At 63.9% G+C, this 55,890-nt stretch carries 55 protein-coding genes and 2 tRNA genes (1 of these 57 running past the window's edge); 12 read left to right on the top strand and 45 right to left on the bottom strand.

All coding sequences use genetic code 11. The features are described from left to right. Position 1 carries a 1-nt sliver of an ABC transporter substrate-binding protein gene (locus tag AC1C2Q_RS16715; protein ID WP_495451045.1) on the bottom strand. Its footprint begins 1,616 nt before the window's first position, so a 1-nt sliver of its 1,617-nt coding sequence is all that appears in the window; its start codon straddles the left edge of the window (only 1 of its three bases is visible, at position 1); the stop codon falls past the left edge of the window. 170 nt (positions 2-171) lie between these two features. On the opposite strand from AC1C2Q_RS16715, the gene valS reads away from it, so the two are divergent. After that, on the top strand, positions 172-2,775 hold the full coding sequence (valS, locus tag AC1C2Q_RS16710) for a valine--tRNA ligase (RefSeq protein ID WP_495451044.1): 2,604 nt from the start codon (positions 172-174) through the stop codon (positions 2,773-2,775). Next, entirely contained in the window at positions 2,775-2,990 is a 216-nt protein-coding gene (locus tag AC1C2Q_RS16705; protein ID WP_495451043.1) for a hypothetical protein, read from the top strand. The genes valS and AC1C2Q_RS16705 overlap by 1 nt, the downstream gene beginning before the upstream one ends. 5 nt (positions 2,991-2,995) lie before the next feature. Here the strand turns inward: AC1C2Q_RS16705 and AC1C2Q_RS16700 are convergent, their stop codons facing one another. The 10 genes from AC1C2Q_RS16700 to AC1C2Q_RS16655 form a co-directional block, all read right to left on the bottom strand. Further along, positions 2,996-3,229 (bottom strand): hypothetical protein, encoded by a 234-nt coding sequence (locus AC1C2Q_RS16700; RefSeq protein ID WP_495428559.1) that lies wholly within the window; start codon positions 3,227-3,229, stop codon positions 2,996-2,998. Then, a complete protein-coding gene (locus AC1C2Q_RS16695; protein ID WP_495451041.1) occupies positions 3,226-3,846 on the bottom strand; it encodes a helix-turn-helix domain-containing protein in 621 nt (206 codons plus the stop codon). The genes AC1C2Q_RS16700 and AC1C2Q_RS16695 overlap by 4 nt, the downstream gene beginning before the upstream one ends. Before the next feature lie 60 nt (positions 3,847-3,906). After that, positions 3,907-5,085 (bottom strand): glycine C-acetyltransferase, encoded by a 1,179-nt coding sequence (locus AC1C2Q_RS16690; protein WP_495451040.1) that lies wholly within the window; start codon positions 5,083-5,085, stop codon positions 3,907-3,909. A 24-nt stretch (positions 5,086-5,109) separates the two neighbouring features. Continuing rightward, positions 5,110-6,153 carry an L-threonine 3-dehydrogenase gene (tdh, locus tag AC1C2Q_RS16685; RefSeq protein ID WP_495428556.1) on the bottom strand — a complete coding sequence of 348 codons (1,044 nt, stop codon included), beginning with the start codon at positions 6,151-6,153 and terminating at the stop codon, positions 5,110-5,112. A gap of 88 nt (positions 6,154-6,241) precedes the next feature. Then, positions 6,242-7,831 carry a peptide ABC transporter substrate-binding protein gene (locus tag AC1C2Q_RS16680; protein ID WP_495451039.1) on the bottom strand — a complete coding sequence of 530 codons (1,590 nt, stop codon included), beginning with the start codon at positions 7,829-7,831 and terminating at the stop codon, positions 6,242-6,244. Beyond that, complete coding sequence (locus AC1C2Q_RS16675) at positions 7,828-8,883, bottom strand: ABC transporter ATP-binding protein (protein WP_495451038.1); 1,056 nt, start codon at positions 8,881-8,883, stop codon at positions 7,828-7,830. The genes AC1C2Q_RS16680 and AC1C2Q_RS16675 overlap by 4 nt, the downstream gene beginning before the upstream one ends. Then, entirely contained in the window at positions 8,864-9,862 is a 999-nt protein-coding gene (locus tag AC1C2Q_RS16670) for an ABC transporter ATP-binding protein (RefSeq protein ID WP_495428553.1), read from the bottom strand. The genes AC1C2Q_RS16675 and AC1C2Q_RS16670 overlap by 20 nt, the downstream gene beginning before the upstream one ends. Then, positions 9,859-10,749, bottom strand: a complete 891-nt coding sequence (locus AC1C2Q_RS16665) for an ABC transporter permease (RefSeq protein ID WP_495451037.1) — start codon at positions 10,747-10,749, stop codon at positions 9,859-9,861. The genes AC1C2Q_RS16670 and AC1C2Q_RS16665 overlap by 4 nt, the downstream gene beginning before the upstream one ends. Continuing rightward, entirely contained in the window at positions 10,742-11,671 is a 930-nt protein-coding gene (locus tag AC1C2Q_RS16660) for an ABC transporter permease (RefSeq protein WP_495428551.1), read from the bottom strand. Before AC1C2Q_RS16660 ends, AC1C2Q_RS16665 begins: the two co-directional genes overlap by 8 nt. Continuing rightward, positions 11,671-14,013 carry an ROK family protein gene (locus AC1C2Q_RS16655; protein WP_495451036.1) on the bottom strand — a complete coding sequence of 781 codons (2,343 nt, stop codon included), beginning with the start codon at positions 14,011-14,013 and terminating at the stop codon, positions 11,671-11,673. The genes AC1C2Q_RS16660 and AC1C2Q_RS16655 overlap by 1 nt, the downstream gene beginning before the upstream one ends. Positions 14,014-14,128: 115 nt before the next feature. Between AC1C2Q_RS16655 and AC1C2Q_RS16650 the strand changes: the two genes are divergently transcribed. Together AC1C2Q_RS16650 and AC1C2Q_RS16645 are read left to right on the top strand one after the other, a co-directional pair. After that, positions 14,129-16,180: a M3 family metallopeptidase gene (locus tag AC1C2Q_RS16650; RefSeq protein WP_495451035.1), complete on the top strand. Its 2,052-nt coding sequence runs from the start codon at positions 14,129-14,131 to the stop codon at positions 16,178-16,180. Next, the gene (locus tag AC1C2Q_RS16645) at positions 16,180-16,794 is read left to right on the top strand and encodes a class I SAM-dependent methyltransferase (protein WP_495451034.1); all 615 of its coding nucleotides are present in this window, start codon (positions 16,180-16,182) and stop codon (positions 16,792-16,794) included. Before AC1C2Q_RS16650 ends, AC1C2Q_RS16645 begins: the two co-directional genes overlap by 1 nt. Positions 16,795-16,825: 31 nt before the next feature. Here the strand turns inward: AC1C2Q_RS16645 and AC1C2Q_RS16640 are convergent, their stop codons facing one another. The 13 genes from AC1C2Q_RS16640 to AC1C2Q_RS16580 all read right to left on the bottom strand — a co-directional run bounded on the left by AC1C2Q_RS16640 (position 16,826) and on the right by AC1C2Q_RS16580 (position 29,161). Continuing rightward, entirely contained in the window at positions 16,826-17,611 is a 786-nt protein-coding gene (locus AC1C2Q_RS16640; RefSeq protein WP_495451033.1) for a hypothetical protein, read from the bottom strand. 192 nt (positions 17,612-17,803) lie between these two features. Next, entirely contained in the window at positions 17,804-18,910 is a 1,107-nt protein-coding gene (locus tag AC1C2Q_RS16635) for an epoxide hydrolase family protein (protein ID WP_495451032.1), read from the bottom strand. A gap of 50 nt (positions 18,911-18,960) precedes the next feature. Further along, a complete protein-coding gene (locus tag AC1C2Q_RS16630; RefSeq protein ID WP_495451031.1) occupies positions 18,961-19,728 on the bottom strand; it encodes a hypothetical protein in 768 nt (255 codons plus the stop codon). Between the two features lie 14 nt (positions 19,729-19,742). Further along, positions 19,743-21,011, bottom strand: coding sequence for an ATP-dependent Clp protease ATP-binding subunit ClpX (gene clpX / locus AC1C2Q_RS16625; protein WP_495428543.1), 1,269 nt, complete (start codon positions 21,009-21,011; stop codon positions 19,743-19,745). Between the two features lie 122 nt (positions 21,012-21,133). After that, on the bottom strand, positions 21,134-21,985 hold the full coding sequence (locus AC1C2Q_RS16620) for an aldehyde dehydrogenase family protein (RefSeq protein ID WP_495451030.1): 852 nt from the start codon (positions 21,983-21,985) through the stop codon (positions 21,134-21,136). Beyond that, complete coding sequence (locus AC1C2Q_RS16615) at positions 21,982-23,424, bottom strand: aldehyde dehydrogenase family protein (RefSeq protein WP_495428541.1); 1,443 nt, start codon at positions 23,422-23,424, stop codon at positions 21,982-21,984. Before AC1C2Q_RS16615 ends, AC1C2Q_RS16620 begins: the two co-directional genes overlap by 4 nt. A 13-nt stretch (positions 23,425-23,437) precedes the next feature. Then, positions 23,438-24,439, bottom strand: coding sequence for a deoxyribose-phosphate aldolase (deoC, locus tag AC1C2Q_RS16610; protein WP_495451029.1), 1,002 nt, complete (start codon positions 24,437-24,439; stop codon positions 23,438-23,440). Next, on the bottom strand, positions 24,436-25,371 hold the full coding sequence (locus AC1C2Q_RS16605; protein ID WP_495451028.1) for a sugar-binding transcriptional regulator: 936 nt from the start codon (positions 25,369-25,371) through the stop codon (positions 24,436-24,438). Before AC1C2Q_RS16605 ends, deoC begins: the two co-directional genes overlap by 4 nt. Before the next feature lie 278 nt (positions 25,372-25,649). Continuing rightward, on the bottom strand, positions 25,650-26,291 hold the full coding sequence (locus tag AC1C2Q_RS16600) for an ATP-dependent Clp protease proteolytic subunit (protein ID WP_495428538.1): 642 nt from the start codon (positions 26,289-26,291) through the stop codon (positions 25,650-25,652). Between the two features lie 19 nt (positions 26,292-26,310). Then, positions 26,311-26,907 (bottom strand): ATP-dependent Clp protease proteolytic subunit, encoded by a 597-nt coding sequence (locus tag AC1C2Q_RS16595; RefSeq protein ID WP_439277881.1) that lies wholly within the window; start codon positions 26,905-26,907, stop codon positions 26,311-26,313. 80 nt (positions 26,908-26,987) lie between these two features. After that, positions 26,988-27,467: a tetratricopeptide repeat protein gene (locus tag AC1C2Q_RS16590; protein WP_495451026.1), complete on the bottom strand. Its 480-nt coding sequence runs from the start codon at positions 27,465-27,467 to the stop codon at positions 26,988-26,990. A 66-nt stretch (positions 27,468-27,533) separates the two neighbouring features. After that, positions 27,534-29,024 (bottom strand): trigger factor, encoded by a 1,491-nt coding sequence (tig, locus tag AC1C2Q_RS16585; RefSeq protein WP_495451025.1) that lies wholly within the window; start codon positions 29,022-29,024, stop codon positions 27,534-27,536. 63 nt (positions 29,025-29,087) lie between these two features. Further along, a tRNA-Pro gene (locus AC1C2Q_RS16580) sits at positions 29,088-29,161 on the bottom strand. Positions 29,162-29,266: 105 nt separating this feature from the next. On the opposite strand from AC1C2Q_RS16580, the gene AC1C2Q_RS16575 reads away from it, so the two are divergent. Both AC1C2Q_RS16575 and AC1C2Q_RS16570 read left to right on the top strand, forming a co-directional pair. Continuing rightward, a tRNA-Gly gene (locus tag AC1C2Q_RS16575) sits at positions 29,267-29,340 on the top strand. 23 nt (positions 29,341-29,363) lie between these two features. After that, positions 29,364-30,503, top strand: a complete 1,140-nt coding sequence (locus AC1C2Q_RS16570; RefSeq protein ID WP_495451023.1) for a hypothetical protein — start codon at positions 29,364-29,366, stop codon at positions 30,501-30,503. Positions 30,504-30,608: 105 nt separating this feature from the next. Here AC1C2Q_RS16570 and AC1C2Q_RS16565 read toward each other — a convergent pair whose 3' ends face one another. The 16 genes from AC1C2Q_RS16565 to AC1C2Q_RS16490 all read right to left on the bottom strand — a co-directional run bounded on the left by AC1C2Q_RS16565 (position 30,609) and on the right by AC1C2Q_RS16490 (position 46,418). Continuing rightward, on the bottom strand, positions 30,609-30,965 hold the full coding sequence (locus AC1C2Q_RS16565) for an RNA polymerase-binding protein RbpA (protein WP_495428534.1): 357 nt from the start codon (positions 30,963-30,965) through the stop codon (positions 30,609-30,611). 2 nt (positions 30,966-30,967) lie between these two features. Further along, the gene (secG, locus tag AC1C2Q_RS16560) at positions 30,968-31,216 is read right to left on the bottom strand and encodes a preprotein translocase subunit SecG (RefSeq protein WP_495428533.1); all 249 of its coding nucleotides are present in this window, start codon (positions 31,214-31,216) and stop codon (positions 30,968-30,970) included. A gap of 80 nt (positions 31,217-31,296) precedes the next feature. Then, positions 31,297-32,088: a triose-phosphate isomerase gene (gene tpiA / locus AC1C2Q_RS16555; RefSeq protein WP_495428532.1), complete on the bottom strand. Its 792-nt coding sequence runs from the start codon at positions 32,086-32,088 to the stop codon at positions 31,297-31,299. Next, positions 32,079-33,293 (bottom strand): phosphoglycerate kinase, encoded by a 1,215-nt coding sequence (locus tag AC1C2Q_RS16550; protein WP_495428531.1) that lies wholly within the window; start codon positions 33,291-33,293, stop codon positions 32,079-32,081. The genes tpiA and AC1C2Q_RS16550 overlap by 10 nt, the downstream gene beginning before the upstream one ends. Positions 33,294-33,300: 7 nt before the next feature. Then, positions 33,301-34,311 carry a type I glyceraldehyde-3-phosphate dehydrogenase gene (gene gap, locus AC1C2Q_RS16545; protein ID WP_495451021.1) on the bottom strand — a complete coding sequence of 337 codons (1,011 nt, stop codon included), beginning with the start codon at positions 34,309-34,311 and terminating at the stop codon, positions 33,301-33,303. Between the two features lie 105 nt (positions 34,312-34,416). Then, positions 34,417-35,043: a superoxide dismutase gene (locus tag AC1C2Q_RS16540; protein ID WP_495428529.1), complete on the bottom strand. Its 627-nt coding sequence runs from the start codon at positions 35,041-35,043 to the stop codon at positions 34,417-34,419. 160 nt (positions 35,044-35,203) lie between these two features. Beyond that, a complete protein-coding gene (whiA, locus tag AC1C2Q_RS16535) occupies positions 35,204-36,181 on the bottom strand; it encodes a DNA-binding protein WhiA (RefSeq protein WP_495428528.1) in 978 nt (325 codons plus the stop codon). A gap of 70 nt (positions 36,182-36,251) precedes the next feature. Continuing rightward, complete coding sequence (gene rapZ, locus AC1C2Q_RS16530; RefSeq protein ID WP_495428527.1) at positions 36,252-37,124, bottom strand: RNase adapter RapZ; 873 nt, start codon at positions 37,122-37,124, stop codon at positions 36,252-36,254. Between the two features lie 29 nt (positions 37,125-37,153). Beyond that, positions 37,154-39,055 (bottom strand): excinuclease ABC subunit UvrC, encoded by a 1,902-nt coding sequence (gene uvrC, locus AC1C2Q_RS16525; protein WP_495451020.1) that lies wholly within the window; start codon positions 39,053-39,055, stop codon positions 37,154-37,156. Further along, positions 39,055-41,943 carry an excinuclease ABC subunit UvrA gene (gene uvrA, locus AC1C2Q_RS16520; RefSeq protein WP_495428525.1) on the bottom strand — a complete coding sequence of 963 codons (2,889 nt, stop codon included), beginning with the start codon at positions 41,941-41,943 and terminating at the stop codon, positions 39,055-39,057. The genes uvrC and uvrA overlap by 1 nt, the downstream gene beginning before the upstream one ends. A gap of 46 nt (positions 41,944-41,989) precedes the next feature. Then, a complete protein-coding gene (locus AC1C2Q_RS16515) occupies positions 41,990-42,520 on the bottom strand; it encodes a hypothetical protein (RefSeq protein ID WP_495451019.1) in 531 nt (176 codons plus the stop codon). Then, positions 42,517-43,767: a DUF58 domain-containing protein gene (locus AC1C2Q_RS16510; RefSeq protein ID WP_495451018.1), complete on the bottom strand. Its 1,251-nt coding sequence runs from the start codon at positions 43,765-43,767 to the stop codon at positions 42,517-42,519. The genes AC1C2Q_RS16515 and AC1C2Q_RS16510 overlap by 4 nt, the downstream gene beginning before the upstream one ends. A gap of 11 nt (positions 43,768-43,778) precedes the next feature. Beyond that, positions 43,779-44,762, bottom strand: coding sequence for an AAA family ATPase (locus AC1C2Q_RS16505; RefSeq protein ID WP_495451017.1), 984 nt, complete (start codon positions 44,760-44,762; stop codon positions 43,779-43,781). Beyond that, positions 44,759-45,229: a hypothetical protein gene (locus AC1C2Q_RS16500; RefSeq protein ID WP_495451016.1), complete on the bottom strand. Its 471-nt coding sequence runs from the start codon at positions 45,227-45,229 to the stop codon at positions 44,759-44,761. The genes AC1C2Q_RS16505 and AC1C2Q_RS16500 overlap by 4 nt, the downstream gene beginning before the upstream one ends. Further along, the gene (locus AC1C2Q_RS16495; protein ID WP_495451015.1) at positions 45,226-45,915 is read right to left on the bottom strand and encodes a DUF4129 domain-containing protein; all 690 of its coding nucleotides are present in this window, start codon (positions 45,913-45,915) and stop codon (positions 45,226-45,228) included. The genes AC1C2Q_RS16500 and AC1C2Q_RS16495 overlap by 4 nt, the downstream gene beginning before the upstream one ends. Before the next feature lie 65 nt (positions 45,916-45,980). Beyond that, positions 45,981-46,418 carry a MarR family winged helix-turn-helix transcriptional regulator gene (locus tag AC1C2Q_RS16490; protein WP_495428519.1) on the bottom strand — a complete coding sequence of 146 codons (438 nt, stop codon included), beginning with the start codon at positions 46,416-46,418 and terminating at the stop codon, positions 45,981-45,983. Positions 46,419-46,463: 45 nt separating this feature from the next. On the opposite strand from AC1C2Q_RS16490, the gene AC1C2Q_RS16485 reads away from it, so the two are divergent. Continuing rightward, the gene (locus AC1C2Q_RS16485; RefSeq protein ID WP_495451014.1) at positions 46,464-46,709 is read left to right on the top strand and encodes a hypothetical protein; all 246 of its coding nucleotides are present in this window, start codon (positions 46,464-46,466) and stop codon (positions 46,707-46,709) included. A gap of 27 nt (positions 46,710-46,736) precedes the next feature. Here AC1C2Q_RS16485 and AC1C2Q_RS16480 read toward each other — a convergent pair whose 3' ends face one another. From AC1C2Q_RS16480 to coaE, 3 genes are read right to left on the bottom strand one after another with little or no spacing between them, the layout of a single operon-like run. Next, positions 46,737-47,066 (bottom strand): TfoX/Sxy family protein, encoded by a 330-nt coding sequence (locus tag AC1C2Q_RS16480; protein ID WP_495451013.1) that lies wholly within the window; start codon positions 47,064-47,066, stop codon positions 46,737-46,739. An 18-nt stretch (positions 47,067-47,084) separates the two neighbouring features. Then, on the bottom strand, positions 47,085-49,157 hold the full coding sequence (gene uvrB, locus AC1C2Q_RS16475; protein WP_495451012.1) for an excinuclease ABC subunit UvrB: 2,073 nt from the start codon (positions 49,155-49,157) through the stop codon (positions 47,085-47,087). A gap of 45 nt (positions 49,158-49,202) precedes the next feature. After that, complete coding sequence (gene coaE, locus AC1C2Q_RS16470; protein WP_495451011.1) at positions 49,203-49,811, bottom strand: dephospho-CoA kinase; 609 nt, start codon at positions 49,809-49,811, stop codon at positions 49,203-49,205. A 170-nt stretch (positions 49,812-49,981) separates the two neighbouring features. On the opposite strand from coaE, the gene AC1C2Q_RS16465 reads away from it, so the two are divergent. The 5 genes from AC1C2Q_RS16465 (at position 49,982) to AC1C2Q_RS16445 (ending at position 53,064) form a co-directional block, all read left to right on the top strand. After that, positions 49,982-50,542, top strand: coding sequence for a hypothetical protein (locus tag AC1C2Q_RS16465; protein ID WP_495451010.1), 561 nt, complete (start codon positions 49,982-49,984; stop codon positions 50,540-50,542). Between the two features lie 92 nt (positions 50,543-50,634). Next, the gene (locus tag AC1C2Q_RS16460; protein ID WP_495451009.1) at positions 50,635-51,165 is read left to right on the top strand and encodes a signal peptidase I; all 531 of its coding nucleotides are present in this window, start codon (positions 50,635-50,637) and stop codon (positions 51,163-51,165) included. Then, entirely contained in the window at positions 51,162-51,704 is a 543-nt protein-coding gene (locus AC1C2Q_RS16455) for an LAVTG motif-containing sortase-dependent surface protein (RefSeq protein WP_495451008.1), read from the top strand. The genes AC1C2Q_RS16460 and AC1C2Q_RS16455 overlap by 4 nt, the downstream gene beginning before the upstream one ends. Beyond that, complete coding sequence (locus tag AC1C2Q_RS16450) at positions 51,701-52,231, top strand: hypothetical protein (RefSeq protein ID WP_495451007.1); 531 nt, start codon at positions 51,701-51,703, stop codon at positions 52,229-52,231. The genes AC1C2Q_RS16455 and AC1C2Q_RS16450 overlap by 4 nt, the downstream gene beginning before the upstream one ends. 95 nt (positions 52,232-52,326) lie before the next feature. Next, a complete protein-coding gene (locus AC1C2Q_RS16445) occupies positions 52,327-53,064 on the top strand; it encodes a response regulator transcription factor (RefSeq protein WP_495451006.1) in 738 nt (245 codons plus the stop codon). Positions 53,065-53,067: 3 nt separating this feature from the next. Here the strand turns inward: AC1C2Q_RS16445 and AC1C2Q_RS16440 are convergent, their stop codons facing one another. Both AC1C2Q_RS16440 and AC1C2Q_RS16435 read right to left on the bottom strand, forming a co-directional pair. Then, on the bottom strand, positions 53,068-54,222 hold the full coding sequence (locus tag AC1C2Q_RS16440) for a hypothetical protein (RefSeq protein WP_495451005.1): 1,155 nt from the start codon (positions 54,220-54,222) through the stop codon (positions 53,068-53,070). A 3-nt stretch (positions 54,223-54,225) separates the two neighbouring features. Beyond that, positions 54,226-55,866 carry a sensor histidine kinase gene (locus AC1C2Q_RS16435; protein ID WP_495451004.1) on the bottom strand — a complete coding sequence of 547 codons (1,641 nt, stop codon included), beginning with the start codon at positions 55,864-55,866 and terminating at the stop codon, positions 54,226-54,228. Positions 55,867-55,890: the final 24 nt, after the last annotated feature.

The raw sequence follows: 55,890 nt of genomic DNA, 5'->3' as shown, positions 1-55,890 counted from the left end.
TGCGAGTCCTCAGGAAAGATGAAAAGGGGTCGGTCCAGTCTAGCCGGGCTTTGTTGGACAGGGTCGAACTACGGTCGCCTTCCGCCGAGATGCTCTTGGCTAGAATGGTCAACACACCCCACACTCAGGCACGCTCACACAGTGCCGCATACATCGTTCAAGGAGACCTCCATGTCGGCACCCGCACAGAACCAGATTCCCGACAAGCCCGCACTCGAAGGTCTCGAAACAAAGTGGGATGGCGCCTGGACTGCGCAGGGCACGTACTTGTTCGACCGCGTGCGCGCCGCCGAGCTCGGTCGTGAAGGCGTCTACTCAATCGACACGCCTCCGCCGACGGCATCCGGCTCTCTCCACATCGGCCACGTGTTCTCCTACACGCACACCGACATCAAGGCTCGCTACGAGCGCATGCGCGGCAAGAGCGTCTTCTACCCGATCGGCTGGGACGACAACGGCCTGCCGACTGAGCGTCGCGTGCAGAACTACTACGGTGTGCGCTGCGACCCGACGCTCCCCTACGACGCTGATTTCGTCCCTCCCTTCCACGGCGACGCGAAGAGTCTCAAGGCCGCTGACCAGCTGCCGGTGAGCCGCCGCAACTTCATCGCCCTGTGCGAAGAGCTCACCATCGAAGACGAAAAGCAGTTTGAAGAGGTCTTCCGCCAGATGGGGCTGAGCGTCGACTGGACACAGACCTACCGCACGATCTCCGACGAGACGATCCGCCAGAGCCAGCTCGGCTTCATCCGCAATCACGAGCGCGGCGAGGCCTACCAGGCTCTCGCGCCGACGCTGTGGGATGTCGACTTCCGTTCGGCCATCGCGCAGGCAGAGCTCGAGGATCGTGACCAGCAGGCCGCATTCCACCGGCTCGCGTTCCACAAGAGCGACGGCTCGGGCGACATCAACATCGAGACCACGCGCCCAGAGTTGCTCGCGGCATGTGTCGCGCTCGTGGCGCACCCCGACGACGAGCGCTACCAGCCGTACTTCGGTTCCACGGTGCGCACTCCGCTGTTCGACGTCGAGGTTCCGGTGCTCGCGCATCACCTCGCGCAGAAGGACAAGGGATCCGGCATCGCGATGGTGTGCACGTTCGGTGATGTCACCGACATGATCTGGTGGCGCGAACTCGACCTGCCGATCCGCGCAATCCTCGGCCTTGACGGCCGCGTGGTCGCGGACGCCCCCGAGGCAATCGAATCGGATGCCGGGCAGGCAGCATACGCGGAGCTCGCCGGCAAGACGGTGTTCAGCGCTCGTAAGCAGATCGTCGAACTCCTGGAAGCGTCCGGCGAACTGCTGGAGGTTTCCAAGCCTTTCAACCACGCGGTGAAGTTCTTCGAGAAGGGCGACCGCCCCCTTGAGATCGTCTCGACCCGTCAGTGGTACATCCGAAACGGTGCACGCGATCAAGAGCTGCGCGATCAGCTGATCGAGCACGGTCGCGAGCTGCAGTGGCACCCCGACTTCATGCGCGTGCGCTACGAGAACTGGGTCGGCGGTCTCACCGGCGACTGGCTCGTCTCGCGTCAGCGCTTCTTCGGCGTGCCGCTCCCGGTCTGGTACGGCCTGGATGAGAACGGTGAGCGCGATTTCGACCGCGTGATCATGGCGGATGCCGCATCCCTGCCCGTCGACCCGACCAGCGATGTGCCTGCCGGCTATACGGCCGAGCAACGTGGCGTGGCCGGTGGCTTCGAAGCCGAGACGGACATTCTCGACACCTGGGCGACATCCTCGCTCACCCCGCAGCTGGCCGGCGGCTGGCAGCGCGACGAAGAGTTGTGGAACCTCGTCGCACCGTTCGACGTGCGCCCGCAGGCACAGGACATCATTCGCACCTGGTTGTTCTCGACCATGCTGCGCTCAACGCTCGAGGATGGCCGCTCGCCGTGGAAGCATGCCTCGATCTCCGGCTTCATCGTTGACCCCGATCGCAAGAAGATGTCGAAGTCCAAGGGCAACGTCGTCACCCCGGCCGACATCCTCGAGAAGCACGGTTCGGATGCCGTCCGCTACTGGGCAGCATCCAGCCGACTCGGTGTGGATGCCGCGTTCGACCCGCAGAACCCGACTCAGATGAAGATCGGCCGGCGTCTCGCGATCAAGGTGCTGAACGCTGCGAAGTTCGTGCTCTCGTTCCCCGTGCCAGAGGGCGCGCAGGTGACGCACGCACTCGACGCATCGATGCTCGCCACCCTCGACGAGGTAGTGCGTGAGACCACGAAGGCGTACGACTCCTTCGATCATGCCCGTGCACTGGAGATCACCGAGTCGTTCTTCTGGACGTTCTGCGATGACTACCTCGAACTCGTGAAAGAACGCGCCTACGACCAGACCGACGTCGGACAGCCCTCCGCCGCGCTCGCTCTGCGGATCGCCCTGTCTACGCTGCTGCGTCTGCTCGCCCCGGTCGTGTCCTTCGCCACAGAAGAGTCGTGGAGCTGGTTCGAGGAAGGTTCGATCCACACTGCCGCGTGGCCAGAGCCGCTCGATTCCGAGGGCGACACCGCCGTGCTCACCGCAGCCAGCGCCGCGCTGATCGGCATCCGTCGCGCCAAGACCGAGGCGAAGGCTTCGCAGAAGACGCCGGTTTCGCGTGCCGTGATCGCGGCGCCTGCAGCCACGCTCGAGGCATTGCGCGGTGCGGCCGACGACCTGCGCGCCGTCGGCCGAATCACCGACCTCGAACTGGTCGAGGGCGAAGCACTTGCCGTGACTGAGATCGAGCTGGCTCCGGCCGATGTCCCGCCGACCGAGGAGCACTGATGCAGCTGGGTACTCGTTGGGCGGCAGGTTCGGATGCTCCGGCATCCGTTCCCGCCGTCTTGCGGCCGGCCATTGCCGACGTCGAGGCTCGGGGGCTCGAAGGCCATTGGACGCTCACCTGGCTTGAAGGTCGACCGATCGCTGAGCTCGATGCTGGCTGGGAAGTCTTCCTCACCGCATCCGGTGAAGTGATCGCTCGCCCATTCGAGGACTGACGCAGTCAGCGCAACCGCATGCCCATCTGCGCGAGTGCATGATCGGTCGCGCGTGGGTCGGCCCTGCGCGTCTGCTCGTCCTTGATCGAGGCCAGCATCGCTTCATGACGATCCTGCCGGCGCTCTGCGCGGTCAGTGGCCCAGCGTGCCATCGCCGCGGCGAGTCGAATCGAGGCGCGTTCGATACGGTTCGCACCGCGAGGCACGGGGTACGTACGGGTGATGACCACGGCACTCATGATGAGGACTCCTTCTTCGTTGTGAGGGTCTTGAGCGGGAAGATGTCGGCGCGCACACTGACGCGTCGTACTCCCTCGCCCTTCTGATTGCGATACTTCTCCGATGCCTCATCGATAAGAGCTTCGATCCTCTGCGTGAGATCGATGGTCTGCTCTGCAGTCATGCTGATGCCACTCGTCACCGACTTGCTCGCATCGCCCCACTCGGCGGACTCCTTGTCGATGCGGCTTGTAAAGAACTCCATGAGCTCGTCATGGCGCCGGCGAAGTGCTTCGGCAACGGCGACCTGCAGTGCCGCCTCTCCGGCGGGTGAGCCCTGCACGGCGCGCGAGTCGTAGACGATGCCGCCCGTGGGTCGTTCCCACCACCGCTCACGCCCACCGCGGTCACTTTCAACCTCGCGGATGAGGTCGTGACTCGCCAAGGATCGAAGGTGATAGCTGGTCGCTCCGGAGGACTCCCCCAGAATCTCAGCGAGCGTGCTTGCCGTCTGTGGGCCTTCCTGGGCGAGGATGTCGAAGATTCGCACCCGCAGCGGATGCGACAGTGCACGGAGAGCGCCAGCGTCGAGGACGCGGCGTTCCGATGCTGCGGGGAGCTTCTCGTTCTCGTTCATAATCCAAAGATATCTCTGCAAAGGTTTCTTTGCAAGCTTTTCTTTGCATGCTAGTGCCGGTCACTCCACGGCGGCGCGCGCAGCGACGAAGGCGGCCACGCAATGCTCAACCTGCTCCGAAGTGTGCGCAGCCGAGAGCTGCACTCTGATCCGCGCGCGATCACGCGGCACGACCGGGAAGCTGAAGGCGGTCACATAGATCCCTCGATTCTGCATCTCCCCCGCGATTCGGGCCGTGACGGCGGCGTCGCCGAACATCACCGGCACGATCGGATGCTCCCCCGGCAGCAAATCGAATCCCGCATCGCTCATTCGACGGCGAAACAGCTCGGTGTTCTCGCGCAAATGCCGCCGCAGAGCCGCAGAGCCGTCGATGAGATCCAGGGCCGCGAGCGTGCCAGCGACGATCGACGGCGCGAGCGTGTTCGAGAACAGATAGGGCCGCGCGCGCTGGCGCAGCAGAGCAACGATGTCACGATGGGCAGCGACGTAGCCGCCGGAGGCTCCGCCCAGCGCTTTGCCGAACGTCCCTGTGTAAATGTCGACCCTGTCCTCAACACCGCACAGTTCCGGCGTACCGCGTCCGTGCTCGCCGATGAAGCCCACGGCGTGCGAGTCATCGACGAACACGAGCGCATCGTATCGATCCGCCAGATCGCAGATCTCGGCCAGCGGCGCGATGTAGCCGTCCATCGAGAACACGCCATCCGTGACGATTACACGGAACCGCGCATCCGCCGCCGCCTTCAGTTGGTCTTCAAGATCAGCCATGTCGCGATTGCAGTAGCGCAGCCGTCGCGCCTTCGACAGCCGGATGCCGTCGATGATCGACGCATGGTTCAACTCATCAGAGATGATGGCGTCCTCCGCCGAGAACAGCGTCTCGAAGACGCCGCCATTGGCGTCGAAGCACGAGGAAAACAGGATCGCCTCCTCGGTGCCGAGGAACGCGGCCAAGCGTCTTTCCAGTTCCAGGTGCTGCTCCTGCGTGCCGCAGATGAAGCGCACGCTTGCGAGCCCATAGCCCCATTCGTCGAGTGCGTTCCTCGCCGCCTGGATGATCCGAGGATCATTAGCGAGGCCCAGGTAGTTGTTCGCGCAGAAGTTCAGCACCTCGGCGCCGTCTGCGACGATCTCGGCGCTCTGTGGCCCCAGGATGCCTCGCTCATGTTTGGTGAGCCCCGCCTCTTCGATGGCTGTGAGCTCCGTCCCGATGTGCTCACGGAATGCTCCGTACATGCGTGTTCTCCTTCTCTCGCGGCCTCAGAGCCGCGTCCAGTCGAGGATGATCTTGCCGGTGCCGGCCGATGCCGCGGCGTCGAATCCCTGTTCCCAGTCCGACGCCGGGATCACATCGGCGATGATGCGCCCGATGGCCTGCCTCAGCAGCGGGCCGGTCTGCAGCATCGCTCCCATCGCATTCCAGGTCTCGAACATCTCACGTCCGTAGATGCCCTTGATGGTGAGCATGTGCGTGACGAACTTGCCCCAATCCACTCCGAACGGCGCACTGGGAAGGCCCAGCATGGCGATGCGTCCGCCGTGGTTCATGTTGTCGATCATGGTCGGTAGCGCGGCAGCGGCACCGCTCATCTCGAAGCCGATATCGAACCCCTCCTTCATTCCCAGCGCTTTCTGCGCGTCTCGGACGTCGGAGGCTGACACGTCGACCACCTGGTCCGCGCCCATCCGCGTCGCCAGCTCCAGTCGCGGCGCGCTGACATCCGTCGCGGTGATGAAACGCGCACCGGCGTGCCGCGCCACAGCGATCGCCATGAGACCGATCGGACCGCATCCGCTGACCAGCACGTCTTCGCCGACGAGGGGGAACGCGAGCGCGGTGTGCACGGCGTTGCCGAGCGGATCGAAGATCGCACCGACTTCAGGTTCGATGTCGGAGTGGTGCACCCACACGTTCGCCGCGGGCAGGGTGAGGTACTCGGCGAAAGCGCCGTCGCGATGCACGCCCAGCCCGATGGTCCGGATGCACATCTGACGGCGTCCCGCCCGACAGTTGCGGCACATGCCGCACACGATATGCCCTTCACCGGAGACACGGTCACCGATCGTGATGTCGTGCGCAAGCGGGCCGACCTCGACAACCTCGCCGTAGAACTCGTGGCCGGGGATCAGAGGGGCGCGCACCTCCGACGCCGCCCAGTCGTCCCAGCGACGGATATGTAGGTCGGTCCCGCAGATCCCGGTACGCAGCACGCGGACGAGGACCTCATCAGGGCCTGCGACCGGATCGGGACGATCCACGAGTGCCAAGCCCTCGTTCGGACCAGATTTAAACAGAGCCTTCATCGCCTCATCCTTCTCATGCTCCGATGCGCAGGGTGGCCGGGACAGAGATCGCCCCGCCCCGGCCACCATGCAGTTAGTACGGGCCTGCTCAGGAGCAGGTGACCTCGGTGCGGTAGATCTGCATGTCGCCACCGGCCGCGTGCGGGGTGACGCACTCGGTGTGGGCGATGTACATCACCTGCTGGTACAGCGGCTGGATGACCTGGTCGGCGAGGATACGATCCTCCGCCTGCTGCCAGAGCACGTCGGCTTCCTCGGTCGTGCCTGCGGCGAGCGCGGCATTCACCAGGGCGACACCCTCGGGGTCGTCATATTGCAGACGATAGTTCGCGTCCACGTGCACGGACGCGATCCACTCGGACGCGGCAGGGAAGGACGAGCCCCACAGCTGGATGACGGGGCCGTCCAACTCGTAGGCGTTGATCGTCTCCGAGAGCGCCGCTGCTGGGACCGGCTTCGGCTCGACGTCGAGACCGATCTCCTTGGCCGAGTTCGAGATAGCGAGCGCTGTCGCAGCATCAGTGGTGTTGGCCGAGGAGTAGTTGAGCGGAATGGTTCCCGTGAAACCGGACTCCTCGATGAGTGCCTTCGCCGCGTCGGGGTCAAAGGAGCAGTACTGGCCGCACGCGTCTTCACGGTAGGCCGAGACGGAGTTGGGCATCAGTGAGCCCGCCGGCACGGTTGCATCCTTGAACAGATCCGTCGAGATGCTCTCGCGGTCGACGATCATCGAGAACGCCTGGCGCACCTCGATGGGGAATGCCTCGTCCAGATACGTCGGCCAGGTGAAGTACGTCTGCAGCGTGTTGCGATCGATGGCCGTCAGACCCGCATCGCCCAGGGCGTTCCGACCCTGCGCGATCAGTCCAGGGGGCAGACTGCGGAGCACATCCGCATTTCCGGCCACGACATCCTGATACGAGGTGTTGGTGTCGGTGTACACCCGGAAGGTCATCTCGTCCGCCGCGCCATCTGGCACCCAGCCCTGGTAGTTCGGGTCCTTCCTAAGGACCGCCTCCACCTGCGGGTCGAGCGACTCCAGCACGTAGACGCCGTTTCCGATCGGATCCTTGTCGTACGCGAGCGGGTCGGCGAAGGCACTCTCCGGCATCGGGCAGAACGCCAGCTGCGAGAGGATGAACGGCACGTCGTTGTTCGGCGACGACATCTCGATCGTGAAGGTGCGCTCATCCACGACGGTGATGCCGGAGAATTCCGTCGCGGTAGCTTCCCCATCGGCAAGATTGAGTTCTTCGTACCCCTTGATCGGACCGTATGCGTAGTTGGAGGGCATCGCATTGGCGCCAGCCCCGACGAAGTTGAACGTGTCTACATAGGTCTGCGCGGTGATCTCCGTGCCGTCAGAGAATGTCCGGCCGTCCGCTACCTTCACCGTCCAGGTCACCTGATCATCGCTCTCGACGGACTCGGCGCCGCGCATGAACACGCTGCCGTCCTCTTCGATGCCGGTCAGCGGCTCGCACAGCGCCATGCCGATCTGGCTGCCGGGGTTCTGCGCCCCGGTGATGCGGCCGATCTCGCCGTTGTTGACGGCGACGAAGGACGTACCGTCGGCGGAGTCACTGTCGGCGGGTTGGCCGAGACAGCCGGTCAGCATCATGGCGCTCGCGGTGACGGCGATGGCGCCGACCACGATGCGACTACTCGTACGGGTCATGAGTCGTTCCTTTCAGAGGGGGAGGAAGTGAATTTGATCGTGGAGACCATACCGACGCGGGAGAGCGCGATCTGTTCGGAGAGATGACAGGATGCTTTGTGCGTTGATGCTCCACCGGGGACTGCGACGAGCGGGGGTACCTCTGTGGAACACCTCTCCACCGCGGTGTAGCAGCGGGTGTGGAACGGGCATCCTGCCGGAGGATCGATCGGCGACGGCGGGTCGCCCTCGAGCACCACGCGCTCGAGATGCTCGTTCGGAGCGAGCTTGCGAGGAATGGCGGAGAGCAGCGCACGAGTGTACGGGTGCGCTGTCGCGCTGTAGACGTCGTCGCAGTCGCCTTCCTCAACGATCTTCCCGAGGTACATCGTTACGATGCGGTCGGACATGTGCTGCACGACATCCAGATCATGGGCGATGAACACAATCGACAGCCCGAGCTCACGCTTGAGGCGATTGAGCAGATTCAGCACCTGAGCGCGCACTGAGATATCCAACGCCGAGACCGGTTCGTCACACACGAGCAGTTTCGGTTCGACGGCTAGCGCGCGAGCGATGCCGATGCGCTGCAGTTGGCCGCCGGAGAACTCGTGCGGGAAGCGATGCGCGTGGTCGGGGTTGAGGCCCACCTGGATGAGCAGTTCGCCGACGCGGGCGTCGATCCTCGCGGCCGGAAGCAGCGCGTGGGTCGTGATCCCCTCGGCTATCGACTGGCCGACGGATCGACGAGGATCGAGCGAGGCGTGCGGGTCCTGAAACACCATCTGCACCTCGCGATGCAGCAACGTCTTGCGCTCGGAGCGGGACATTTCCCCCACGTCAGAGCCGTTCCATCTAACGCTCCCCTCACTCGGCTCCTCGAGACCGCAGATGATGCGGGCGAGGGTCGACTTGCCGCACCCGGACTCGCCGACCAGCCCGACCGTCTCTCCCTCTTCGACGACGAAGTCAACGCCGTCGACGGCACGGATCGGCGCGCGCGACGCCCGAGACAAAAGCGTGTGCTTCTGCTTGTAAAAGCGGCGAATGGAATCAAGCTCCAACAGTGACATCGGCGAGCACCTCCTCCTTGTGGTGGCATGCGGCCGCCCTGTCCGTCGAGAACGACACCAGCTGCGGTGTCTCGGAACGGCACTCGTCCGTCGCGTATCCGCAGCGCGGGTTGAAGCTGCAGCCAGGTGGCCGCAGCCCGATGTCCGGCGGAAGTCCCTGAATGGTCGGCAAATCGCCACCTCGATGCGCGGCGCTCGGGATCGACCCCAGCAGTCCTTTGGTGTACGGGTGGGCCGGGTTGTCGAACATCGGACCGATCGGCCCCGACTCGGCGACCCGCCCTGCGTACATGACCAGCGCACGGTCGGCGAGCTGGCCTGCGACACCGAGGTCGTGGGTGATCATCAGCAACGCCATCCTGCGCTCCGCGGTGATCGATCCCAGCAGATCCAGGATCTGCGCCTGCACGGTCGCGTCGAGCGCGGTCGTCGGCTCATCGGCAATCAGCACATCAGGATCCAGCGCCAGTGCCATCGCGATCATGATGCGCTGGCGCATGCCACCGGAGAACTGAAACGGGTAATCGTTCGCGCGACTCGCGGCGTCAGGGATGCGCACGGCACGCATCATCTCGATGGCAGCGGTAAGCGCGTGCTTCCTGCTCATGCGCTGATGCACCCGGTAGAGTTCCGCGATCTGCGTCGCGACCGTCTGCACCGGATTGAGTGCGCTGAGCGCGTCCTGGAACACCATCGCGATGCGGGCGCCCTGTACGGTGCGCAGCTTCGCAGGCGAGAGGGTGAGCAAGTCATCGCCGTCGAACATGATGCGACCACCGGTGATCCTCGACGCGGGCTTGGGCAGGATTCCCATGATCGCCTTCGCCGTGATGCTCTTTCCCGATCCAGACTCTCCGAGGACGGCGAGCGTCTCGCCCCTGTCGACGGTGAAGCTGACATTCTGCAACGCGGTGATCGGGGCCGATCCCTGCGAACGGAATTCGAGTGACAGGTTCTGAACTTCGAGGAGGGCGGTCATCGGCGGGCCTTCGGATCGAGGGCGTCACGCAGGCTCTCGCCGAGCACGACGAATGCGAGCGTGGTGAGACCAAGCATCAGGGCGGGGAAGAACATCAGCAGCGGAGCGATCTGCCAGTTCCCGTCCTGGCTGGCGAGGGCGATCTGGATGCCCCAGGAGAACGCAGGGAGCTTCAGACCGACCCCGAGGATCGAGAAGCCCGCTTCCGCGGCCATCCCTGCGCCAACCGACAGGGTGGTCATCACAATCAGCGGGGTCACTGCGTTGGGGATCACATGGGAGCGGAGGATTCGCCACGGCCCGACCCCCAATCCCCGCGCGGCCTGGATGTATTCCAGGTTCCTCACCTGCATGACGGAGCTGCGCATGTAGCGCATGGTCCCGGCCCAGCTGAACAGGACGAGCACGAGCACGATCGTCCACACTGTCCGCGAGCGGAACTGGTAAAGGATCACCAGGCTGGCGATTCCGACCGGGATCCCGAGGATCACGTTCGAGATCCACGAGATCACCGAGTCCACGACTCCGCCGAAGTAGCCGGCCAGCGAACCCGCAATGAGTGCGATGACGAAAGTGATCGCCGCAGTGAACACGCCGACTTCGAGAGACGTCCTGGCGCCATAGACGATGTTCGACCAGTAGTCACAGCCCTGAATGTCGAAGCCCATGATGTGGCCGGCTTCCGGGCCGACGCGCGACATCGACAGATCGCAGTCGCGCGGATCGATCTGAGTGAAAAGACCGGGCACGAGCGCCATTAGCGCCACCACGATGATGATGAACGCTGCGATGTCGAAGAACGGACTCTTCCAGAGGTTGCGCAGACCGCTGCGAGGACGGCCCCGCCTGGCCCTTGCCGTGATCAGAGCGGTGGTGGACTCAGACATGGCGCACCCTCGGGTCGATGATCGGATACAGCAGATCGACGACGAGAGCCGCGACCAGGAAGAACAGCAGCATGAAGACGGAGACGCCGACGACGACCGGCCCGTTCTGCGTGTCGATCGCCCGGGCGAGTGTGCCGCCGAGACCGGGAAGGTTGAAGATCGTCTCGATCAGGACCGATCCGCCGAGCAGCGCGGCGAGACTCAACCCGAGATATGTCACCACCGGCATGAAGGCGTTACGCAGTGCGTGCACCCACATAATCCGCTGCGGACTGATCCCCTTCGCCGTCGCCGTGACGATGTAGTCCGAGCGCAGCACGTCCACGAGGCTGGTGCGGCTCAATCGCGCCAACGGAGATGCCGTCTCCAGAGCCAGCACGACGGCGGGCATGATGAACGCGAGCGGGAACCCCATCCGCACCCCCGATATAGGGAGCCAGTGCAGTTTTATCCCGAAGATGTACTGCGAGAAATAGGCGATGATGAAGCCCGGCACTGCCAGGAAGAAGATCGTGAAGAACAGATTGAACTTGTCAGGGAACTTGCCCTGACGAAGTCCGGCCCACACGCCGAGGCACACACCGATGACGAGCTTGAGCGCGAACGCCGTCAGCGCGAGGACCACGGTGTATGGCAACGCGGTCGCGATGAGAGTCGACACCTCATTGCCGTTGAAATCGCGCCCGAAGTCGCCGTGCAGCACGTTCCACAGGTACTTCCCGTACTGCACCAGGAAGGGGTCATCCAGGTTGTACTGCGCGCGGATCGAAGCGATCGTGGAATCCGAGAGACGCTTCTCTCCACCCGCCAGCGCGAGCACGGGGTCGCCGGGGATCAGGAAGACCAGCAGGTAAACGAGGAAGGTCGACCCGATGAGGGTCGGGACCATCATCAGAATGCGCCGCAGCGAGTAACGCAGCATCAGCGTCGAGCCGGCTGATGCGCGGCGTAGTAATCGAGCAACTCCTCCGGAATCCGGGGGATCTCGAAGGGCTGAGAGGACGATCGGATCGACAGCGCACCCCCGACACCGGCGGCGACCGCGTCGCGTGCCGCGACCGGGTTGGTCTGGGTCGGCGTGCCGTTGCGGACGAACTCGACAAACTCTGCGACCGTGAGCGGGTCCGCTCCGCCGTGGCCGCCGTCGCCGCCGTCTTCGATCGGGTAGCGCACGTGCCCCTTCTCGAGGTAGTCGCTGCGTGCGTTCCACAGCCGAATTTCCCCCCCGGAGTCGTCGTCGAAGTTCTCGATGCGTCCTTCGGTGCCGATGACCGTGTAGTTGCGCCAGTAGTCAGGGGTGAAATGGCACTGCTGGTAGCTCATCAGCACACCGGAGTCGGTGCGCATCATGATCATTGAGATGTCCTCAACGTCGATGACCGGGTTGAGGTCCTGCTGTGCAGTGGGCGGGTAGTTCGACATCGAGAACCAGTCGCCCATGCGCCGATCGGAGTTGTCCCTACGCGATTGCACATCTCCGTACACCGCGAGGTCACCGACGCCGACCACAGACCGGGTGGGGGTCCCCGCGATCCAGTGCATCACATCGATGTCGTGCGCACCCTTCTGCAGCAGCAGACTCATCGCCTTGTCGCGCTCGGCGTGCCAGTCTTTGAAGTAGTAGTCGCCACCGTGCCCGACGAAGTGGCGGCACCAGATGGCCTTGACCTCGCCGATCTCGCCGCGGTCAACGATGTCCTTCATCATCCGGACGACCTGCATGTGGCGCATGTTGTGGCCGACGTACACCTTGGTGCCGGTGCGGTATCCGGCCTCAAGGATCCGGTCGGCATCTTCGATCGAGATCGCCAACGGCTTCTCGATGTAGGCGGCGATACCTGCTTCGAGAAGTTCAACCGTGACGTCCGCATGCGTGAAGTCCGGCGAGGTCACGAAGGCGCCATCCACCTCGATACCAGAGGCGATGAGTTCGGTGACCGAGGCGAACACCGGGACATCTCCGAAGAGCTTGACGGCGCGCTCATGGGTTCGCGGGTCCGGATCGACTGCGGCGACGATCGTTCCGCCGACGGTCTGAACGTGCAGGGCGACCCCGGCACGGGCGCCGATGCCGATCACTGCTGCTCGGAAGGGGGACGTCTCGGGGACGGTCTCGCTGGTCATCTGTTCGTGCTCCGGATCGATGGTGAGAATGGGCGCCGGAACATCCGGTACCCCGTAGATGCGGTGGGAATGCTTCTGGAAGGCGAGGCCGAGGGCGCCGAGCGCTGCGGCATCCGCACCCAGTTCGCCGCCTCTGATGAGGCGAGGTCCCGCTTCGATGCCGGTGACCGCTGTACGGATGCCTTCGGCGAGGGGCCCTGCAAGGATGTCGGCGAACTCGCCGAGCTCTCCGCCGAGGACGATGACGTCGGGATCGACGGTGAGCAGCAGGGCGGCCATCGCGGGCGTCATCGCCGCGCTCAGCGCGTCCAGCGCCGCGCGGCCGCGCAGGTCGGCTGGATCGTCGCGCAGTCGCCGCAGTTGTGCTGCGACTTGAGGCACCGCGTCGAGCAGCAGCCCAGGGGGAACCTCGACGTTACTGAAGGCGCGGAGCAGACCGACCTCGCCCGCGCGCCCACGGCGCCCGCGGAGAACATGCCCTGCCGCCGTAACACGCGCCGACACGTGATGCCAGGTGAGGGCGTAAACGCCGGTGTCCGCATCCGTGAGCGCACCGTTGCGAGATTCTGCCTCGGCGGCGAGCGACAGATCGTTGTCGACGACCACCGGCGCGCCGAAGTACGCGGTGAACATCTCTACGAGGTTCTTGCCCGACCAGTCGATGATCTGCGGCGCGGAGATCAAGATTCCTTCTTCATCGATGAGACCGGCGACAGCTATACCGATCACGACCACGTCGGATGGCCGGCGGCCGATGCGCTCCAGCGTCTGCTGCAGCAGCGCACGAACCGGGGCGAGGCTCGGCTTGGCCGTGGTCGGCGGCGCGACCTCTGAATCCTGACGACCGAGGGAGCGACCGTTGCGATCCGCGACCACGATCCGCACCGCACTGCGGGTCAGATCGATGCCCACGATGACCGGCGAGCCCGCGATGGGCGAAAAGGTGCGTGCCGGACGGCCGGATGCTCCACGTGCCTCGTGCTCGATCACGAGCCCGGATTCCATCAACGCTCCGAGCGCTGCGGTCACCGTGGGTCGCGACAGACCGGTGCTCTCGGCAAGATCCGAGATCGTCGCACGATCCCGCTCGCGGAGGCTCGCCAAGCACAGGGCGATGAGCTTAACGTCGATTGCCGACACCTAGACCTCAATTTCTAATCAGCTTTCATAACTATTACGAAAGTGTTTTCATCATTGTGTGATCCGGATGCCGCGGTGTCAATCTTTTTCTCGGATCGCCCCTTAGGCTCATTCCATGACCGATGCCGTGAACCCGCTCCTGACGCCATCCGCTCTCCCCTACGCACTCCCGGACTACGCCGCGATCCGGCCGGAGCACTATGTGCCCGCCTTCCGGGCTGCATTCGACGAGCACCTCGCCGAGATCAGGCGCATCACGATGGCGCGGTCGATGCCCACACTCGAGAACACGATGGTCGCACTGGAGCAGTCCGGCGCCCTTCTCGACGCCGTCGCGCATGCGTTCTACACCGTGAGCTCAGCGGATGCCACGGACGAGATCCAGGCGATTGATGAGGAGCTTGCGCCACTGATGGCTGCGCACGAGGACGCCATCCGCTTGAACTCTGAGTTGTATTGGCGAGTCAAGACCCTCCACGAGCAGCTAGACCAACTCGAGCTCGACGCGGAGAGCAAGTACCTGGTTGAGCGTCACTTCCGAGAGATGACACATGCCGGTGCTGCGCTCGACGACGAGGCCAAGGTCCGCTTGACCGCCCTGAACCAGCAACTGTCGACGCTGACAACCACGTTCGAGAAGAATCTGCTCGCCGACACCAACGATCTCGCCGTGTACTTCGAAAGCGCTGAGGAGCTCAATGGCTTGACGGACGGCGAGCTGTCCGCCGCAGCACGCGCTGCAACAGACCGAAGCCACGTAGGCGGCTTTCTGATCTCACTGCCGTTGTTCACGGGGCATCCATATCTGGCATCCCTCACGAATCGCAAGAGCCGCCAGCGCATCATGGATGCATCACGCGCCCGAGCAGCGCGAGGCAACGCCAATGACAACCGCACTGTGCTGAGCGAGATTGTCGTGCTGCGCGCCGAGCGCGCGGCGCTGCTCGGATACTCGTCCCACGCGGCTTACGTCACAGCCGACGAGACGGCAGGAACACCCGAAGCCGTATCTGACCTCGTGCACCGTCTTGCACCGGCCGCAGCATCCAACGCGCGCGCCGAGCAGGCAGCGCTGCAGTCGATCATCGATGCGACAGAATCGGAGCCGTTTGCCCTCGAGGCGCACGACTGGGCCTTCTACACCGAGAAGGTGCGTACGGCACAGTACGACATCGACACGGCCGCACTACGCCCCTGGTTCGAGGCCGAGCGGGTGTTGCAAGACGGCGTGTTCTACGCTGCAACGCAGCTCTATGGCGTCACTTTCACTGAGCGCGACGACCTCGTCGCCTACCACCCGGGCGCTCGCGTGTTCGAGGTACACAACCCCGGTGGCAGTGCGCTCGGACTCTACGTTCTCGATCTGTACACGCGAGATTCCAAGCGCGGCGGTGCGTGGATGAATCCGATCGTCAGCCAGTCCGCGCTCCGCGGCACGGCGCCGGTCGTGGTGAACAATCTCAACGTGTCGCAGCCGGGCGACGGGCAGCCGACGCTTCTCACGCTTGATGAGGTGACGACGCTGTTCCATGAGTTCGGTCATGCGCTGCACGGGCTGTTCGCTACGGTCAATTACCCCCACTTCGCTGGCACGAACGTGTTCCGTGACTTCGTGGAGTTCCCCAGCCAGGTCAACGAGATGTGGATTCTCTGGCCTCAGGTTCTCGACAACTACGCACGTCACTTTGAGACCGGCGAACCGCTGGATGCCGCGATCGTGGAGCGCTTGCGCGCAACTGAGACGTTCAACCAGGGTCATGACACGAGTGAGTACCTGGCTGCGGCATGGCTGGATCAGGCGTGGCATCGGGTGGGCACGGATTCTTCGATGACCGACGTCGCCGCATTCGAAGCTGCGGCGCTCGCGGAGATCGGTCTCGACAACCCGGCTGTTCCAACGCGCTACTCCTCCACCTACTTCGCCCACGTGTTCTCAGGCGGTTACAGCGCGGGGTACTACTCGTACATCTGGAGCGAAGTACTCGATGCAGACACCGTCGAGTGGTTCCGCGAGAATGGCGGTCTCACGCGCGAAAACGGCGACCGTTTCCGTGCCCGTCTGCTGGGCGTCGGCGGATCGAAGGATCCTCTGGAGGCATACCGTGATTTCCGTGGCCGCGACGCCGACATCGCTCCACTGCTGAAGCGCCGCGGGCTCGGAGGCTGATGAACGACGAGCGACTCAGCGCCATCAGCCGTACATTCGACGCGCGGTCATCGACCTACGATGACAGCACGATGCATCGTGCTGTCGCGGTCGCTGTCGCTGACTTCGCCGATCTGACAGATGTCGAAGAGGTGCTCGACATTGCCACAGGTACAGGGCTCGTCCTGCGCGCGCTGAGCCAGCGCTCCCCCGCACTCGCACTCACCGGGATCGATGTCTCGCAGGGCATGCTGGCGGTCGCACGAGCTCAGCCACCGTCGGCGGTGTTCATCGAGGCGGATGCCGCGGACCTGCCGCTCGTCCACGCCTCAGCTGACCTCATCACCTGTGTCACGGGGCTGCACGTGATTCCGGACACATCCGGCGCGCTGGCGGAGTGGCGCAGAGTCCTGCGGCCGCACGGCCGGATCGTCTCTGCGACATTTCTCGCAGCCGGCCGAGGGGGCGCGCCGCGCAAGACGCACATGTATCCGGCCGACCATCAGCCTTTCGAGTCGTTGGATCAACTGACGGCGACAGCGGCCGCTCACAGCTTCACGATCACTCGATCAACGATCTGGTCAGACGACGCCGACAGACTCCTCATCGCCGAGTGGGTGCCCGCGCTTCGCTGAGCGTTCCGACGAGCGTTCTGCTCGGCGCCCCTCACCCGCCCAACGGCTCCAGTGCGTCGAGTGGACGCGGAACGATCAATGCACCGTCCACGACCGCTCGCTCACCCAGCGGTGACTCCAGCTTCACGATGAACGGTGTCGGCGGGTTACTCTGGCAGGTCGCTACGTCATCGCTGTCCGGTCGCACGGCGATATGGACGATCACCGCGCCCTCGGTCTCCTCCAGGGCGATCAGTTCGACCCGCCCTGCCGCATCCATCCCGCTGTTGCAGGCGCGTTCGGTGACAAGCAGAGTCAGCTGAGCAGAGTCAGGGTCCGGCAGCGCGGCCGGATCAAGGTTCACCTCGGCTGGTGTGAGCGGAGCGGGGTCGATCGCGAGCGCGCACGATGCACTGCTCGTGAGCATCCACCCCTCCTCTCCTGTCGCCGGCAGGGCGCGCATCTTCTCGAACTCGAGCACCTCGTGGTCTGCGCCGGCATCATCGATCGCGCCGTACCGCCGAAGCAGGGTGATGCTCGTGGAACTCTCAGCCGTCACCACCCACTCACTGAGGTTCTCGGGCGCGGCACTGGCACCCAAGCCGTCTACGACGGAGGCGAGCGCGGCTGCGGCGTCGCCAGTGAGCTCGTCGGCGCGCACATCGGCGTTGTATCGTGCTGCGTCAACCGTGCGTTCGTTGCACTCGTAGGCGACGGCGGAATCGTCCGTTGCGCTGGTCGGAGGGGTCGAGCCTGCGCCGACAGCGCACCCTACGCAGACGAACAGTGGAAGCAGCACTCCTACCGAGAAGAGCAACTGCGAACGAATGGCTCTCATGCCAGCAAGTGTGCCACGAGGGATATTCGTCTCACACTCATGCGTTCACGCCCCACCGCGACGGCTCGTTCTACGTCCTGCTGAGCGCTTCAATCGGAGAAGTGCGTCATCTTCGGAGCAACTCGCCGAATGTCCCCGAAGATCGTGCACATCTCCGAGCGACGCGTGCGCACGGCAGCTCATGCCCCACGTTTAGGCGAGCAACCCGAGCTCCCGCGCGAAGTCGCGCATCCGCGTCGCCATCTCCTGCGGTACCTCGGCGACCGTGAAGTGCCCGCCCTCCGGCAGCCGATCAAAAGAGCGCAGGTCGCGGTAGAAGCTCCGAGCGACACTCTCGGGATAATCGTGTTCGTGCCGCTGGATCGCGACAGCCGCGGGCACCTCGACCGGCCGTATGCGCTCATCTTCACCGGTATCGAAGTATCGCCTGAATGACGTGGCGATGCTCTGCGTCGCCCAATAGATCATCGCCTCAGTGAGGATGCGTTCCCGCGAGATCTTGCGTTCGAGCAACTCCGGCTGATCTGTCGGTGTGTCACTCCATTCCACGAGCTTCTCTGCGATCCACGCGATGAGGCCTGCAGGGGAATCGTTCAGCCCCGCGGCGAGAGTGTCAGGGCGGGTGCCCTGCACGTGACCGTAAGCGCCGTCCGGCCCACCGCTCGCCGCCAACCGGTCGAAGAACGCTCGTGCTTCTGGATCTTCGATGGCCGCACGCTCGTCGTCGGTACCGAAGTGCGAGTGGGTGGCGAAGATGCCGTGCACCTGGTCGGGGTAAGACGATGCGATCAGGTCGCTCACATTGGCCGAGATGTCCTCGCCGTATGTGAGATACCGCTTATAGCCGAGCACGTCGGTCATCAGCGTATGCATCAGTCGCGCCATCACGCTCTCCGTCATGGTTCCGTCGTACGGTGCGGAGAAGGCGAAGCCAGGCATACTCGGAACGATCACATCGAAGTCCGGAAGCAGCCGGGCGAACTCGAGCTGGAGCGCGAAGGTGTGCGGCCACCCGTGCATCACCAGCAGCGCCGGAGCATCAGGGCGTTCGGATCGCAGATGGACGAAGTGGATGTCGGTGCCGTCGACATCCGCGATGAACTGCGGATGCTGGTTCAGCCATTCCTCGCGTGCACGCCAGTCGAACTCCAGCCAGCTGTCCACCAGCGTCCGGAGATACTCCGCCGACATCCCCGCCTCCGGGTGTCGCGGCGAGTCGGGCAACAGGCGCGAGCGAGAGAGCCGCTCGTGCAGATCGACGATCGCGTCGTCAGGAATCGAGATCTGGAAGCTTCGCATGGCGTCACTATAGAGCGCACCTCAGACGCAGCGCCCGGAAGTCCGAACCATCACAGGAATGGCGCCGTGTACAGTCGCACGCTGCACCCCAGCTCCCCTGGCTCCAGCGAGATTCGATCAAACGACGCCCGGAACACCAAACCGTCGGCACCTCGCACCATCACGACGCAGTCGCGCACGGCCGCGATGCCGACTGCAGCGACCAGTTCTCCGTCGTCCGTCGACGTCACATCGACAGTGACGTCTGCCTCGGGGAAAGCGTCGCGAAGCTCGTCTGAAAGACTCTGTGCGTCAGACTGCAGCAACACCGCTTCTATCATCTCTGCCGTGTCGGCGGGAAGCGCAGGCTTCGGGGCAGCCGTCGGTGCGGGCACACGCTGCGGCAACTCATCGCAGTCCAGATCTTCGCGTTGCACCTCGGTGTGCAGCGCCAGCGTGAATCGGTAGCAGCGCTCGGCTGTTCCCGCCGAGTTCCACTGGCCGAAAACCTCCTGGGACCTCTTCGCCTCCACATCCGACCTGATCCGGATGTCGATGATCGCTTCATCGCCGGTCTCCGTCGACCCGCTCCACCGCACTGGCTGGACTTCTGTCGAAGATGACCGAAAACGCTCGGCCGCGATGCTCTCCGCGTCTGTCGCTTCCGTCTGATAACCGAAGGCACTCGTGAGCGCGTCCGCAGTTGCGACAACACTCTTCTCCGCAATGGCGTTTCCATCGCGAGAAGCGGCCACGTCGACGCTAACTACGACCACGGTCGCAGCTACGGCGAGAACACACACGCCACCGATCAGAACCAGGCTCCTGAAAACCTGCATTCTGACCTCTGGCCCTAAGCGCTCTTGCGCTTGCGCTCCATCACTATGGTCGGTGGCGCGCCTTCATCGACGGCCGCACGCGTGACTACGACCTTCTTCACGTCTTCAGCAGACGGGATCTCAAACATGATCGGACCGAGCACGTCTTCAAGGATGGCGCGCAGGCCACGTGCACCAGTCTTTCGCTCCACCGCGAGGTCGGCGATAGATCGAAGCGCGTCCTCCTCGAACTCAAGCTCCACACCGTCGATCTCAAACATGCGCTGGTACTGCTTCACCAGGGCGTTGCGAGGGGCAGTGAGAATCTCCATCAGCGCATCCTGATCCAGCGGAGAAACCGACGCAACGATGGGCAGTCGTCCGATGAACTCCGGGATCAGACCGAACTTGTGCAGGTCTTCAGGCAGAACCTCGCCGAATAGATCAAGATCCTTGGATTTGTCCTGTAGCGGGGCGCCGAAGCCGATACCGTGCTTTCCGACACGCGCCGAGACGATGTCTTCCAGGCCAGAGAAGGCACCCGCGACGATGAACAGCACGTTCGTCGTGTCGATCTGCAAGAACTCCTGGTGCGGGTGCTTGCGACCGCCCTGCGGCGGAACAGAAGCGACCGTGCCCTCAATGATCTTCAGCAGCGCCTGCTGCACGCCCTCGCCGGAGACATCGCGAGTGATCGAAGGATTTTCGGCCTTGCGGGCGATCTTGTCGATCTCGTCGATGTAGATGATGCCCTGCTCGGCGCGCTTCACATCGTAGTCCGCGGCCTGGATGAGCTTGAGGAGGATGTTCTCCACATCCTCACCGACGTAGCCGGCCTCGGTCAGCGCAGTGGCATCTGCCACGGCGAACGGGACGTTCAGCCGCTTCGCCAATGTCTGAGCGAGGTAGGTCTTGCCACAACCAGTCGGACCGATGAGCAGAATGTTGCTCTTGGCGATCTCGACTTCTTCGGCCTTCTGCTCGGCGAGCTGAAGCGTGCCGTGCGCGCGCACGCGCTTGTAGTGGTTGTAGACGGCGACAGCAAGAGACCGTTTCGCGGGCTCTTGCCCAACGACGTACTCCTCGAGGAACGCGAAGATCTCGCGTGGCTTGGGCAGTTCAAAGTCAGCGACGCCGTCGGCGGAGGATTCCGCCATGCGCTCTTCGATGATCTCGTTGCACAGCTCGACGCATTCGTCGCAAATGTACACACCGGGGCCAGCGATCAGCTGCTGCACCTGCTTCTGGCTCTTTCCACAGAATGAGCACTTGAACAGGTCAGCGCTTTCACCGATACGGGCCATGCGCGTCCTCCTTGGGGAGACTAAAAAACTCCTTCGAGCCTAACCTCTCCCTCGGACACTGGGACGCATTGGCGCGGCTCAAGCCGGATCTCGTCAGCTCGGATCCCCGAGATCCACTCAGCTCAGATCAAGCTCTTGGTGTGCCACACCGTCTTGATCTCGGTGAAAGCCGCGATCCGCTCCGGCGACGCCGTCACATCACCCGGTGTGAGCACGCGCTTGAGCGTGTCAGCCGCAGCGATCTGCAGGTCAACCCATTCGAGAGCTCCGGCGCCTGCCAGGTCGAGCGCGTTGACGTCAGCGTGCGATGCGAGCCACGGCGCCATCTCTGCGGGCGATCCGGTGAGCACATTCACCACTCCCCCCGGAACATCGCTGGTAGCGAGCACCTCTGCGAAGCTGATCGCCGAAAGCGGATGCTGCTCGCTGGCCACGACGATCACCGTGTTGCCTGCCACAAGTGCAGGGGCAACCACAGAGACCAGACCAAGCAGAGCGGAGTCCTGCGGCGCGACAATCGCCACGACACCGGTCGGCTCAGGCACGGAGATGTTGAAGTACGGACCGGACACCGGGTTGGCATTGCCTGCAACCTGGGCGTACTTGTCGCACCAGCCCGCGTACCAGACCCACAGGTCGATGGCCTCGTCGACCTGCGTACCGGCCGCGGCAGCAGAAACACCCTCCTGCGCCACGATCTCGTCGATGAACTGCGCCCGCCGCCCCTCGAGGACCTCGGCGACGCGATAGAGCACTTGACCACGGTTGTATGCGGTCGCTCCTGACCATCCCTTTACCGCCGCACGGGCAGCCACCACAGCATCCCGAGCATCCTTTCGGGAGCCCTTCGCCGCGTTCGCCAGGAACGCGCCCTTCGCTGAGAGAACCTCGTAGGTGCGGCCGGACTCGCTGCGGGGGAACTTTCCGCCGATGGCGAGCTTGTACGTCTTCGGCACTGTCATTCGCTTGCTCATGCTGAGGCCCCCTTCAGGTAGGCGGTGAGACCATGTCGGCCGCCCTCGCGGCCGTATCCGGATTCCTTGTAGCCACCGAACGGGCTGGCCGGGTCGAAACGGTTGAACGTGTTCGCCCAAATGACACCGGCGCGCAGCTTGTCAGCAACGGCGAGGATGCGCGAGCCCTTGTCGGTCCAGATGCCAGCCGACAGCCCGTAGGGGGTGTTATTCGCCTTGGCAATGGCCTCGGCAGGCGTGCGGAAGGTCAGCACCGAGAGCACCGGCCCGAAGACCTCGTCACGCGCGATGCGATGGGATGCTTCGACGCCGGTGAAGATCGTCGGAGCGAACCAGAAGCCCTTCTCAGGGATGGCGCAGTCGGCTGTCCAGCGCTCTGCGCCTTCCGCCTCGCCGATGTCGCTGAGCTCGTGGATGCGAGCCAGCTGAGCGGCGGAGTTGATCGCACCGATGTCAGTGTTCTTGTCGAGCGGGTCTCCCAGACGCAACGTGGAAAGACGTGACTTCAGACGGTCAACGACCTCGTCGTGGATCGACTCTTGCACGAGGAGTCGACTGCCAGCGCAGCATACGTGCCCCTGGTTGAAGAAGATGCCGTTGACGATGCCCTCGATGGCCTGCTCAATCGGCGCATCATCGAAGACGATGTTCGCGGCCTTACCGCCGAGCTCGAGGGTGACCTTCTTCCGGGTGCCGGCGACGGCACGCGCGATGTCGCGGCCAACGCCGGTCGAGCCGGTGAACGCGACCTTGTCGACGTCAGGATGCCGCACCAGAGTGGCACCGGTGGAACCGGCACCTGTGACGATGTTCACGACACCAGCAGGCAGGTCTGCCTGCTGCAGGATCTCGGCAAAGATCAGCGCGGTCAGCGGAGTGGTCTCGGCAGGCTTGAGCACGACCGTGTTGCCCGCGGCGAGGGCGGGCGCGATCTTCCACGCGAGCATCAGCAGCGGGAAGTTCCACGGAATGATCTGTCCTGCGACGCCGAGCGCTCGTGGGTTGGCGCCGAGGCCTGCGTAATCGAGCTTGTCTGCCCAACCGGCGTAGTAGAAGAACCAGGATGCGACGAGCGGAACGTCGACGTCGCGGCTTTCCTTGATCGGCTTGCCGTTGTCAAGGCTCTCGGCGACGGCGAGTTCGCGGGCACGTTCCTGCACGAGGCGGGCGATGCGGAAGAGATACTTGCCGCGGTCGCGACCGCTCATCTTCGACCAGACCTTGTCGTACGCGCGACGAGCTGCCGCGACCGCACGATCGATGTCTTCATCGTTCGCTCCGGCGATCTCAGCAATGTGCGATTCGTCAGAGGGTGAGATGGTGTTGAAACTGGGGCCAGAGCCATCGACAAACTCGCCGTCGATAAACAGGCCGTAGCTGTCGCGCAGGTTCAGGATCGCCTTGGATTCAGGCGCGGGGGCATATTCCAGGAATGACATGTTTCTGTTCCCTTTAGTCGATCGTGACGTAGTCGGGGCCGGAGTAGTGGCCGGTGGTCAGCTTCTGACGTTGCAGCAGCACATCGTTGAGCAGGCTCGAGGCGCCGAAGCGGAACAGGTGCGGCTGCAGCCATTCCTCGCCAGCAGTCTCAGCGACGGTGACGATGTACTTGATCGCGTCCTTGGATGTGCGGATGCCACCGGCGGGCTTGACCCCGATCTTCTCGCCGGTGATGCGGTGCCAGTCGCGGACGGTCTCAAGCATGAGCAGGGTCGTCGGCAGTGTCGCCGCCGGCTGCACCTTGCCCGTGGAGGTCTTGATGAAGTCGCCCCCGGCGAGGATGCCCAGCCAGGATGCGCGCTTGATGTTGTCGTAGGTGTTCAGCTCACCGGTCTCGAGGATCACCTTGAGAGAGGCGGAGCTACCGTCTGCGCGGCGGCATGCTTCCTTGACGGCGGCGATCTGGTCGAAAACCAGGCCGTAGCGACCGGAGAGGAAAGCACCCCGGTCGATGACCATATCGATCTCGTCTGCGCCAGCCGCGACCGCCTCTGCCGTGTCGGCGAGCTTGATGGCAAGCGAGGCGCGACCGCTGGGGAACGCAGTCGCGACGGCCGCTACCGAGATCTTGCCGTCGTCCGGGTCACCGTGAACGCCGCCCAGCGCCTCAACGGCGTGACCGACCATGTCACCGTAGACGCAGACAGCCGCGACGATCGGGGTGGAGGGATCTCCCGCATCCGGAGTCTTGGCCTTGGCAACGAGCGAGCGCACCTTGCCCGGGGTATCTGCGCCCTCGAGCGTGGTGAGGTCGATCAGCGAGATGATCTTGTCGATCGCCCAGGCTTTCGACGTCGTCTTGATCGAACGTGTGCCGAGGTCGGCAGCACGCTGCTCAAGGCCGGTGGCATCTACGCCGGGCAGGCCGTGCAGGAAGCGACGCAGCGTGGCGTCATCGGGCTCTCCGCCCAGCACATCCACCGCGGAACGGCGGGCGAGTTCTTGGGTTGTCATCGTTCCTCCAACAATGCTCGGGCTGTGGTCTCATCGGTCACCAGAACGCTGCACAGGCCACTGCTGACGACTGTACGCGCGATGTCATGTTTCGCGTCCCCCGCAGTGACGAAGATCGCCTGCGCAGCACTGCGCAACCGGTCAAGGCTCACGCCGACCGTACGTGCATCGAGTTGCGGATCGACGATGTTGCCGTCTGCATCGATATAGCGGCCGAGCACATCCCCGACCGCGCCTCGACGCGCAAGTTCCTCAACGTCAGCCGACGTCAGATATCCGTTCTCGACGTGCGCCGAGGTCGCGTCGGAGGGGCCGGCCGAATAGAGGTAGGTCTGCGCATCCGCCGCCTGCTCCAAGACAGCGGAGACGGTTCGATCTGCTTCGATCGCCTGTTTCGTCTCCACACGTTCCAAAATGGCGGGGCTGGGAAGAAGTGTCGCCTGCCCGCCTGCACGCTGCGCGATGGTCATGGCCAGACTCGCGGCGCCCCCTGAGCGCCGGTTCAAGCTGACTCCCCCATTGAGCTGCACGACGGTCACGCCACTCGCCCAGCCTTCCGGCAGTGCTTCTGCGACGGCGGTGAGAGTACGGCCCCAGCTGACTGCGAGAGTGCGCGGTACCGGTCGAAGCGCCGTGAGATGATCGGCCGCGGCCTGAGCAACGCGATCGAGAGTACTGTTCTCGTCGTCCGCTACGGGAACGACGATGACGTCTGCGAGGTCGAATCGCTGAGCGAGCTCGCGCTCCAGACCCAGTCTGCGAGCACGGGGATGCACGATCTCGATACGGACGATGCCCGCCGCTCGCGCGTGCGTGAGCAGTCGCCCGACTTTCCATCGCGAGATCTTCAGAAGTGCGCCGATCTCGTCCTGCGTCTTGCTCTCGTCGTAGTAGAGCTCGGCGACACGGACCGAAAGCAGATCATCGTCCACGGCATCCTCCCCTCGTGCCCAGAATACTCGCGAACACACAGTCGCGCATGCTGATGCGCATATGAGCATCGAATGCGCTGTGCGCTGCACATTCGCGGCTTCGCGGGCGGTTCGACGCGTCGTTCAGGCGAGCGCTTCGCACGGAGATGTACAGCAAGTTCGGACGTTTTCGCGAGATTTCGCCTAGCCAAGCGCACTTCTCCGAGCGAAGCGCACACCGCGACCGGGAACGACGAAGGGCGGCAGTCAGATGACTGCCGCCCTTCGAGGAACGGATGCTACGCGCGCTTGCGCGAGGTCAGCACCTGGTCGACGATGCCGTACTCAAGAGCCTCGGCAGCAGAGAGGATGTTGTCGCGATCGATGTCGCGGTTGACCTTCTCTACTGGCTGGCCGGTGTGCTTGGCCATGGTCTCTTCGAGCCAGGTGCGCATGCGGAGGATCTCCGCCGCCTGGATCTCGATGTCGGATGCCTGCCCCTGGCCAGCCTCACCCATGGCGGGCTGGTGGATCAGGACGCGGGCGTTCGGCAACGCAAGACGCTTGCCGGGCGCGCCAGCCGCGAGCAGCACGGATGCTGCGGATGCGGCCTGTCCCAGCACGACGGTCTGGATCTGCGGCGCGACGTACTGCATCGTGTCGTAGATCGCCGTCATCGCGGTGAATGACCCACCGGGCGAATTGATGTACATCGTGATGTCACGCTCAGCGTCCTGGCTCTCCAGAACGAGAAGCTGCGCCATGACGTCATCAGCGGATGCGTCATCCACCTGCACACCGAGGAAGATCACGCGGTCTTCGAAGAGCTTGTTGTACGGGTCCTGACGCTTGAAGCCGTATGCCGTGCGCTCCTCGAACTGCGGGAGGATGTACCTGCTGGAGGGCAGGTTACCTGCGGATTGGAAAGTAGGCGTGTACATATGAGTCCTTTCGAATCCGTTACTTGTTGTCCTGATCGGTTCCGCCGCCACCAATGACGTCGGAAGCCGATTCGCGGATGTGGTCGACAAAGCCGTACTCAAGCGCCTCATCAGCCGTGAACCAACGGTCACGGTCGCCATCCTCGTTGATCTGCTCAACCGACTTGCCGGTCTGGCCCGCCGTGATCTCTGCAAGACGCTTCTTCATGGAGAGGATGAGCTGTGCCTGCGTCTGGATGTCGCTGGACGTTCCGCCGAAGCCACCGTGCGGCTGGTGCAGCAGCACACGCGCGTTCGGTGTGATGTAGCGCTTGCCCTTGGTGCCGGCGGTCAGCAGAAGCTGGCCCATGGATGCTGCCATGCCGATGCCAACGGTGACGATGTCGTTCGGTACGAACTGCATCGTGTCGTAAATCGCCATACCTGCGGTGATTGAGCCACCGGGCGAGTTGATGTAGAGGAAGATGTCCTTTTCCGAGTCCTCTGCGGCGAGAAGAAGAATCTTCGCGCAGATCTCGTTGGCGTTTGCGTCGCGCACCTCTGATCCAAGCCAGATGATGCGGTCCTTCAGCAACCTGTCGAAGACGCTCGTCGCGACGAGTGGTTCTGCAGCCATTTCAGCTCCTGTTTCCGTGTTCGGTGATTCGAATCTACCGGCGCAGACGCGGCGCTCAGGCCGTGTTCGCCGTCGGCATATCAGCGCGCCGTGCGCAGTTCGCGGGCGTATGCGGCCACGGAACTCCGGTACTGCGGGAGGAACGGTGCCAGCGTCTCCAGCGCGACCGACGCCGCGGCCACGGCGTCGCCCGCAGAGACGAGTGCCAATGCGTAGAACGCCGATGCTGCGTCAGCGAGCTCTCCGCCACGCTCGTGCTCCTCTTTCAGCATCCGAAGGCTCTCTTCGGTCTTGCCGAGATTGCGCAGCGTACTAGCGAGCTGGATGGTTGCCTGAGCGCGACGAGACTCGTCGAGAGCGCCTGCCAACGCGCGCCTGTAGTAGGACACCGCCGAGTTCTCCAGCCCCGCCGAGTCGCGCGCTCCCGCGCGTTCGAACAGTGCTATTGGATCGTCGACCGCTCGTTCAGTAGCGAGCTCATCAATGAGACGAATCCGCGCGTCATCGGTGATCGCATCATCTGCCCAGACTGCGTCGACTCGTTCCTGCCAGTCGCTCATTTTCCTCCTCATATGCGAAAAGGCGGATGCCGAAGCATCCGCCTTTCCGTCAGAATCGCGTCGCGATCACTCAGCCTTGTCGGCAACCTTCTTGGCCGGAGCCTTCTTGGCGGCGGGCTTCTTGGCGGGAGCCTTCTTCTCAGCGGGCTCTTCGTCAGCAGCCTCAGCGTCGTCCGCCTTCTTGGCGGCTGGCTTCTTCGCAGGAGCCTTCTTGGCCGGAGCCTTCTTCGCGGGCTTCTCGTCGACGGGAGCCTCAGCCTCGGCGGCCTCGTCTTCGTCGTCCACAGAGACGAGGCTCGACAGATCAACGGGCTTGCCGTTGGTGTCGACAACCTTGACCTTGCCGAGGGTGATCGCGAGAGCCTTGTTGCGGGCAACTTCGCCGGCCAGCGACGGGAGCTGGTTCGAGGACTGCAGCGCCTCGACGAACTCCTGCGGCTGCATGCCGTACTGCGAAGCCGACTGGATCAGGTACTGGCTGAGCTCTTCCTGCGAGACCTGCACGTCGGCCTGCTCGGCGATCGTGTCGAGCAGCACCTGCGTACGGAACTGCTTTTCGCTGGCAATGGTCACCTCGGCGCGGTGCTCGTCGTCCTCAAGGCGGTTCTCGCCCTCAAGGTGGTTGTGCACCTCGTCTTCGATGAGCTGCGGCGGAACAGGGATCTCGGTCAGCTCGAGCAGCGCTTCGATGAGCTTGTCGCGGGCTGCTGAGCCCTGCGAGAAGACGGCCTGCTCGTTGACGCGCTCGGCGAGGCTGTCGCGCAGCTCGGCGATCGTGTCGAACTCGCTGGCAACCTGAGCGAAGTCGTCATCAGCCTCAGGAAGCTCGCGCTCCTTGACTGCCTTGACGGTGACTGCGACCTCAGCCTCGGAACCGGCGTTGTCGCCGCCGACCAGCTTCGAGCGGAACGTGGTGTCTTCACCGGCGGTGAGCGACTCAATAGCGTCGTCGATGCCCTCGAGCAGCTCGCCAGAGCCGACCTCGTAGGAAACGCCTTCGGCGCGGTCGATCTCAGCGCCATCGATCGTGGCGACCAGGTCGAGCTCAACGAAGTCACCCTTGGCGGCCGGACGGTCAACCGGGATCAGCGTTCCGAAACGAGCGCGCAGCTTGTCGAGCTCAGCGTCCAGTGCTTCCTCGTCTGCCTCGACAGCGTCAACGGTCAGCGTGACCTCGTCGAACGCAGGAATCTCGATCTCGGGGCGAACGTCAACCTCAACCTCGACGAGCAGGTCGCCGGAGAAGTCCTTCTCGTTGGGCCACACCTTGATGTCAGCCGACGGGCGACCGACGATTCGCAGGTTGTTCTCACGTGCTGCTTCGCGGAAGAACTTGTCGAGGCCCTCGTTGACAGCGTGCTCGATGACGGCGCCGCGGCCGATGCGCTGATCGATGATCGGAGCGGGAACCTTGCCCTTGCGGAAGCCGGGGATCTGGACGTCCTGTGCAATGTGCTCATACGCGTGCGCAATGCTGGGCTTGAGTTCGTCCGGGGTGACCGTGATGCTGAGCTTGACCCGGGTCGGGGTCAGCTTCTCGACGGTGCTGTTCGCCATGCTTCGTGTTCTCCTTTGGATTTCCGCGCAACGGCGCGGCCGTGAGGTTTTAGGGGGCCGTTGTCGGGGCGACAGGATTTGAACCTGCGACTTCCCGCTCCCAAAGCGGGCGCTCTACCAAGCTGAGCTACGCCCCGGTCGGTCCCGCGTACGGGATCGGCCTCGACGAGTCTAACGGACGGGAGCCGCCTCAACGTCCGCTATGCTTGACGAGTCCGTTCTTGAACCCCTGGGTTCGGTTCGGGGCTGTAGCTTAGTGGTAAAGCCTCTGTCTTCCAAACAGATGATGCGAGTTCGATTCTCGTCAGCCCCTCCACCTCTTCCGAGGGAGGATGCGCCGTGACACAGGCACCAGCTCCTCCGATGTCAACCGCCCGCAGACTGCTTCGCGTAGTCATCGGCGTTGCGGCGCTCGGCATCGTTTGCGGGGCTATTCAGCTGATAGCGAATCTCAGCTATGACGACGCGCTCGTCGCTTTCGAATCGGTCGAATCGGATGCCGAGCGCAGTCATTCCGAATCGCTTGATGACCTCAGCATCCTTGAAAATGCCGTTGAAGCGGCCGACCGCATCACCGAGTCCGCCAGCGGAAATCTGATGGATGCCTCGCTGAAAGACGCTCTCATCACGGCCGTTGATGATGCTGAAGTCACTACGGAGGACCTCACCGCTGTCATAGCGAAGCCGGTGCCCCACGCAGCGGCCAAGCCGGACTGGGCATGGGAAATATTCGGCGCGACGATGCGGCTCAACGCCGAACGTGAGACAACTGTCCAGTTGGTCAAGAACTACGATTCCGCCGGCGACGATGCAGTCATGGCAGTGAGCGCACTAGAGGGCGCTGGCTCTCCTGCGCTGGTCTCGGCAGCTGACGCCGCAGAAGAATTTGAATCCGGCCACGTCTCCGCACGGAATCCTGACATCATCGCGCTGCGGTCCGCGACCGAGCGCGTCCGGGCGGCCGCAGACACGCTGGACAGCACCACATCCGCCGCATATTCAGATCTGGAGAGTGCGGTCGTGCAGATGCTGGCATCAGAGCACGCCGAACTCTTGGAGAAGGCAGGACCGCTCAACGACGCACGCATCGAGGTCGAGGCGTTCGCCCGCAGCCTCGCCCCTGGCCTGCTGCTCGACTTCGACTGGTCACCGCTGGTCAACGACTTCGGCTACGGCGACAGCATGGGAGGCTACGCGACCTGGTGGTTCGGCGATCCTGGCTACGCGAACATCGAGCTGTCGAATTCTGTTGCCGAGTACTGGCCGGGCGATCGCAGCAAGGCTCTTGTCGCGCACGAAGTGGGTCACGCGATCAGCGTCAGGTGCGATGGCATGTACGACGACTCATCTCAGCAGAACATCGAGAACTGGGCGACCGCCTGGGCGATCAGCATGGGCTATCTCAGCGCGTCAAACGGCACAACCACATATGGCGCTCCCCCGCAGTCACTTATCGATGCGGCGGCCGGGTGTCGTTGACATTCGTTTCTGGCGCCGCCTCGTCGCGCCGTTCTCATCGGAGTACGACAAAACCGCCACGACCCGCAGGCCGCGACGGTTCCGTCAGAGTTCAGTGGTAGCGGATCACGCCTGTCCGCGACGCTCGCGAACCTGTGTGAGGGCATCCTCGAGAAGCTGAACAGCTTCGTCGTCAGTGCGACGTTCCTTCACATACGCGAGGTGCGTCTTGTATGGCTCGTTCTTCGAGAGCGCCGGTGGGTTCGCCTTGTCTCGCCCGGCCGGGAGTCCCGACTGCGGGTGATCGATCGTTTCCGGAATCTCCTCTTCGGGGAGACCAGCGGCGAAGTGGCGAACAGTCTCGTTGCCGAGTCCGTCCCAGTAAGACACCGCAATGCGGTCGGCGTGGTAGCCGTGGTCCTGCTCACCCATCGGGCCGGAACCGACACGGGTTCCGCGGATCGCATTGCCTCCAGAGGCCATGGTCAGATCACCTCGAGCTTCGTGATGAGGCCCAGCGCGACAATGGAGATGAACCATACGAGCGCCAGGACGATGGTGAAGCGGTTGAGGTTTCGCTCCGCGAGACCGGATGAACCGACCACAGAAGTCATGCCTCCGCCGAACATGTCGGAAAGACCGCCGCCGCGGCCCTTGTGGAGAAGGATGAGGAGAGTCAGCAGGACGCTGGTGATGCCCAGCACAACCTGCAGGACGAACTCAAGAATTGCCACGAGGGAGAGCCTTTCGATGGGGCAGAGTGCCCGTGAACGTCAAGTATACGACGGAGGCGGGGCCGAAGCCCCGCCGCCGCTCATACGCCGACGTGCTTTTCGAACCGGATGATTGCGGCGAAGTCCTGGGCGACGAGGCTTGCGCCACCGACCAGCGCGCCGTCTACATCAGGCTCACGCATGAAGCTGGCGATGTTCGCTGCCTTCACCGATCCGCCATAGAGGATGCGGGTGCGTGCTGCAGCGTCCTCGTCGAGAGTCTTCGCCAGAACGCCGCGAAGCGCAGCGCAGACATCCTGCGCCTGCTGCGGAGTCGCTGCCTGACCAGAACCGATCGCCCAGACCGGCTCGTAGGCAACGACGATGTCCGCGGATGCCGGAACACCCTTGAGCGCGGCCTCGAGCTGACCGGCCGGTACGGCACTCGCGCCGAACTTCTCCAGGTCTTCTGCCGTCTCACCGACGCAGATGACCGGAACAAGACCGTGCTTCAGCGCCGCCTGCACCTTGGCCGCCACGACATCGTCACCCTCGGCGTGGTATTCACGACGCTCCGAGTGGCCGATGATGACGTACTTCGCATCGAGCTTTGCGAGGAACTCACCGGAGATCTCACCGGTGTACGCACCGGAGTCGTGTGAGGAGACATCCTGAGCGCCAAGTGCGAACGGGATCTTGTCCGCGTCAATCAGCGTCTGCACGCTGCGGAGGTCGGTGAATGGCGGGAAGACCGCGACCTCGACCGAGCCGTCCTCATGCTTAGCGTCCTTGAGTGCCCAGTGCAGCTTCTGCACGAACGCGACCGCCTGCAGGTGGTCAAGGTTCATCTTCCAGTTGCCCGCAATCAGCGGGGTACGGGTTGTTACGCCCATCCGAGCACCTCCAGGCCGGGTAGTTTCTTGCCCTCGAGGAACTCGAGGCTTGCGCCTCCGCCCGTCGAGATGTGACCGAACTGGTCATCCGAGAAGCCGAGCTGACGCACGGCTGCTGCGGAGTCGCCGCCGCCAACGACGCCGAGGCCATCAACCTCGGTGAGCGCCTGAGCGACGGCCTTGGTTCCCGCCGCGAACGCGGGGAACTCGAACACGCCCATCGGGCCGTTCCAGAACACCGTCTTCGAACCGCGGATCGCCTCGGCGAATGCCGCTGCAGTCTCTGGTCCGATGTCGAGTCCGATGCCGGAAGCACCGAACGACGTCTGCTCGATGGCATCCGCGGCAACGGTCTCGTGCGCAGCATCCGCCGCGAACGACGCCGCCACAACAACATCCGTCGGCACCACGATCTCGACGCCGCGCTCAGCGGCCTCAGCAATGTAGCCACGAACGGTGTCGAGCTGATCTTCCTCGAGGAGGCTCGCGCCGACGGCGTGCCCCTGCGCCTTCAGGAAGGTGAACAGCATCCCTCCACCGACGAGAATACGGTCGACGCGCGGCAGCAGGTGCGAGATCACACCGAGCTTGTCGCTGACCTTCGAACCCCCAAGAACAACCGTGTACGGCCGCTCTGGGTTCTCCGTGAGTCGGTCCAGCACGTCAAGCTCTGTCGCGATCAGCAGGCCGGCCGCTGACGGCAGGATCTCGGCGAGGTCGTAGACACTCGCCTGCTTGCGGTGCACGACGCCGAATCCGTCGGAAACGAGTGCATCACCCAGTTGCGCGAGCTCGGCCGCGAATGCCCGACGCGTCGCGTCATCCTTCGAGGTCTCCCCCGCGTTGAAGCGCAGGTTCTCGAGAACCACGATGCCGCCATCGTCGATGGCTGCCACAGCTTCCTGCGCGGACTCGCCGACGGTGTCGCGCGCGAACGCAACCGGCTTGCCGAGCAGCTCGGACAGTCGCTGGGCAACTGGTTCGAGACTGTACTGCGGATCAGGAGCACCATCGGGGCGACCCAGATGGGAGCACACGATGACGCGTGCTCCGGCGTTGATGAGGGCATTCAGAGTTGGCAACGAAGCACGCACACGGCCATCGTCCGTTATGACCCCGTCCCGGAGGGGGACGTTGAGGTCACAGCGGACGATGACGCGCTTGCCTTCGAGCGAACCCAGCGAATCCAGGGTGCGCAGAGTCATGACGAACTCAGATACGCTCTGCGACGTACTCGGTGAGGTCGACGAGACGGTTGGAGTAGCCCCACTCGTTGTCGTACCAGCTCGAGACCTTCACGAGGTTGCCGCTGACGTTGGTCAGCGTCGAGTCGAAGACCGACGAGTGCGCGTTGTGCACGATGTCGCTCGAGACGATCTCGTCCTCGTTGTACTGCAGGAAGCCGACCAGGCGACCGTCAGCCGCTGCCTTCTTGTATGCAGCGTTGACCTCATCGACCGTGAGGTCTTCACGCTCGGTGATGATCGTCAGGTCGACGATCGAGCCGGTGGGAACCGGCACGCGGTACGAAGAGCCGCTGAGCTTGCCGTTGAGCTCGGGGAGCACAACGCCGATCGCCTTGGCAGCACCGGTGGAAGCCGGGGTGATGTTGATTGCAGCACCACGTGCGCGGCGCAGGTCGCTGTGCGGCCCGTCCTGCAGGTTCTGGTCAGCCGTGTACGCGTGCGCCGTCATCATGAAGCCTCGAACGATGCCGAACTCGTCGTTGAAGACCTGAGCCAGCGGCGCGAGGCAGTTGGTGGTGCAGGATGCGTTGGAGATGATGTTGTGCGCAGCCGCGTCGTAGGTGTCCTCGTTCACGCCCATGACGAACGTGGCGTCGACGTCGGTGCCAGGAGCCGAGATCAGGACCTTCTTGGCGCCTGCATCGATGTGCTTCTGTGCGAGTGCACCCTTGGTGAAGAAGCCGGTCGACTCGATGACGATGTCAACACCCAGCTCACCCCAGGGGAGGTTCGAGGGGTCGCGCTCTGCGAACGCCTTGATCTTCTTGCCGTTGACAGTGATGCTGTCATCGTCGTAACTGACCTCAGCATCGAGTACGCCGCTGACGGAGTCGTACTTGAGCAGGTGCGCCAGGGTCTTGTTGTCGGTGAGGTCGTTGACCGCGACGATTTCGAGGTCTGCTCCCTGCGCGAGTGCCGCGCGGAAGTAGTTGCGTCCGATACGGCCGAAGCCGTTGATGCCGATCTTGACAGACACTAAGGTCTCTCCCTGCTTCTCGAGCGCTCTCGCGCATTTTAGATAGAGAATTCGTGGACAACGGCGTCCCGACGGGCTCGATGCCCATCAGGACGCCCGTCTTAATTACGACAGTACCAGCAGGCCGTTCGTCTGCTTACGGGCGACGTCGAAACGCTGTGCGACGTTCTCCCAGTTGGCGATGTTCCACGCTGCCTTGACGTAGTCAGCCTTCACGTTGAGGTAGTCCAGGTAGAAGGCGTGCTCCCACATGTCGAGCTGGAACAGCGGAATCGTGCCCTGGGCCGCATTCGACTGCTGGTCGAACAGCTGCTGAATGATCAGTCGCTGGCCGATCGAGTCCCAGCTGAGCACGGACCAACCCGACCCCTGGATGCCCATGGCGGTGGCAGTGAAGTGCGCCTGGAACTTCTCGAACGAGCCGAAGAACTCGTCGATAGCAGCCTTCAACTCGCCCTCGGGCGCTCCTCCACCGTTCGGGGAGAGGTTGGTCCAGAAGATCGAGTGGTTGACGTGACCGCCGAGGTTGAACGCAAGGTCTTTCTCGAGCTTGTTCACGTTGGCCAGGTTCCCGCTGTCGCGAGCCTCGGCGAGGCCGTCGAGAGCCGCGTTTGCGCCGGTGACGTATGCCTGGTGGTGCTTGTCATGGTGCAGTTCCATGATCTTGCCGCTGATGTGCGGTTCCAGCGCCGCGAAGTCGTAGGGGAGGTCAGGGAGCGTGTAGATCGCCATGTCGCTTTCATCCAATCCGCGCCGCGCCGCGGCGCTTGTCGGTCCTCCGCGCCACCGAAATGCGGCGAGGAGCAGACTTTTTCATCTTATCGACGACAACGCCCCCACGGTGGGGATCCTTCCTTCGATGACAGAAATTCATCCTGCATCGGCGTGAGGACTAGACGTCGAGGCCGACCGGGACCGCTGCTTCAGTTCCGGAGATCCCCTCCTGCTGAGCGCGCTTGTCTGCCATCGCCAAGAGGCGACGGATGCGGCCAGCGACGGCGTCCTTCGTCAGCGGTGGCTCCGCGTGATGGCCGAGCTCATCAAGACTCGCATCGCGGTGCGCGAGGCGCAGCTCACCTGCGAGGCGCAGGTGGTCAGGAACGTCCTCGGCGAGAATCTCCAGCGCCCGCTCAACACGAGCGCATGCCGCTACGGCCGCCTGCGCAGAACGTCGCAGGTTCGCATCGTCGAAATTGACGAGCCTGTTGACACCAGCGCGCACTTCGCGTCGCTGACGCATCTCTTCCCAGGTGGCTGCAGTCTTCTGCGCACCCATCTGGCTCAGAATCGATCGGATCGCTTCGCCTTCGCGCACAACCACGCGCGGCATCCCACGAACCTCGCGGGCCTTTGCTGCCACGCCGAGTCGGTGAGCGGCGCCGACGAGCGCCATGGCTGCCTCAGACGTCGGGCACGAAACCTCGAGCATTGCCGAGCGACCAGGCTCAGAGAGCGATCCCGCGGCGAGGAACGCGCCGCGCCAGAGGCCGGCGATCTCCTCACGAGATCCTGTGGTGAGCCTGTTTGGCAGCCCCCGCACGGGGCGACGGCGCTGATCGAGCAACCCGGTCTGACGCGCGAGGGTCTCCCCCGCGGCGATGACGCGGACGGCGTACCGTGGGCCATCGTGCGAGCCGGACGATTGCACCTGGGCGATCTCGGGGCGTACTCCATAGATCTCGGCAAGATCGCGAGCGACGCGGCGTGCCAACAGATCGGCATCCACCTCTGCCTCAACGGCGACACGACCGGCGATCGAGTGAAGTCCACCGGCGAACCGGAGGATTGCGGTGACTTCCGCGACTCGCACCGAGGGGGGTGCATTGCGGATGCTGACGAGTTCAGCCTTGACGTCGGTGGTTAGTGCCACGGGACTCCTTGTAAAACTTCATGCGTCGGATCGCGACGCAAAGAACTAGTTTACCCGGCGCGGCGCCGATCTATTCTCGGCCTAGGTCTCGGTGGCGCACGTTGATCGCGATCCCGGGGATCGACGACAGTCGTTTGGCGAGCGCTTCAGACATCGCGACGGAGCGATGTTTGCCGCCGGTGCATCCGATCGCGACCGTCGAGTGCCCCTTGTTCTCCCGCTGATATCCCGCGAGAACTGGCTCCAGAGCCGCCGCATATGCCTCAAGAAACTCACCGGCACCCTCGCGAGAGAGCACGTAGTCACGTACTGACTCGTCCTGGCCGGTCAGTCCGCGCAGCTCTTCGTTCCAGTAAGGGTTCGGGAGAAAACGCATATCGGCGACCAGATCCACGTCGGTCGGCAGACCATATTTGAATCCGAAGCTCAGGATCGTCAGTCGGTGCCGGGCTGCACCCTCCTCGGAGAAGGTCTCGGAGACCTGCGTCGCGAGCTGGTGAATGTTCAACGACGAAGTGTCGATGACGATGTCTGCAGCCTCTCGCACCAGCGTCAGTCGAGAACGCTCCAGACGGATGCCGTCGAGCAGCGTGCCGTCGTCCTGCAGCGGATGTGGCCTGCGCACCGACTCGAACCGACGAACGAGCACGTCGTCAGAGGCGTCGAGGAAGACCACTTTGACACTGCCACGCGAACGAAGAGCACGTGCCACTTCGGGGAAGTCGTTGAACAGATTGCGGCCACGCACATCGACGACTGCGGCAACCTTGGGAAGTGCTCCACCACCGAGTTCGGTGAGATCGAGCAGTGGGCGCAGCATCTGCGGCGGGAGGTTGTCGACGACGTACCAGTCAAGATCCTCCAGCGCATTCGCCACTGTCGAACGTCCCGCACCGGACATGCCGGTGACGATGAGGAACTCGTTCTTCTCCTCGTCGGCCATCGGTTCTCCTTCTCGCTGTGAAGGCCAGCCTATCGAGTCGCGAGGTGAGTGTGGATGCTCTGCGCCAGTGCGGGGCCGATTCCCTGCACTTCCTGAATCTGAACCGACGTCGCACTGCGCAGTGCGGTCACCGATCCGAAGTGCTTCAGCAGCACCTTGATACGTGACGCACCGAGGCCAGGAACCTCCTCGAGCACCGTGGAGATGTCGCTTCTGCGGCGCTTGCGCTGATGGATGATGGCGAACCTGTGCGCCTCATCGCGCAGCCGCTGCAGCAGATAGAGTGCCTCACTGGTGCGGGGCAGGATCACGGGGAAGTCCTCTCCCGGCAGCCACACCTCTTCCAATCGTTTCGCGATGCCGCACAGTCCGATCTCGGTGTGCCCGGAGTCGCGCAGTGCGCGGGCCGCCGCCTCTACCTGTGGCTTTCCACCGTCAACGAGCAGCAGTTGCGGCGGATACGAGAAGCGGGGCTTCTTGCGGGTCGTGACGACCTCTTCGCCGTCGGCGAGTGGGTCAGCATCCACGGCGAGCAACTCGGCATCATCCGGCCGGTCCAGGTATGCCAGACGACGCATGAGCACCTGGTACATCGAGTCAGTGTCATCCGTCGTCTCGGCGATGTTGAACGATCGGTACTGATCTTTCCGCGGCAGTCCGTCTTCGAACACGACCATGGATGCGACGACATTCGTGCCGCCGAGATGCGAAATGTCGAAGCACTCGATGCGCAGTGGCGCGGTGCCAAGGTCGAGCGCCTCCTGCAGGTCGGTGAGGGCCTGGGTGCGTGCCACGTAGTCAGTGGTGCGACGAGTCTTGTGACGAATGAGTGCCTGCTGCGCGTTGAGCGTTGCCGTACGCATCATTTCCGCACGCTGGCCACGCTGCGCCACGGCGATCTCGACCTTGCGGCCACGGCGTTCACGCAGCCACATCTCGAGCTCTGGTGCGTCGTCCGGGAGCGAGGGCACGAGCACGCGCCGCGGCACATCAACACCCTCGCCGTAGGCGCGCTGCAGCACCTGGTCGACGAGCTCGGAACCGGAGATGTCGATCTCCTTCTCGATCGTCGTCGCGCGTACTCCCCGCACGCGTCCACCGCGGATCACGAAGTGCTGCACAGTGGCCGCGAGTTCGTCCTCTGCAATGCCGAACAGATCAGCATCCTCGTCCGCAGGCAGCACAAGAGAGCTTTTTCCGAGCACAGCCGCGATCGAGGCCAGCTGGTCGCGATACTTCGCGGCCGCCTCATAATCCATGGCAGCAGAGGCCGCCAGCATCCGCTTGGTGAGTTCCTTGGCGAAACGCTCGTCTCCGCCTGCCATGAACGCGACGAAGTCATCGACCATCGCCCGGTGTTCCTCGATCGTCACCTTCATCGAGCAGGGGCCACCGCACTTGCCGATCTGCCCGGGAAAGCAGGGCCGCCCTGTCGCCATGGCGCGCTTGTAGCTAGCGTCGCTACACGTGCGGATGGGGAAAGCCTTGACCATCAGGTCGATCGTCTCGTGCACCGCCCACACCTTCGGGTACGGACCGAAGTACCGCGCTCGAGGGATCTTCCGATTGCGTGTGACCAGCACGCGGGGTGCTTCATCACCGAGCGTCACCGCCATGAACGGATAGGACTTGTCGTCCTTGTAGCGCACGTTGAACGGCGGATCGAACTCCTTGATCCACATGTACTCGAGTTGCAGCGAGTCCACGTCGGTCGGGACGACGGTCCATTCCACAGAGGCCGCGGTGGTGACCATCCTTCTGGTGCGCTCATGCAGTGTGCGCAGAGGGGCGAAGTAGTTCGAGAGCCGCTGGCGCAGGTTCTTCGCCTTGCCGACGTACAGCACACGCCCCTCAGCATCCCGGAACCGGTACACACCCGGATCAGTCGGGATCTCGCCCTGTTTGGGCTTGTAAGGTAAAACCTCGGCCATCAGCTGGCCTTCCGTGCCCCGCGTCCCGCGCCGAGGATCTCACCGAGGAACATGCCCGTGTGGCTCTCCTCAACACGAGCAATCTGCTCCGGAGTGCCGGTGGCGAGGATCTGACCGCCACCAGAGCCGCCCTCGGGTCCGAGGTCGATCACCCAATCTGCGGACTTGATCACGTCGAGGTTGTGCTCGATGACGATCACGGTATTGCCCTTGTCCACGAGAGAGTTCAACACCTCGAGGAGCTTGCGGACGTCCTCGAAGTGCAAGCCCGTGGTCGGTTCGTCGAGAACGTAGATGCTGCGGCCGTTGCTGCGGCGCTGAAGCTCTGTGGCGAGCTTGACGCGCTGCGCTTCACCGCCCGAAAGGGTAGTCGCGGACTGGCCGAGGCGCACATACCCGAGCCCCACGTCGACCAACGTCTTCATGAAGCGGTGGATCGCCTGGATGGGCTCAAAGAACTCGGCTGCCTCTGCGATCGGCATCTCCAGAACCTCAGCGATGTTCTTGCCCTTGTAGTGCACCGTGAGCGTGTCGCGGTTGTATCGCTTGCCGTGGCAGACCTCGCAGTCGACGTACACATCAGGCAGGAAGTTCATCTCGATCTTGATCGTGCCGTCGCCGGAGCATGCATCGCAACGCCCACCCTTGACGTTGAAGCTGAACCGGCCAGGCAGGTAGCCACGCACCTTCGCTTCTGGCGTCTCGCTAAACAGTGTGCGGATGCGGTCGAAGACACCGGTATACGTCGCCGGGTTCGACCGAGGGGTGCGACCGATGGGCGCCTGATCGACGTGCACCACCTTGTCGAGGTTGTCGAGCCCGGTCACGCGAGTGTGCTTGCCTGCGAGCGTGCGTGCACCGTTGAGCTTGGAGGCGAGCACCCGATAGAGGATGTCGTTGACCAGCGAAGACTTGCCTGAGCCGCTCACGCCGGTGACGGCGGTGAGCACACCCAGTGGGAAGTCGGCAGTGACGTTCTGCAGATTGTTCGCGCGCGCTCCGACGACGCTGAGCAACCGCTTCTTGTCGATCTTGCGGCGTTTCTTGGGCATCGGAATCTCACGACGTCCGGCCAGATAGTCGCCGGTCATCGACTCTGTTTCGCTGAGCAGCGCCGAGTACGGCCCCGAGTGCACGACAGAGCCGCCGTTGACTCCAGCACCAGGTCCGATATCGACGACCCAGTCGGCCGCCTCGATCGTCTCTTCATCGTGTTCAACGACGATCAACGTATTTCCGAGGTCACGCAACTTCTGCAGAGTGTCGATCAGACGTCGATTGTCGCGCTGGTGCAGGCCGATCGACGGCTCATCGAGAACGTAGAGCACACCGGTGAGCCCGGAACCGATCTGGGTCGCCAGACGGATGCGCTGCGCTTCACCGCCGGAGAGTGAGCCGGCCGCGCGACTGAGATTCAAGTATGCGAGGCCCACCTGCAACAGGAAGTCAAGACGGAGTCGAATCTCGCGCAGCACCTGAGCCGCGATCTTCGCCTCACGGTCGGTGAGACTCAGCGTCGCCATGAAATCGTGCGCGTCGGCCAGGCTCAGGTGCGAGACCTCGGCGATCGAGTGCCCGTGCACCTTGACGGCAAGCACCTCAGGCTTGAGACGGTTGCCATCGCACGCGGGGCACGGCACTTCGCGGAGGTACTCGCCCCAGCGCGCGCGCTGATTGTCGCTCTCTGCTTGCGCGTACTGACGCTCGATGTATGGCACCACACCCTCGAAGCCGGAGGCATAACGCATCTCCCGGCCGTAGCGGTTCTTCCACTTGACCGTGACCTTGTAGTTCTCGCCACGGAGAATGGCATCCTGCACGTCTACGCGCAGGTCTTTCCACGGCGTGTCGAGATCGAAGTTCAGGTCACGAGCAAGACCATCGAGGAGTCGCTCGTAGTACTGGAACAACCCCTTGCCCTGCGTCGTCCATGGGATGATGGCCCCCTCGCGGATGGAGAGTTCTTCATCGCCCAGCATCAGATCGACATCGACCGACATGCGTGTGCCGAGACCGGAACAGGTCGGGCAGGCGCCGAACGGGGCGTTGAACGAGAAGGTGCGCGGCTCGATCTCGGTGAGCGTGATCGCGTGCCCGTTGGGGCAAGCCAGATTCTCAGAATATGACTGCCAGGCGTCTTCGCCCTCCGCCTCGACGAAGTTGACCTGCACGACGCCGTCGGCGAGGCCCAGCGCGGTCTCGACGGAGTCGGTGACGCGGCCGAGAATGTCATCGGATGCGACGAGTCGGTCAACGACCACGGCGATGTCGTGCTTGTAGCTCTTCTTCAGCGTCGGCGGCTCAGCCAACTGGATGAGATCGCCGTCGACGATGGCACGCGAATAGCCCTTCGCGCCGAGCTCGCGGAACAGGTCGACGAACTCGCCCTTCTTCTGCGAGACGATCGGCGCCACGATCTGGTAGCGGGTGCGGTCTGGCAGCTCCATGAGCTGATCCGCGATCTGCTGCACCGTCTGGCGCTGGATCTTCTCCCCGCATTCCGGACAGTGCGGGATGCCGATGCGCGCCCAGAGCAGACGCATGTAGTCATAGATCTCGGTGATCGTGCCGACCGTCGAGCGCGGGTTACGGTTCGTCGATTTCTGATCGATCGACACTGCGGGGCTTAGCCCCTCGATGAAGTCGACGTCAGGACGGTCGACCTGTCCGAGGAACTGCCGCGCGTAGGCGCTCAGCGATTCGACGTAACGACGCTGGCCTTCGGCGAAGATCGTGTCGAAAGCGAGACTGGACTTCCCGGATCCGGACAGGCCGGTGAACACGACGAGCGAGTCGCGTGGGATATCGATGTCGACGTTCTTGAGGTTGTGGACGCGGGCACCGCGAACACTGAGTTTTCCGGCGCTGACTACGGGGACAATAGGCACCGAACAAGTCTACGAGGGGCCACAGACATTGGCTCCGCTACAACGTTCAGGAACGCCGCTCAGCGCGTTTCGTCCGCAGCAGGAACAGGATCGCGAATGACACCAGCGCGCTGGCCCCGATGATCGCCGCGCCGGCCACGGTCACTACCCCTGAGAGGAACGCCAGCATCACCAGCAGCGTCAGCGGTTGAGCGATGAGTTGGATGAGCAGCACACGGCGCATGCTCGGCCACAGGGCTGCGAGCACCACCCGAGAACGCCACGGGATCACCAATAGCAGCGACGACACGACATGGATGATGTGCACGGCGAGCACAGCGACCATTGCCCGCCAGATGCTGGGATCGTTCATCAACATTCCGACGGCGACGCCTGCGATCGAGAACCATCCGCCGAAGCTCTGCGGCACGATCACGCCCAACACAGCTGCCGCCACGACGGCGATCTGCCAGCCGGTCACCGGCACAAGCAGGAAGGCCACGACAGAGACAAACACGATGAACAATGCACGCAGTCCGACCGCTGAAATCGAAGCGGCGGTGCGAAGTCGATCGTTCGTGCGACGGAGTCCGCTCATTGTCTGGTCCTCGCCATCGCGCGCAACGCCGCTCCCACGTCGTTCCCCCACGCCGCTGTGTCGACGCCGGCGTTGCCCAGGTCGTGCAGCACTTCTTCGCGCTCGGCCAGGACGGTGCGCAGCGCCACCTGCTGTTCTCTGCTCAGCCTCGCGCGATCAAGCACCGGCAAGATGTCGACCGCGACCACACGATGTCCTGCTGCCCGCCACATTAGGGCGATATCGGATGCCGCACCGTCGAAGAACGTCGAGAGCACGAAGATCACCGAACCGTGAGGCACCGGCGGTGTCCGGCGAAATCGCGTATCTTCGCCGGCCTGTCCGGTCGCGGCGATCGCCGCTTCGACGCGGGCCAGATGCCGGGCGCCAGCCCCACTGCGCACCGAACGCCCGCCATGCATGAGCACGTGCAGTGTCACTCGGTCCCCCGCGGCGATAGCGGCGGTGGCAATCGACCGTGCCGCCTGCCGCGAGAGATCAAGCGAGGTCACGCCACTGCGTTCCAGATCACCGCTCCCCCACGTCGCCACCGCAGCGCCCAGATCATCTGCCGTGTCCATTGCGATGACGACAGTCGCGTCGCTCAGAGTGTTCGTGCGTCGCACCATCAGATCGCCTGGCCGGCGCGCCATGCGAGCGGTGGCACGCCAGTCCACACGACGCAGCTCATCCCCTGGAACGAATTGATGGATATCTCGGAAGTCGCCGCCCTGGCCCTGCCGCCGCCCTTCATGACTGCCGTGCATGCCGGTCAGTCTTGGCGATAGTGGCAGCAACGGCAGCGAAGTCTCAGCGGGAGCGATGCTGCGGACAGACTGTGTGATCGCCGTTGCAGCGCCGAGCACCGCGCCATCGACGGAGAGTCCCCGAGCGGATGCCTTCACCGCGGTGACGGGCCCCGAGTGCAGCGACCGACTGAGCGAGATCACAGACGCGCCGCCGACGGGCACAAGCAGATGGCGTCGACGCCGCTCTGACTGCACCACGACGAGTTCGGCCAGCTCCGCGTCCCCCGTGACGTTGATCTCGGTGCGCAGGACTCCGTCGTCGTTTTCGGCGGGCAGCGCCCTCAGCGTGACCGCAACTGATTCCGCATCATGGCGCCGATTCAGCGCCGCTCCGCTCAGCAACGCCAGCGGCATTCCCATCGCAACGACGTCGGGCCGCGAGAAGATCAGTCCCAAACCAGCGAGCGCAGCAGCACAGGCGAAGGCGAGCACCAGCCCAGGCCCCCAGCGGCTCTGCATAGAACCGACCTTCACGCCGGCGCACCCACCGTCGGCGGCACTGGCACCTGACTCACAATGCCCTGAATCACCTGCTCGGCGCTGACCCCCTGCGCCCAAGCCTGCGGCGTCAGAGTCAGGCGATGCGCGAGCACCGGCACAGCGATTCGCTTGATGTCATCGGGGCGCACAAACTCGCGGCCGTCCAGCGCAGCGAGAGCGCGGCCGAGCAGAAGCAGTCCCAACGATCCGCGCGGCGACGCTCCGACTGCGACGTTCTGCGCGTGACGTGTGGCGCGGGCGATATCCACGCAGTATCGCGCGATGTCCGGATGCACGTGGATCGCTTCGACGGCCTGCTGCACTTCGACGAGCCGCGCCGCATCGATCACCGGCGCCACGCTGGTTGCCTCCTGCTGACGAGCGATGCGGTTCATCAGAATTTGAGTCTCGCCGGCCTCCTCCGGGTATCCCACAGACAGTCGCACCATGAAGCGATCAAGCTGTGCCTCCGGCAGGGCATACGTGCCTTCGTATTCAATCGGGTTCGACGTCGCGATCACGTGGAAGGGCGCGGCGAGCGGAAAGCTGTTGCCCTCAACGGTCACCTGGCGCTCCGCCATCGCCTCCAACATGGCCGATTGTGTCTTAGGTGTCGTGCGGTTGATCTCGTCGGCAAGCAGCAGACCGGTGAAGATCGGCCCGGGGCGAAATACGAACTCGCCGGTATCCGGCGCGTAGACATACGACCCTGTCACGTCTCCAGGGAGCATGTCCGGCGTGCATTGCAGGCGACGGAAGTCGAGACCGAGAGCGGATGCCAAGCTTCTGGCCGCGAGCGTTTTGCCAAGTCCAGGCACATCTTCGAACAGCACGTGACCGCCGGCGAGAATGGTCGCCAGTGCGATCTCGACCGGGTTGTCCATCCCGACCACGACGGTGCGAACGGCGGCGAGGATCTGAGCACCGGTTTCTGCGATCGAGGTGTCCCGGGCGATCGAGGTGTTCTCGGTCATTTCTTCTCCTTCGTCGGTGAAAGCCTGTCGATGGTATCCAGAGCGCGTTCGAGGTCTTGGCGCTTCGTTCCAGGTCCGACGAGCCGATCCCAGACGTCGATCCCCACCAGCGCGTCGATCTGATTCCGGTGCTCAGGATTCTCGGTGTCGAGCCCATGGCGCCGCAAGCCGCGACTGAGCGTTCTGCGCACCCGACGGGTGATGAGCTCACCGGCATGTCCCGTGCTCGGATTCAGAGACCATGCCATCTGTGCGATCGCGGTGCCGCGACGCTCGGGCCCGGCAGGGATGTCAGGCGCATCGACTCTGGGGTCATCCGGGAGTGCAAGCTGTGACAGCAGCGCCAGGAGTCCGGCGAGCACAGCCCATGCGATCGCGAACACCAGTTCCACGCCGACGGCGAAGAACAGAATGAGCGCCACAACACCGGCAACCGCGAGCGCGACAAAGATTCGAGAACGCGTCATCGCCACCCCTCCTCGATGATCCGGAGCGCGGCGCGTGCGCTGTCGCGGTCGTCCTCGCCGGCTGTATGGCCGCCGAAGCGGACGCTCTCGTACAGTCGCAGCAGCTCCTGCGCGGCATCTGAGATGCCCTCACGGCGGGTGATGATGCGCAACGCGAACTCTGATGGTGTTTCGCTCACGCCGCGTGCGATCCCCGCATCGGCTGCACTCTCCTCGAGGCCGACCCACGCTGCGATGATCGCGTCGGTCGGAACAACGCGCTCATCGATGATCCGCAGCGCACCTTCGATGCCGCGACGGATCACCGGAGCTGCAGCGTCAGGTTCTTCGGGCAGCGCTTGCTCTTCGAGGTCTTGGCCGACCTCGCTCCCATCGCGGATGCGCATGGGACGATCGCGCCATGCGCGCATCAGCGCGCGAACCACCAGCACGATGATCGCGATCGCGGCAGCGCTCGCAAGCACAATGAAGATGATCCCGATGATTGCGCTGACGATGTCTGAGTTCGACTCCGGAAGCGGAGTCGGTGTGCCCGTCGGCATCGGTTCGGTGGTCGCTTGGAGAGGCGGAGTATCGCGCGGTTCAAGGTCCGGAGGGTTGATCTCAGGGATCCCCTGCACGGATGCCGCGATCATGACGATCAGAAACAGACCGGCGACAGAGCCGAAGAGTGCGAGCCGCTTCACGCCACGCACCGACCATAGATCGGTGTGACGCAGCGCATGTCCTCACCCTATGGGGTGGGCGCAAGTCACTTGTCCACGCGACCAGAAAATGGGGATAACCCGTCACGGAGAGTCGCGACCTGCTCGACGTTCATGTGCACCGCGGCCATCACCTGGTGCGGCACATCGACAGCGCGGGCGCGAAGTGCTCTTCCCGCATCGGTGAGTGTGATGTCGAGGCGACGCTCATCTGCGCTGCTGCGTTCGCGCGCAATGAGTCCCTCTTTCTCTAGCCTTTTGACCAGCGGCGAGGCAGTTGCGGAGTCGAGGGCGAGGTCGGCCGCAAGATCGTTCAGTGTTCGGGGCGACCGCTCCCACAGAGCCAGCATCACCAGGTACTGCGGATGGGTGAGCCCCAGCGGCTCGAGGATCGGCCGATAGATCGATACGACGTTGCGGGCTGCCGTCACGAGTGCAAAGCAGAGCTGGTTCTCCAGCTTGAGCAGGTCATCGGAACTCTTCACAGTTCGATTATACATATGGCGCTAATAATTAGTACACTAAGCATCATGGAGAACAGTTCAAATCGAGTGCCCCTTCGCACACGTATCCGCGAAGCGGGCGGACTGTACAGGTGGTTCAACTCAAACCTGATCCGCCTTGCAGGTCCGGCCGCGGTCGGCCCGTACGAGTCGACGCCGCCACCCAGTGCGGCGGAGCGCGCTGAGCGTGCATGTCCGCTGTGTGGCCACCCCATGACTGAGCATGAGATCGATCGCTCCGGCACGAAGCCGCTCATGCACTGCCCGCGATAGCGCACGCTTCGGAGTGACTCAATCGCGTCACCGGTCAGCGTTGTCCTCTCTGGCGACATCCAGCCAGAACATCAACTGCGTGTCATCAACGAGCGCGTCCGCCGCGACGTCCAGCCAGCCCGACTTCATCGTGCGCGAGCCCATGATCGCGCGCGATGCTCCTGTCTGCATCAGCAGTGTCGCCGCCTGCTCATCGGACGCATGCACGAGCAGCACGCCCCCTTTGCGCGCTCCAACAAGGATTCGCCCATGCAGGAGGAACGCACGGCTGCCGAACATCGATTTCTCTTCGCACCCCGGCTCCGCACCCAGCATCGCCCTGACTCGGTCAGCCAGCGCGAGTCCCGCCGTATCCACCCTGTCGCCTCCCGCTGATCACGCGTGACCCGCGCGCTCCATGGCGCGCAGTTCTTTCTTCAGGTCTTGCACTTCGTCTCGCAGTCGTCCGGCGAGTTCGAACTTCAACTCGCCCGCCGCCGCGAGCATCTGGTCGGAGAGATCCTGGATCATCGCCTCCAGTTGCTCAGCACCTTCGGCCGCGATGCCCACGCGCCGCAACTGAGGTGTCGGGCTCTTACCCTTGCCAGACTTCGTGCCTTTGCCGCGCAGCAGTTCCTGAGTGTCGGATGCTTCGCGGTTGAGCACGTCCGTGATGTCAGCGATCCGCTTGCGCAGCGGCTGCGGGTCGATCCCGTGCTCCAAGTTGTACGCGACTTGCTTCTCGCGACGACGATCCGTCTCCTCGATGGCCTTCGCCATCGAGTCGGTGATCCTGTCGGCGTACATGTGCACCTGGCCGGAGACATTTCGAGCGGCACGACCGATCGTCTGAATCAGAGACGTACCCGAGCGGAGGAACCCTTCCTTGTCGGCATCCAAGATCGCCACCAGAGACACCTCAGGAAGGTCGAGGCCCTCTCGAAGCAGGTTGATGCCGACCAACACGTCGTAGACACCGGCGCGCAGTTCGCTGAGCAGTTCGACGCGGCGAAGTGTGTCGACGTCGGAGTGCAGGTAGCGTACTCGGACACCGTGCTCGCTGAGGAAGTCGGTGAGCTCTTCCGACATCTTCTTAGTCAGAGTTGTGACGAGTACTCGCTCATTACGCTCCACCCGCAGTCGAATCTCTTCCAGCAGATCGTCGATCTGCCCCTTCGACGGCTTCACGATGATCTCGGGATCGATCAAGCCGGTGGGGCGGATGATCTGCTCGACGATGCCGTCGGCGATGCCCATCTCGTATTTCCCAGGGGTCGCCGAGAGATACACCGTCTGACCGATACGGTTCTTGAACTCGTCGAACCGCAGCGGTCGGTTGTCCATCGCGCTCGGCAGCCGGAAGCCGTGATCCACGAGTGTGCGCTTACGTGACGCATCCCCCTCGTACATCGCACCGATTTGCGGCACCGCCACATGAGATTCGTCGATCACCATCAGGAAGTCATCGGGGAAGAAGTCGAGCAGCGTATGCGGCGGCTCCCCCGGTGCTCTGCCGTCCATATGGCGGGAGTAGTTCTCGATCCCGGAGCAGAATCCCAATTGCTGCAGCATCTCAAGATCGAAAGTGGTGCGCATGCGCAGTCGCTGCGCTTCGAGCAGCTTTCCCTGACGCTCGAACTCCGCAAGACGCTCTTCGAGCTCAGCTTCAATCGTTCCGATCGAACGCTGGATCACTTCCGTGCCGGCAACGTAGTGTGAGGCGGGGAAGATCGGCACCGCATCAAGCTTCGCGATGATGTCGCCCGTGAGTGGATGCAGCGAGTACAGCGCTTCGATCTCGTCGCCGAACAGCTCGATGCGGATCGCGGTCTCTTCGTAGACCGGAATGATCTCAATCGTGTCGCCGCGCACGCGGAAGTTGCCGCGCGAGAAATCGACATCGTTGCGGTTGTACTGCATCGCGATGAACTGGCGGATGAGGGCGTCCCGGTCATAGCGCTCCCCCACCTGCAGGGCGACCATCGCGCGCAGATACTCTTCCGGAGCGCCGAGTCCGTAGATACACGACACCGTGGAGACGACGATGACATCGCGCCGGCTGAGCAGCGAGTTCGTCGTGGAGTGACGCAGACGCTCGACCTCGGCGTTGATCGAGGAGTCCTTCTCGATGAACGTGTCTGTCTGCGGTACGTATGCCTCGGGCTGGTAGTAGTCGTAGTACGAGACGAAGTACTCCACCGCATTGTTCGGCATGAGCTCACGGAACTCGTTCGCCAGCTGCGCCGCGAGCGTCTTGTTATGCGCCAGCACCAGAGTCGGGCGCTGAACCTGCTCGATCAGCCAGGCTGTCGTCGCCGACTTTCCGGTTCCGGTCGCGCCGAGCAGCACAACATCGGTCTCACCGGCGTTGATGCGCGCCGTGAGTTCAGCGATCGCCTGCGGCTGGTCGCCGGCAGGCGTGTAATCGCTGATCACCTCGAACGGACGGACGCTGCGCGTAGGTTGCATGTCTCCAGCGTAGGCGTGACATCAGACACGCGGGTCGTGAGGGCGTCAGCCCGCGGCCTCACCGGTGAGGCGCCGCCACAGGTCGTCCGCCTGCTCCCTGGTCGCCGCGATGGTGGTCGAGGTGTCGATCACGACGTCGGCGATGGCGCGTCGCCGCTCATCCGAGACCTGTGCGGCGATGCGCGCAGTTGCCTCATCCCGCGTCATCGCCCTCAGCTCGATCAGCCGCGCGTGCCGCATCTCTGAGGGCGCATCGGCTACCACGATGAGATCCCACGGATCGTCGACCCGCGCCTCCACGAGCAGGGGGACGTCGTAGACAACCACAGCGTCGGGATCAGCGGCGAGCGCCTCATCGAACCGGCGCTGCGACTCCACCCGCACCGCGGGATGGACGATGCCGTTCAGACGCCGCAGCGCGGCTTTGTCACCGAAGACGAGCGCGCCGAGCGCGGCCCGGTCGAGGGCTCCATCATCGCTAATCACCTCGGGCCCGAACGCATCGGCAATCTCGGCGAGCACGGGTGAGCCAGTGCTCTGCACGTCGCGCACGATCTGGTCGGCGTCGATGATGACGGCGCCGTGCTCGGCCAGGCGGCGGGAGATCGTGGATTTGCCGGACGCGATTCCACCGGTGAGTGCAACAAGGGGCATGTCTACGAGGATGCCACGCAGGCGAACATAAGCCGAACCTCAGCGGAGCCTGAGGCTAGCCTGCGGAGGCGCTGAGGCGCGGCTCGTAGTTTCGAAGTGTCACCGAAACCGGGGACCGGATCGGGGCAAGACCTCGGCGAAACCCACAGATTCCCTTGAAAGGTCGAGTCATGAACGAGAACACCACCACCACCACCACAGTCACCGCTGCAGACGAGCCCCGCAACGGCAAGCGCCGCCCCTTCATCGCGTTCGGGCTCGCTGCACTCGCCATCGGCGGTATCGGCGCCGCAGCCACCAGCGCAGCCTGGACCGACAACGTGTTCTTCTCGGCGCAGGCCGAGGCTGCGACGTTCGACCTGCAGGGCTCGATCGACGGCGGTACGACCTGGCACGACGGCGCGGAGGGTAACCTCGAGCTCGTCATCGATTCCTCGGAACTGGCGAACATGCTCCCGGGTGAGTCGCGCACGATCGACCTCGACATCAAGAACTTCGGCTCGGTTGGCGCTGCTCTCACCTCATCGGTCGAGTTCGCCGGCTCCACCTTCGCGGCCAACCCGACCGCGACCGTCGAAGGTCTGGCCACGACGCTGACCAACGCGGACGGCGCCACACCGAGCGATCAGTTCCAGCTCGTCGTCGAAGCGCCCAGCGACTGGACGGTCGACAACCAGGGCGAGTCGGGGACCATCATCGTCACTATCGCTGGCACCGCCACAGCCAACTGATCCTTCGGCGGTCGGACGCACATCGCGTCCGACCGCCGAAACAAGATCACGGCACCGAACACCACCGCACCTCACAGCAAAGGATCCCTGACATGATGCAGCTTCTGCGCCGCTTCGCACTCGGCCTCCTGTGGGTGCTTGCCGCCATCGGCATCCTATGCGGCCTCGTATGGGGCGCCACCACCGCCGGCATGATCAAGCCGCTCGTGGTCATCTCGGGCTCGATGGAGCCGGGCATCATGACGGGCGACCTTCTCATCGCGACCCAGGTCGACACCGCCCGCCTCGAAGTCGGCGACGTCGTCAGCCTGCCGTCGGCGCTGACGGGCACACTCGTCACTCACCGCATCGAGAACATCGTCCCCGCAGGCGCCGGCCAGTTCACGATCTCGATGAAAGGCGACAACAACGAGTTCTCCGACGCCCTGGACTACACCGTCGGAGCCTCAGTCTGGCAGCCTGCCCTACAGTTGGCGGGCATGGGCACCGCGGTCATGCGCATCACGACACCCGCAGTGGTCATCCCCCTGCTGATCGGCATGATCTCGCTGCTCGGCCTGTCGCTGCTCATTCCCGCGGCCCCCCGCACGCGAGTGCAACGTCCCGCCACCGTGCACGCATGAAGCCCCGAGGCCGCCGCGCTACAGGCCTGGTGCTGGCGGCAGCGCTCCTCGGAGCGACGATGTGCCTGGCACTCGCCGGCCCGACTGTCGCCGTGACCGCCGTTCCGGTCGACGTCAGGCTCAGCGCGATGCTCCCCGGCGAATCGCGTACCGTCTCCGAGCCGCTGGAAGTGCCCGTTCGCGCCCGCGTCGCATCGACGAACTCGACGTTCAACGGCAGCGGCGCACACTGGTCGGCTCGCCTATGCGACGCCGGCGACGTGTGTGTGCAGTGGGAGAACCTGGCCGGCACCACATTCGCTGCCGGCACATACGAGCTCCGCGCCACGGTACGGATGCCCACCGAAATCGACCAGGGTGCAACCACGTCAGCCTCGGCAACGCTCACATTCGTCGAAGCGGATGCCCCGCTAGCAATCACCGGCGGAACGCTCGAGGCCACCGCACTCAGTGCCGGTCTCGCAGCCCTCATCGGCGGCGTGATCATCGTGCTCGTTGGGCGTCGCCGCAAGGAAGAAGAACAGGAAGAAGCATCATGATCGGCCAGCGACTCCTCGCGATCACACTCGCAGCCCTCACCGTCTTCGGTGTCGGCGCCAGCGCCGCTGCCCTGTCTTCGACGCAGGCCGCGTGGAACGATCAAACGAACGTCACTGCCACGGCGACCGCCGGCACCTGGGCACCCATTATGGGCTCGTGCAATGCCTACGATCAGTGGGGAAACGAGGTGTCATGCAGCATCTCAAGCATCACCTACCAGCCATGGGATGCGGTGCGCGATGGCACCCGGCACTACTGGGTCAACTTCGATATTCCTGGAGGAACGGAGTGGGTGTCGTTCACCGCCGACTTGCGCGCCGCGGTCCACCAAAACGGGCTCCCTACAGCGGAGTGGGACTGGAACGGTGCCTCGATCCGCTCAGCAGGTGCCCAGTTCACGCCGAACGCGGACTGGATGTGCGAGGAACTGCCTGTGGTGTCCGGGCGTACCCCTGAGTGGGCACGCAACGCATACTTCGTCGTCGACCAGGACGGGCACGCTGAAGACAACATCTGCGGGTGGTGACGGTGCCTGGCCGCGCATTCCGAAGCGTGTTCTGGGATATCATCGCCGATGTCACGTCGCCTACCCCGTGCGCTGTGGCAGCGGAGGATATTCCAGTGGACCAGCAAGTGGCGGTCGTCATCGAAGACGACCCTGACATCCGCTCACTTCTGGGCGAGGTTCTCGGTAACGCCGGGTTCACCACGTACACGGCGGGCACGGGTGAAGCAGGGCTGAAGCTGGTCGGTGACCACCACCCCGTCGTAACGACGCTCGACGTCAGCATGCCGGGGATGGACGGATTCGAGACGGCGAGGCGCATCCGTGCTCTGAGTTCCACCTACATCGTGATGCTCACCGCCCGGGCCGAAGAGATCGACATCCTCCAGGGGCTGCAAGCCGGTGCCGACGACTACGTGACCAAGCCGTTCCGCCCGCGCGAACTGCGTGCCCGGATCGAGGCCATGATGCGTCGCCCTCGGCACGCAGCCGTGGCGCCGATCGAGCCTACACTCCCTGCCATCGACGATGATTGGCTCGAGTATCGCGGGCTCCGCGCGAACGGAGCGCGGCGTCTCGTCGAGGTCGACGGCAAGGATGTTGATCTCACCCGCAGCGAGTTCGACATCCTCCTCGACCTGCTCGATGCCGGTGGCCGTGTGGTCTCCAAGAGCGAGCTCGCGCTGTTGCTGCGCGGGGACCGCGACACCCAGGCGGGGTTCGTCACCGAGCACGATGAGCGTGCCATTGAGGTTCACGTCGCAAATCTGCGACGTAAACTCGGCGAGTCGCCTGCCAGCCCGCGATGGATCGAGACCGTTCGCGGTGTCGGCTATCGGCGCGCCGTAGCTTAAGCCTTACTCCACCGCACTCACCTCAGCGACCTCGCCCGCATCATCGGCGGCCGCCCCGCGCGCGGCTGCTATAAGCGCGGCGGCGGTCGCACCGGGGTCGGATGCCACGGCCGTGCCGACCGCGATCGTGGGCGTCGCAGTGATCTCGGCCTCGCTGACTGCAGCGACGACGGCGTCGCGCACTGATATCGCGATGACGCGGGCGGCTGCGGTCGACACCGGGAGAATCGCCACGGTGAGCCCACCCTCGCCGTCCTCACCCACCAACGACTGGGACGGCGCCGATGCCCGGGTCGCCCCCCGCCAGGCCACCGCGACGCCCTCAGCCTCGAACCCGCCGAAGGCCGTGGCGATCTGGTCGAGATCGTCGATTCGCACCGATACGGCACCGACCGTCTCTCCCTTGGCCGATGCCCGGTCGATCAGCTCATTGAAGATCATCGAGAAAGTCTCCGCCGGCAGGATACCGTCGTCGGTGCGCCGCAGTTCCAGCATGGTGGTCACGCCGTGAACGCGGGCACGCTCCGCCCGCAGCACCGAAGTCGTCAGCAGAGCGACGATCGTGAGCACCACCGTCACAACGGAAGTGCTGGCTGTGCCGAACCAGGTAAGAAACACAGTCCCTTCCGGTCCCTCGGACACGAACGCGATGCTGCGCGCGACGTAGTACACGCACACCAGCATCAGCACCACGGCAAACCCCGTGGCATTGCGGTGGCGTCCCATCTCACCGCGCAGCGACTCCACCCCGCCCGCCCCGGCGTACAGAGCGATCAGCAGGAACATGGGGAGCACCCCGGCCCAGTCACCGCTCGGCGCATCGAGCACGGTCGCTTGGTAGGCCACGAGCGACCCGGCCACGACGAGGATGACGGTCGCGCGCAAGGTTCGGCCGTTGAAAGCACGGCATCCGACCCACATGAATCCGGCCGACGCCACCAGCGCGCCATTGCCAACCGCCAATGGCCAGATCGTGCCGAGGTCGAGGGCCCAGATCAAGTAGCTGACGGTGGCGAGCATGCCGGCGAGGAAGGAGAGGGCCCAGATCCGGCCGCCCCGCTCCTCGCGGCGAAGAACCATCTCGAGCAGGTAGAAGATGCCTGAGACGTTGACGACGACCGCCGTCGTCACCGACACCGACAGGATATCCAGTTGCATGAATTACTCCTCCGCTTTTCGCAGGGGAACGCGCACGATGAACGTGCTGCCCTTGCCTTCTTTCGTGCGCACGCTGATCTCACCGCGCTGCGCCCGCATTATGTCGAGACTGATCGCCAGTCCGAGCCCACTGCCATGGGTGGAGGTGTTTCTCACGGCATCCGCTCGATAGAAGCGATCAAACAACAGGGGAACCTCTTCGGCACGGATGCCGGGGCCGTTGTCACGCACCAGAAACCAGGCGTGGTCGCGATCGGAGGTCAGTCCGACGTCTACCCTGCCGCCCTCGTGGTGATACTTCACCGCGTTACTGAGCAGGTTGTCGACCACTTGTCGCATGCGCAGTGGATCGATCCATGCGGTCACGGGTTCGACGCCCGTCGCGTCGAGCGTGATCGACCGCGCCCGCGCCTGACTGCTGATCGCGTCAACCGCGGCGTGGGCGAGGTCGGAGAGCTCGGTGCGCTCCGGGTGAAAGGTGAGCGCGATACCACCTCGGGCGTCGGCGGACGCTGCAAGCAGGTCCGCGACGATCTGAAGCAGTCGCGACGAATTGCGCTCGACGACCTCGAGGCTCGACCGCGCTGACGGTTGCAGTCCCGGCGAGTCGAGGACGAGGTCGACGTATCCCAGGATCGATGTGAGAGGCGTGCGCAGTTCATGCGACACGGAGGCGATCAGGTCCTCACGTGCGCGTAACGCCATGAGCTCTGTCGTCACGTCGCGCGACACGACCAGCCCACCCAAAGAGGTGCTGTCCGGTCTGCGCAATGTCCGAGAGGTCACGCTCAGCGCGCGGCGCTTCGAACCCGGCGCTCCGTACCAGACGAGCATCGACTCGAATGTCTCACCCCGTCTGGCTCGCACGAGCGGCTCGTCATCGCGCAGCAGCGGGGTCAGGCCATCGGGCCCGTACACCGCACGCGACTCGTCAGCTTCGCCGCGCTCTGGCGCCGCCAGCAACTGGGCGTGGGCTTCATTCGCCGTCGTCGTTGCGCTGTCCCCGGCAAAGTGCACCACGCCGAAGTCGACGGCGTCGAGGATTTCGGTGAGGAGGAGCTCCTGGCGCCGCGCACGATCGACTGCGCGCGTAAGCGATTCGCCCTGCTTGGCCAGCAGCACCCGCTGGGCGTTCGAGCGCCGGGCGGTGAGAAAAGCGGTGGTGGCGATCACCGCCGTCGTCACAGGAAAAAGCACCAGCGTCGGCCGGATCTCGCCGTATGACGCCAGCGCAGCCGTGGTCCAGAAGGCGACGCTGATGATGACGATGCTGCCGACGAGGCCGATCATTCCGAACACGGATGAGAGCCACAGCGCCGGAAAAACCCAGAGCAGGGACATGCCTGCCGCCGGGCTGGATATTTCCATCAGCGTGATCGCGGCTACGTCGACGAGCGGAACGACCGCAACCGCCGGCGGCGGGAGCCTGTTCCACGGCACGACGATCGTGACCCCCGTGACGACGAAGAGCAGCCCCAGCCCCGACATCAGTAGGCTCGGCTGCTCGACGGCGCCCGCAACTGACACGACAACACTTGCCACGAGCGCGACGAAACCTGCCAGAAGCTGGTTTACGGTGGCCGCACGTTCGCGGGTGCGGTCACCCGCACCCGTCGTGTGCCACCATCGTGGGCGCGCGCTCATGCATGAACGTTATCGTGCCCGAGT

It is taken from the genome of Microbacterium sp. Y356, assembly GCF_059445355.1.
Note: the sequence above shows the minus strand (reverse complement) of the source record. Positions and strands in the feature narration are given on the sequence as shown.

What these genes read in the sequence shown, in the direction of transcription:
- valS (WP_495451044.1), top strand. Translation starts at nt 172, where the DNA reads ATGTCGGCACCCGCACAGAACCAGATTCCCGACAAGCCCGCACTCGAA.
- AC1C2Q_RS16705 (WP_495451043.1), top strand. Translation starts at nt 2,775, where the DNA reads ATGCAGCTGGGTACTCGTTGGGCGGCAGGTTCGGATGCTCCGGCATCC.
- AC1C2Q_RS16700 (WP_495428559.1), bottom strand. Translation starts at nt 3,229, where the DNA reads ATGAGTGCCGTGGTCATCACCCGTACGTACCCCGTGCCTCGCGGTGCG.
- AC1C2Q_RS16695 (WP_495451041.1), bottom strand. Translation starts at nt 3,846, where the DNA reads ATGAACGAGAACGAGAAGCTCCCCGCAGCATCGGAACGCCGCGTCCTC.
- AC1C2Q_RS16690 (WP_495451040.1), bottom strand. Translation starts at nt 5,085, where the DNA reads ATGTACGGAGCATTCCGTGAGCACATCGGGACGGAGCTCACAGCCATC.
- tdh (WP_495428556.1), bottom strand. Translation starts at nt 6,153, where the DNA reads ATGAAGGCTCTGTTTAAATCTGGTCCGAACGAGGGCTTGGCACTCGTG.
- AC1C2Q_RS16680 (WP_495451039.1), bottom strand. Translation starts at nt 7,831, where the DNA reads ATGACCCGTACGAGTAGTCGCATCGTGGTCGGCGCCATCGCCGTCACC.
- AC1C2Q_RS16675 (WP_495451038.1), bottom strand. Translation starts at nt 8,883, where the DNA reads ATGTCACTGTTGGAGCTTGATTCCATTCGCCGCTTTTACAAGCAGAAG.
- AC1C2Q_RS16670 (WP_495428553.1), bottom strand. Translation starts at nt 9,862, where the DNA reads ATGACCGCCCTCCTCGAAGTTCAGAACCTGTCACTCGAATTCCGTTCG.
- AC1C2Q_RS16665 (WP_495451037.1), bottom strand. Translation starts at nt 10,749, where the DNA reads ATGTCTGAGTCCACCACCGCTCTGATCACGGCAAGGGCCAGGCGGGGC.
- AC1C2Q_RS16660 (WP_495428551.1), bottom strand. Translation starts at nt 11,671, where the DNA reads ATGCTGCGTTACTCGCTGCGGCGCATTCTGATGATGGTCCCGACCCTC.
- AC1C2Q_RS16650 (WP_495451035.1), top strand. Translation starts at nt 14,129, where the DNA reads ATGACCGATGCCGTGAACCCGCTCCTGACGCCATCCGCTCTCCCCTAC.
- AC1C2Q_RS16645 (WP_495451034.1), top strand. Translation starts at nt 16,180, where the DNA reads ATGAACGACGAGCGACTCAGCGCCATCAGCCGTACATTCGACGCGCGG.
- AC1C2Q_RS16640 (WP_495451033.1), bottom strand. Translation starts at nt 17,611, where the DNA reads ATGAGAGCCATTCGTTCGCAGTTGCTCTTCTCGGTAGGAGTGCTGCTT.
- AC1C2Q_RS16635 (WP_495451032.1), bottom strand. Translation starts at nt 18,910, where the DNA reads ATGCGAAGCTTCCAGATCTCGATTCCTGACGACGCGATCGTCGATCTG.
- AC1C2Q_RS16630 (WP_495451031.1), bottom strand. Translation starts at nt 19,728, where the DNA reads ATGCAGGTTTTCAGGAGCCTGGTTCTGATCGGTGGCGTGTGTGTTCTC.
- clpX (WP_495428543.1), bottom strand. Translation starts at nt 21,011, where the DNA reads ATGGCCCGTATCGGTGAAAGCGCTGACCTGTTCAAGTGCTCATTCTGT.
- AC1C2Q_RS16620 (WP_495451030.1), bottom strand. Translation starts at nt 21,985, where the DNA reads ATGAGCAAGCGAATGACAGTGCCGAAGACGTACAAGCTCGCCATCGGC.
- AC1C2Q_RS16615 (WP_495428541.1), bottom strand. Translation starts at nt 23,424, where the DNA reads ATGTCATTCCTGGAATATGCCCCCGCGCCTGAATCCAAGGCGATCCTG.
- deoC (WP_495451029.1), bottom strand. Translation starts at nt 24,439, where the DNA reads ATGACAACCCAAGAACTCGCCCGCCGTTCCGCGGTGGATGTGCTGGGC.
- AC1C2Q_RS16600 (WP_495428538.1), bottom strand. Translation starts at nt 26,291, where the DNA reads ATGTACACGCCTACTTTCCAATCCGCAGGTAACCTGCCCTCCAGCAGG.
- AC1C2Q_RS16595 (WP_439277881.1), bottom strand. Translation starts at nt 26,907, where the DNA reads ATGGCTGCAGAACCACTCGTCGCGACGAGCGTCTTCGACAGGTTGCTG.
- AC1C2Q_RS16590 (WP_495451026.1), bottom strand. Translation starts at nt 27,467, where the DNA reads ATGAGCGACTGGCAGGAACGAGTCGACGCAGTCTGGGCAGATGATGCG.
- tig (WP_495451025.1), bottom strand. Translation starts at nt 29,024, where the DNA reads ATGGCGAACAGCACCGTCGAGAAGCTGACCCCGACCCGGGTCAAGCTC.
- AC1C2Q_RS16565 (WP_495428534.1), bottom strand. Translation starts at nt 30,965, where the DNA reads ATGGCCTCTGGAGGCAATGCGATCCGCGGAACCCGTGTCGGTTCCGGC.
- tpiA (WP_495428532.1), bottom strand. Translation starts at nt 32,088, where the DNA reads ATGGGCGTAACAACCCGTACCCCGCTGATTGCGGGCAACTGGAAGATG.
- AC1C2Q_RS16550 (WP_495428531.1), bottom strand. Translation starts at nt 33,293, where the DNA reads ATGACTCTGCGCACCCTGGATTCGCTGGGTTCGCTCGAAGGCAAGCGC.
- AC1C2Q_RS16540 (WP_495428529.1), bottom strand. Translation starts at nt 35,043, where the DNA reads ATGGCGATCTACACGCTCCCTGACCTCCCCTACGACTTCGCGGCGCTG.
- rapZ (WP_495428527.1), bottom strand. Translation starts at nt 37,124, where the DNA reads ATGGCCGACGAGGAGAAGAACGAGTTCCTCATCGTCACCGGCATGTCC.
- uvrC (WP_495451020.1), bottom strand. Translation starts at nt 39,055, where the DNA reads ATGGCCGAGGTTTTACCTTACAAGCCCAAACAGGGCGAGATCCCGACT.
- AC1C2Q_RS16515 (WP_495451019.1), bottom strand. Translation starts at nt 42,520, where the DNA reads ATGAGCGGACTCCGTCGCACGAACGATCGACTTCGCACCGCCGCTTCG.
- AC1C2Q_RS16510 (WP_495451018.1), bottom strand. Translation starts at nt 43,767, where the DNA reads ATGCAGAGCCGCTGGGGGCCTGGGCTGGTGCTCGCCTTCGCCTGTGCT.
- AC1C2Q_RS16505 (WP_495451017.1), bottom strand. Translation starts at nt 44,762, where the DNA reads ATGACCGAGAACACCTCGATCGCCCGGGACACCTCGATCGCAGAAACC.
- AC1C2Q_RS16500 (WP_495451016.1), bottom strand. Translation starts at nt 45,229, where the DNA reads ATGACGCGTTCTCGAATCTTTGTCGCGCTCGCGGTTGCCGGTGTTGTG.
- AC1C2Q_RS16485 (WP_495451014.1), top strand. Translation starts at nt 46,464, where the DNA reads ATGGAGAACAGTTCAAATCGAGTGCCCCTTCGCACACGTATCCGCGAA.
- uvrB (WP_495451012.1), bottom strand. Translation starts at nt 49,157, where the DNA reads ATGCAACCTACGCGCAGCGTCCGTCCGTTCGAGGTGATCAGCGATTAC.
- coaE (WP_495451011.1), bottom strand. Translation starts at nt 49,811, where the DNA reads ATGCCCCTTGTTGCACTCACCGGTGGAATCGCGTCCGGCAAATCCACG.
- AC1C2Q_RS16465 (WP_495451010.1), top strand. Translation starts at nt 49,982, where the DNA reads ATGAACGAGAACACCACCACCACCACCACAGTCACCGCTGCAGACGAG.
- AC1C2Q_RS16460 (WP_495451009.1), top strand. Translation starts at nt 50,635, where the DNA reads ATGATGCAGCTTCTGCGCCGCTTCGCACTCGGCCTCCTGTGGGTGCTT.
- AC1C2Q_RS16455 (WP_495451008.1), top strand. Translation starts at nt 51,162, where the DNA reads ATGAAGCCCCGAGGCCGCCGCGCTACAGGCCTGGTGCTGGCGGCAGCG.
- AC1C2Q_RS16450 (WP_495451007.1), top strand. Translation starts at nt 51,701, where the DNA reads ATGATCGGCCAGCGACTCCTCGCGATCACACTCGCAGCCCTCACCGTC.
- AC1C2Q_RS16440 (WP_495451005.1), bottom strand. Translation starts at nt 54,222, where the DNA reads ATGCAACTGGATATCCTGTCGGTGTCGGTGACGACGGCGGTCGTCGTC.
- AC1C2Q_RS16435 (WP_495451004.1), bottom strand. Translation starts at nt 55,866, where the DNA reads ATGAGCGCGCGCCCACGATGGTGGCACACGACGGGTGCGGGTGACCGC.